The 57,671-nt window shown below is 66.4% G+C and carries 50 protein-coding genes (1 of these 50 running past the window's edge); 24 read left to right on the forward strand and 26 right to left on the reverse strand.

Translation table 11 applies throughout. The features are described 5' to 3' along the window. Both lipA and AC1DBN_RS19040 read left to right on the forward strand, forming a co-directional pair. A partial coding sequence (gene lipA / locus AC1DBN_RS19035) for a lipoyl synthase (protein WP_477723912.1) occupies positions 1-873 on the forward strand: 873 nt, incomplete at its 5' end. A gap of 10 nt (positions 874-883) precedes the next feature. Then, complete coding sequence (locus AC1DBN_RS19040; protein WP_477723913.1) at positions 884-2,158, forward strand: MFS transporter; 1,275 nt, start codon at positions 884-886, stop codon at positions 2,156-2,158. 12 nt (positions 2,159-2,170) lie between these two features. Here the strand turns inward: AC1DBN_RS19040 and AC1DBN_RS19045 are convergent, their stop codons facing one another. From AC1DBN_RS19045 to AC1DBN_RS19055, 3 genes are all read right to left on the reverse strand, one after another. Beyond that, positions 2,171-4,516, reverse strand: coding sequence for a glycoside hydrolase family 65 protein (locus AC1DBN_RS19045; RefSeq protein WP_477723914.1), 2,346 nt, complete (start codon positions 4,514-4,516; stop codon positions 2,171-2,173). A 127-nt stretch (positions 4,517-4,643) separates the two neighbouring features. Further along, complete coding sequence (locus AC1DBN_RS19050; RefSeq protein ID WP_477723915.1) at positions 4,644-5,417, reverse strand: HAD family hydrolase; 774 nt, start codon at positions 5,415-5,417, stop codon at positions 4,644-4,646. 290 nt (positions 5,418-5,707) lie between these two features. Further along, positions 5,708-6,343 (reverse strand): alpha/beta hydrolase, encoded by a 636-nt coding sequence (locus AC1DBN_RS19055; protein WP_477723916.1) that lies wholly within the window; start codon positions 6,341-6,343, stop codon positions 5,708-5,710. Positions 6,344-6,607: 264 nt separating this feature from the next. Between AC1DBN_RS19055 and AC1DBN_RS19060 the strand changes: the two genes are divergently transcribed. The 5 genes from AC1DBN_RS19060 to AC1DBN_RS19080 all read left to right on the forward strand — a co-directional run bounded on the left by AC1DBN_RS19060 (position 6,608) and on the right by AC1DBN_RS19080 (position 11,325). Then, entirely contained in the window at positions 6,608-6,865 is a 258-nt protein-coding gene (locus tag AC1DBN_RS19060; protein WP_477723917.1) for a DUF6458 family protein, read from the forward strand. Between the two features lie 259 nt (positions 6,866-7,124). Continuing rightward, a complete protein-coding gene (locus AC1DBN_RS19065) occupies positions 7,125-7,931 on the forward strand; it encodes a DeoR/GlpR family DNA-binding transcription regulator (protein ID WP_477723950.1) in 807 nt (268 codons plus the stop codon). Further along, entirely contained in the window at positions 7,928-8,920 is a 993-nt protein-coding gene (locus AC1DBN_RS19070; RefSeq protein WP_477723918.1) for a 1-phosphofructokinase family hexose kinase, read from the forward strand. The genes AC1DBN_RS19065 and AC1DBN_RS19070 overlap by 4 nt, the downstream gene beginning before the upstream one ends. A gap of 2 nt (positions 8,921-8,922) precedes the next feature. Next, a complete protein-coding gene (locus AC1DBN_RS19075) occupies positions 8,923-10,980 on the forward strand; it encodes a PTS fructose transporter subunit IIABC (protein ID WP_477723919.1) in 2,058 nt (685 codons plus the stop codon). Between the two features lie 66 nt (positions 10,981-11,046). Next, complete coding sequence (locus AC1DBN_RS19080; protein WP_091717752.1) at positions 11,047-11,325, forward strand: HPr family phosphocarrier protein; 279 nt, start codon at positions 11,047-11,049, stop codon at positions 11,323-11,325. 101 nt (positions 11,326-11,426) lie between these two features. Here AC1DBN_RS19080 and AC1DBN_RS19085 read toward each other — a convergent pair whose 3' ends face one another. The 3 genes from AC1DBN_RS19085 to ku all read right to left on the reverse strand — a co-directional run bounded on the left by AC1DBN_RS19085 (position 11,427) and on the right by ku (position 14,021). Next, positions 11,427-11,858 (reverse strand): SRPBCC domain-containing protein, encoded by a 432-nt coding sequence (locus AC1DBN_RS19085; protein ID WP_477723920.1) that lies wholly within the window; start codon positions 11,856-11,858, stop codon positions 11,427-11,429. Position 11,859: 1 nt separating this feature from the next. After that, entirely contained in the window at positions 11,860-12,702 is an 843-nt protein-coding gene (locus AC1DBN_RS19090; protein WP_477723921.1) for a class I SAM-dependent methyltransferase, read from the reverse strand. 146 nt (positions 12,703-12,848) lie between these two features. Then, entirely contained in the window at positions 12,849-14,021 is a 1,173-nt protein-coding gene (gene ku / locus AC1DBN_RS19095; protein WP_477723922.1) for a non-homologous end joining protein Ku, read from the reverse strand. A 40-nt stretch (positions 14,022-14,061) separates the two neighbouring features. Here ku and AC1DBN_RS19100 point away from each other — a divergent pair, with 40 nt between their 5' ends. Beyond that, the gene (locus AC1DBN_RS19100; protein WP_477723923.1) at positions 14,062-16,596 is read left to right on the forward strand and encodes an ATP-dependent DNA ligase; all 2,535 of its coding nucleotides are present in this window, start codon (positions 14,062-14,064) and stop codon (positions 16,594-16,596) included. A 152-nt stretch (positions 16,597-16,748) separates the two neighbouring features. On the opposite strand, the gene AC1DBN_RS19105 is transcribed toward AC1DBN_RS19100, so the two are convergent. Next, positions 16,749-17,006, reverse strand: a complete 258-nt coding sequence (locus tag AC1DBN_RS19105) for a hypothetical protein (protein ID WP_477723924.1) — start codon at positions 17,004-17,006, stop codon at positions 16,749-16,751. Positions 17,007-17,695: 689 nt separating this feature from the next. On the opposite strand from AC1DBN_RS19105, the gene AC1DBN_RS19110 reads away from it, so the two are divergent. Both AC1DBN_RS19110 and AC1DBN_RS19115 read left to right on the forward strand, forming a co-directional pair. Next, positions 17,696-19,273: an MFS transporter gene (locus tag AC1DBN_RS19110; protein ID WP_091717741.1), complete on the forward strand. Its 1,578-nt coding sequence runs from the start codon at positions 17,696-17,698 to the stop codon at positions 19,271-19,273. 119 nt (positions 19,274-19,392) lie between these two features. Beyond that, positions 19,393-20,484 (forward strand): FUSC family protein, encoded by a 1,092-nt coding sequence (locus AC1DBN_RS19115; RefSeq protein ID WP_477723925.1) that lies wholly within the window; start codon positions 19,393-19,395, stop codon positions 20,482-20,484. Here AC1DBN_RS19115 and AC1DBN_RS19120 read toward each other — a convergent pair. The 5 genes from AC1DBN_RS19120 to AC1DBN_RS19140 are packed head-to-tail and all read right to left on the reverse strand — an operon-like array spanning position 20,434 to position 26,701. After that, entirely contained in the window at positions 20,434-21,225 is a 792-nt protein-coding gene (locus AC1DBN_RS19120; protein ID WP_091717737.1) for an SDR family NAD(P)-dependent oxidoreductase, read from the reverse strand. The two genes, AC1DBN_RS19115 and AC1DBN_RS19120, sit on opposite strands and share 51 nt — an antisense overlap. Before the next feature lie 25 nt (positions 21,226-21,250). Then, positions 21,251-23,113 (reverse strand): IucA/IucC family protein, encoded by a 1,863-nt coding sequence (locus tag AC1DBN_RS19125; RefSeq protein WP_477723926.1) that lies wholly within the window; start codon positions 23,111-23,113, stop codon positions 21,251-21,253. Then, a complete protein-coding gene (locus AC1DBN_RS19130) occupies positions 23,110-23,709 on the reverse strand; it encodes a GNAT family N-acetyltransferase (RefSeq protein WP_477723927.1) in 600 nt (199 codons plus the stop codon). Before AC1DBN_RS19130 ends, AC1DBN_RS19125 begins: the two co-directional genes overlap by 4 nt. Then, positions 23,706-25,082: a lysine N(6)-hydroxylase/L-ornithine N(5)-oxygenase family protein gene (locus AC1DBN_RS19135; protein WP_477723928.1), complete on the reverse strand. Its 1,377-nt coding sequence runs from the start codon at positions 25,080-25,082 to the stop codon at positions 23,706-23,708. Before AC1DBN_RS19135 ends, AC1DBN_RS19130 begins: the two co-directional genes overlap by 4 nt. Continuing rightward, on the reverse strand, positions 25,079-26,701 hold the full coding sequence (locus AC1DBN_RS19140) for a pyridoxal phosphate-dependent decarboxylase family protein (RefSeq protein WP_477723929.1): 1,623 nt from the start codon (positions 26,699-26,701) through the stop codon (positions 25,079-25,081). Before AC1DBN_RS19140 ends, AC1DBN_RS19135 begins: the two co-directional genes overlap by 4 nt. 332 nt (positions 26,702-27,033) lie before the next feature. Here AC1DBN_RS19140 and AC1DBN_RS19145 point away from each other — a divergent pair, with 332 nt between their 5' ends. Then, on the forward strand, positions 27,034-27,348 hold the full coding sequence (locus tag AC1DBN_RS19145) for a hypothetical protein (RefSeq protein WP_314216265.1): 315 nt from the start codon (positions 27,034-27,036) through the stop codon (positions 27,346-27,348). Between the two features lie 122 nt (positions 27,349-27,470). Here AC1DBN_RS19145 and AC1DBN_RS19150 read toward each other — a convergent pair whose 3' ends face one another. From AC1DBN_RS19150 to AC1DBN_RS19180, 7 genes are all read right to left on the reverse strand, one after another. Beyond that, positions 27,471-27,800 carry a GNAT family N-acetyltransferase gene (locus AC1DBN_RS19150; RefSeq protein ID WP_015935736.1) on the reverse strand — a complete coding sequence of 110 codons (330 nt, stop codon included), beginning with the start codon at positions 27,798-27,800 and terminating at the stop codon, positions 27,471-27,473. Between the two features lie 15 nt (positions 27,801-27,815). After that, on the reverse strand, positions 27,816-29,180 hold the full coding sequence (locus AC1DBN_RS19155; RefSeq protein ID WP_477723930.1) for an acyltransferase family protein: 1,365 nt from the start codon (positions 29,178-29,180) through the stop codon (positions 27,816-27,818). Between the two features lie 121 nt (positions 29,181-29,301). After that, entirely contained in the window at positions 29,302-29,706 is a 405-nt protein-coding gene (locus AC1DBN_RS19160) for a DUF1304 domain-containing protein (RefSeq protein WP_091717727.1), read from the reverse strand. Between the two features lie 46 nt (positions 29,707-29,752). Next, positions 29,753-30,628: a class II fructose-bisphosphate aldolase gene (locus AC1DBN_RS19165; RefSeq protein WP_477723931.1), complete on the reverse strand. Its 876-nt coding sequence runs from the start codon at positions 30,626-30,628 to the stop codon at positions 29,753-29,755. Next, positions 30,628-32,094 (reverse strand): GntP family transporter, encoded by a 1,467-nt coding sequence (locus tag AC1DBN_RS19170; protein WP_477723932.1) that lies wholly within the window; start codon positions 32,092-32,094, stop codon positions 30,628-30,630. Before AC1DBN_RS19170 ends, AC1DBN_RS19165 begins: the two co-directional genes overlap by 1 nt. 150 nt (positions 32,095-32,244) lie before the next feature. After that, entirely contained in the window at positions 32,245-33,144 is a 900-nt protein-coding gene (locus AC1DBN_RS19175; protein ID WP_091717721.1) for an NAD(P)-dependent oxidoreductase, read from the reverse strand. A gap of 38 nt (positions 33,145-33,182) precedes the next feature. Then, entirely contained in the window at positions 33,183-34,673 is a 1,491-nt protein-coding gene (locus tag AC1DBN_RS19180) for a four-carbon acid sugar kinase family protein (protein ID WP_091717719.1), read from the reverse strand. A 173-nt stretch (positions 34,674-34,846) separates the two neighbouring features. Between AC1DBN_RS19180 and AC1DBN_RS19185 the strand changes: the two genes are divergently transcribed. Further along, positions 34,847-35,551, forward strand: coding sequence for a FadR/GntR family transcriptional regulator (locus AC1DBN_RS19185; RefSeq protein WP_091717717.1), 705 nt, complete (start codon positions 34,847-34,849; stop codon positions 35,549-35,551). Positions 35,552-35,638: 87 nt separating this feature from the next. Here the strand turns inward: AC1DBN_RS19185 and AC1DBN_RS19190 are convergent, their stop codons facing one another. The 3 genes from AC1DBN_RS19190 to AC1DBN_RS19200 are packed head-to-tail and all read right to left on the reverse strand — an operon-like array spanning position 35,639 to position 39,116. Next, entirely contained in the window at positions 35,639-36,652 is a 1,014-nt protein-coding gene (locus AC1DBN_RS19190) for a LacI family DNA-binding transcriptional regulator (protein ID WP_477723933.1), read from the reverse strand. 17 nt (positions 36,653-36,669) lie between these two features. Next, on the reverse strand, positions 36,670-38,247 hold the full coding sequence (locus tag AC1DBN_RS19195) for a glycoside hydrolase family 43 protein (protein ID WP_477723934.1): 1,578 nt from the start codon (positions 38,245-38,247) through the stop codon (positions 36,670-36,672). Beyond that, positions 38,244-39,116 carry a DUF6807 domain-containing protein gene (locus AC1DBN_RS19200; RefSeq protein WP_477723935.1) on the reverse strand — a complete coding sequence of 291 codons (873 nt, stop codon included), beginning with the start codon at positions 39,114-39,116 and terminating at the stop codon, positions 38,244-38,246. The genes AC1DBN_RS19195 and AC1DBN_RS19200 overlap by 4 nt, the downstream gene beginning before the upstream one ends. Positions 39,117-39,424: 308 nt before the next feature. On the opposite strand from AC1DBN_RS19200, the gene AC1DBN_RS19205 reads away from it, so the two are divergent. From AC1DBN_RS19205 to AC1DBN_RS19230, 6 genes are all read left to right on the forward strand, one after another. Continuing rightward, complete coding sequence (locus tag AC1DBN_RS19205) at positions 39,425-40,729, forward strand: ABC transporter substrate-binding protein (protein WP_477723936.1); 1,305 nt, start codon at positions 39,425-39,427, stop codon at positions 40,727-40,729. Between the two features lie 31 nt (positions 40,730-40,760). Then, the gene (locus AC1DBN_RS19210) at positions 40,761-41,714 is read left to right on the forward strand and encodes a carbohydrate ABC transporter permease (RefSeq protein ID WP_477723937.1); all 954 of its coding nucleotides are present in this window, start codon (positions 40,761-40,763) and stop codon (positions 41,712-41,714) included. A gap of 11 nt (positions 41,715-41,725) precedes the next feature. Then, positions 41,726-42,646 (forward strand): carbohydrate ABC transporter permease, encoded by a 921-nt coding sequence (locus tag AC1DBN_RS19215; RefSeq protein WP_477723938.1) that lies wholly within the window; start codon positions 41,726-41,728, stop codon positions 42,644-42,646. 91 nt (positions 42,647-42,737) lie between these two features. Further along, positions 42,738-44,813, forward strand: a complete 2,076-nt coding sequence (locus AC1DBN_RS19220) for a pectinesterase family protein (protein ID WP_477723939.1) — start codon at positions 42,738-42,740, stop codon at positions 44,811-44,813. Between the two features lie 36 nt (positions 44,814-44,849). Beyond that, entirely contained in the window at positions 44,850-46,136 is a 1,287-nt protein-coding gene (locus AC1DBN_RS19225) for a pectate lyase family protein (protein ID WP_477723940.1), read from the forward strand. 62 nt (positions 46,137-46,198) lie between these two features. Further along, on the forward strand, positions 46,199-46,411 hold the full coding sequence (locus tag AC1DBN_RS19230; protein WP_477723941.1) for a dodecin: 213 nt from the start codon (positions 46,199-46,201) through the stop codon (positions 46,409-46,411). Between the two features lie 98 nt (positions 46,412-46,509). Here the strand turns inward: AC1DBN_RS19230 and AC1DBN_RS19235 are convergent, their stop codons facing one another. Both AC1DBN_RS19235 and AC1DBN_RS19240 read right to left on the reverse strand, forming a co-directional pair. Continuing rightward, on the reverse strand, positions 46,510-46,719 hold the full coding sequence (locus AC1DBN_RS19235; protein ID WP_091717703.1) for a hypothetical protein: 210 nt from the start codon (positions 46,717-46,719) through the stop codon (positions 46,510-46,512). Between the two features lie 116 nt (positions 46,720-46,835). Then, a complete protein-coding gene (locus AC1DBN_RS19240) occupies positions 46,836-47,735 on the reverse strand; it encodes a helix-turn-helix domain-containing protein (protein ID WP_477723942.1) in 900 nt (299 codons plus the stop codon). Positions 47,736-47,935: 200 nt separating this feature from the next. Here AC1DBN_RS19240 and AC1DBN_RS19245 point away from each other — a divergent pair, with 200 nt between their 5' ends. The 3 genes from AC1DBN_RS19245 to AC1DBN_RS19255 are packed head-to-tail and all read left to right on the forward strand — an operon-like array spanning position 47,936 to position 50,791. Continuing rightward, on the forward strand, positions 47,936-48,757 hold the full coding sequence (locus AC1DBN_RS19245; protein WP_477723943.1) for an aldo/keto reductase: 822 nt from the start codon (positions 47,936-47,938) through the stop codon (positions 48,755-48,757). A 13-nt stretch (positions 48,758-48,770) separates the two neighbouring features. Continuing rightward, a complete protein-coding gene (locus tag AC1DBN_RS19250; protein WP_477723944.1) occupies positions 48,771-49,742 on the forward strand; it encodes an aldo/keto reductase in 972 nt (323 codons plus the stop codon). Beyond that, positions 49,736-50,791: an SDR family oxidoreductase gene (locus tag AC1DBN_RS19255; RefSeq protein ID WP_477723945.1), complete on the forward strand. Its 1,056-nt coding sequence runs from the start codon at positions 49,736-49,738 to the stop codon at positions 50,789-50,791. The genes AC1DBN_RS19250 and AC1DBN_RS19255 overlap by 7 nt, the downstream gene beginning before the upstream one ends. A 138-nt stretch (positions 50,792-50,929) precedes the next feature. Here the strand turns inward: AC1DBN_RS19255 and AC1DBN_RS19260 are convergent, their stop codons facing one another. Beyond that, the gene (locus AC1DBN_RS19260) at positions 50,930-52,627 is read right to left on the reverse strand and encodes a glycoside hydrolase family 53 protein (protein WP_477723946.1); all 1,698 of its coding nucleotides are present in this window, start codon (positions 52,625-52,627) and stop codon (positions 50,930-50,932) included. An 80-nt stretch (positions 52,628-52,707) separates the two neighbouring features. Then, positions 52,708-54,753 (reverse strand): beta-galactosidase, encoded by a 2,046-nt coding sequence (locus tag AC1DBN_RS19265; RefSeq protein ID WP_477723947.1) that lies wholly within the window; start codon positions 54,751-54,753, stop codon positions 52,708-52,710. A 225-nt stretch (positions 54,754-54,978) separates the two neighbouring features. On the opposite strand from AC1DBN_RS19265, the gene AC1DBN_RS19270 reads away from it, so the two are divergent. The 3 genes from AC1DBN_RS19270 to AC1DBN_RS19280 all read left to right on the forward strand — a co-directional run. Then, complete coding sequence (locus AC1DBN_RS19270; protein ID WP_477723948.1) at positions 54,979-56,301, forward strand: ABC transporter substrate-binding protein; 1,323 nt, start codon at positions 54,979-54,981, stop codon at positions 56,299-56,301. Positions 56,302-56,372: 71 nt separating this feature from the next. Further along, positions 56,373-57,353 carry a carbohydrate ABC transporter permease gene (locus tag AC1DBN_RS19275; protein ID WP_091717689.1) on the forward strand — a complete coding sequence of 327 codons (981 nt, stop codon included), beginning with the start codon at positions 56,373-56,375 and terminating at the stop codon, positions 57,351-57,353. A gap of 2 nt (positions 57,354-57,355) precedes the next feature. Continuing rightward, positions 57,356-57,671 carry the 5' portion of a carbohydrate ABC transporter permease gene (locus tag AC1DBN_RS19280; protein WP_377201256.1) on the forward strand. It continues 536 nt past the right edge of the window, so only the first 316 of its 852 coding nucleotides appear in the window; it begins with the start codon at positions 57,356-57,358; the stop codon falls past the right edge of the window.

The following is a 57,671-nucleotide window of genomic DNA, read 5'->3' on the forward strand; positions in this document are numbered from 1 at the left end:
CTGGTCAAAAAAGAAGGCCTCCACACCGTCTGCGAAGAAGCCGGCTGCCCCAACATCTTCGAATGCTGGGAAGACAAAGAAGCCACCTTCCTCATCGGCGGCTCCGAATGCACCCGCCGCTGCGACTTCTGCCAGATCGACACCGGCAAACCCTCCCCCGTGGACAGGTTCGAACCCACCAAAGTGGCCCGCTCCGTCCAATCCATGCARCTCCGCTACGCCACCGTCACCGGCGTGGCCCGCGACGACCTCGAAGACGAAGGCGTCTGGCTCTACGCCGAAACCGTCCGCAAAATCCACGAACTGAACCCCGGCACCGGCGTCGAACTCCTCATCCCCGACTTCTCCGGCAACCCCGACCACATCGCCGCGATCTGCGACTCCAAACCCGAAGTCTTCGCCCACAACGTCGAAACCGTCCCCCGGATCTTCAAGCGCATCCGCCCCGCCTTCCGCTACGAACGCTCCCTCGACGTCATCACCCAGGGCCGGAACCTGGGCATGGTCACCAAATCCAACCTCATCCTCGGCATGGGCGAAACCCGCGAAGAAATCTCCGAAGCACTCCGCGACCTCCACGCCGCCGGCTGCGACCTGATCACCATCACCCAATACCTCCGCCCCTCCGAACGCCACCTCCCCGTGGACCGCTGGGTCAAACCCCAGGAATTCGTCGACCTCCAAAACGAAGCCGAAGAAATMGGCTTCMTCGGCGTCATGTCCGGCCCCCTGGTCCGCTCCTCCTACCGCGCCGGCCGCCTCTGGGCCACCGCCATGCGCAAAAAAGGCCGCGACATCCCCGCCGAACTCGCCCACATCGCCGACGGCATCCAGGACTCCGGCACCACCCGCCAGGAAGCCGTCCGGGCTTAAACTGGGGCTTATGCCCGCCCCCAAAGCCTTGCGCCCGTTCATCCACCGCGAGTACCGGGTCCTGATTGCAGCGCTGGCCATCTCGATCTTCGGTTCCGGCATGTGGGCCGTAGCCATGGTCTACCAGGTAATCCACCTGGGCGGCGGTCCGCTGGAGCTCTCGCTGGTGGCCGCCGCCGGAAGCGTGGGACTGGTGGCCTTTGTCCTGGCCGGCGGGATAGCGGCGGACAGGGTCCCGCAGCGGCGCCTGATCATCGCCGTCGAGGGCGCCAACCTGGCAGTCATTGCCGCGATCAGCGGCCTGGCGATGGCCGGCTCGCTGCAACTGTGGCATGTGGCTGCGGGTGCGTTCGTGCTGGGCGTGGGCGCGGCCTTCTTCTTCCCTGCCTACTCCGCCATCCTGCCGCGCATCCTTCCGGCTGAGGACCTGCTGGCCGCCAACGGCATGGAGGGGACCATGCGCCCCGTGCTGCAGCAGGCTGCGGGACCGGCGGTGGCCGGCATCCTGGTGGCAGCCCTCTCGCCGTCGCATGCGGTGACCGGGGTGGCCGCGTGCCACCTGCTGGCCTTCATTGTGCTGAACTTCCTGGGCCAGCACGCCCTGGCGACAGGGGCCGACGGCGGGCCAAGGCCCAAGTCGTCCTTCGTCCAGGACCTGCGCGAAGGAGTCAGCTACACCATCAGGACACCATGGCTGCTCTGGACGCTGATCTGGGCCTGCATTTCGGTGCTGTTCCTGATCGGCCCCATCGAGGTCCTCCTGCCATTCCTGGTGCGGGACCAGCTGGGCGGGGATTCGAGCATGTTCGGTTTCCTGCTGGCGGTCATGGGGGTGGGCGCAGCCCTGGGCTCCCTGGTGACGGCGTCACTCCGCCTGCCGCGCCGCTACCTCACGGTGATGATGGTGTCCTGGGGCGTCGGCAGCCTGCCGATTGCCGCCGTCGGCCTCATGGACAACTTCTGGCTGATGGCTGCAGCTCTGTTTATCTGGGGCGCCACCGGGAGCGTGGGCATGGTCATCTGGGGCACGCTGCTTCAGCGCCGCGTCCCGTCCCACCTGCTGGGCCGCATCTCCAGCCTGGACTTTTTCGTGTCCCTGGCGCTCATGCCGGTGTCCATGGCGCTGGCCGGGCCTGCAGCTGAGGTGCTGCCCATCTGGCTGATTTTCCTGGTGGCGGGCGTGGTCTGCCCCGTCATGGCAGTCATCGCTTCCGCCGCCGCAAGGATGCCCCGCGACGAACTGGCAAACCCGCTGGACACGGCGCCCGAAGCCGCCGTGTCCTGACTTCGGGGCACATCAGCTGTTGGCGAGGACCACCGGAATGCTCGCCGTCGGGAGTCCGCTGGGGAAGACAGTGGGTTCCGGTTCCGCGACGGGCTCCAGCTCCACCCTGACGGGATCGGAGCCTACGGCCAGCATCTGGCCCCGGACGTTGACGTCGAGCGGGGCCCCTTCCTGGACGGTGAGCGTGATGGCGCCGGAGGAGAGCCTGACCAGCAGCAGCCGGCCGCTGATCCTGAGGTGGAAGGTCAGTCCGTCCCATTCCTCCGGCAGGCGCGGATCGAAGTACGGCACCGGGCCCTGGTCGCGCAGGCCCGCAAAACCGCACACCAGGGAGCTCCACACCCCTCCGGTGGAGGCGATGTGCACGCCGTCAATGGTGTTGCTGTGGGTGTCGTCCAGGTCGATGAACACCGCGTTGGTGAAGTGCTTCAGGGCCTCCCCGGAGTACCCCACTTCGGCAGCCATGATGCCCTGCACGCATGCAGACAGGGTGGAGTCGCCGGTGGTGATGGGATCGTAGAAATCGAAGGCGCGCTGCTTCTCGCCCGCTGTGAAGTCCTGCCATTGCAGGAACATGGCGAGGACGGTGTCCGCCTGCTTGAGCACCTGGTGGCGGTAAATCACCAGCGGGTGGAAATGCAGCAGGAGCGGGTACTTGGACCGCGGCGTGGTCCAGTCCCATGGTTCCAGGGTCATGAAGTCGTTGTCCTGGGAGTGGACCTGCATGCGGCTGTCGAACGGCAGGTGCATCAGGTTGGCTGCCGCCGCCCACAGCTGCCGCTCTTCCTGGGCCACGCCGGGGTGGTCCAGCGCTGCGGCGGCCCGCAGGTTAAACCGGGCCATGACGTTGGTGTAGAGGTTGTCATTGACCACGGCGGTGTACTCGTCCGGGCCGGTGACACCGTGGATGTGGAACAGGCCGTCCTTGCCGAAGAAGCCCAGCGAAATCCACATGCGCGCGGTTTCCATCAGCAGCTCAGCCCCCATGCCCTCCCGGAACGCGGAATCGCCGGTGGCCCACAGGTAGCGGTTGGTGGCGAACGCGATGGCTGCCGCGATGTGGAACTGCGCGGTGCCGGCGGCGTAGTAGGCGCTGGCTTCAAGGCCGTTGATGGTCCGCCACGGGAACAGGGCGCCGTCCACACTGAGTTCCTTGGCCCGGACCTTGGCTTCAGGCAGCATGGCATGGCGGAACTCCAGGACCTGCCGGGCGCCGTCCGGGTTGGTGTACGTCAGGTACGGCAGGAGGTACACCTCCTGGTCCCAGAAATAGTGGCCCTCGTAGCCGGATCCGGTGACGCCCTTGGCCGGAATGCCGGCCACGTTGGCACGGGCCGTGGCCTGGGCCAGCTGGAACAGGTTCCAGCGGATGGCCTGCTGCAGCTCCGGCTCACCACCGTCCACCACGATGTCGGACGTTGCCCAATAGCCGCGGTAGTGCGCCTCGCTTTCGGCGAAGATGTCCGCGACGGGGCGCAGGCCTGCTTCGGCCAGGGCTGCGGCATCGACGCCTTCGTCCTGCACGGTCCGGCCGGCGGCGTAGCTGACGCTTTTCTCGAGCCGGAAGGGTTCGCCCGCGCTGACGGCCAGCACGTAGCGGACGCTGCTGTCGTCCTGGTCCACCAGGGTTTCGAAAGGCTGGTGCCCGGCAGACGTCCAGTGGTCCACGGCCAGGCCCACGCGCTGTTTGGATTCGGCGGCTTCCCAGGAGAGACGCAGTGATCCGTCGCCGCCATCGAGCCGCAGCGGCAGCAGGACCCGTCCGGCGTGGCGGCCGGCACGGCGGGGATCGTGGGCGGAGTGGTCCTCTACCGGCTGGTCCTGCCGGTTGATCACGGACGACGTGACGTCGAGCGAAATATCGCGGTCCGCCGCAACCTCGAGGGAAAGGCCCAGGCTGCCCCGGGATTCGTACCCCACCGCACGCCGTTCGGTGGTGGTGACCACGGATCCAGACCGGCACTGCCAGGTGATGCGGCACTCGTAGATGCCGGTGGAGAAGTCAACGCTCCGCCGGTAGTCCAGCACCTCCGATTCGGCAAGGCCCAGGGACTCCCCGTCCACCACGACGGTGAAGTTGTTGGCGTCAGGGATGTAGAGGATGCGCTGGCCGGTCCGCGCGAATCCGAAGGCGTTCTCGGCGTGCTTGATATCCCAGATTTCGTGCAGCCCGTTGATGAAGCTGCCGGGAAGCTCGGCATCCGCCGCTGCCCAGTGGGCGCCACGGATTCCGAGGTGGCCGTTGCCCAGGGAAAAGAGCGTTTCAAGCGTCCCTGCGTTTCCCGGTTCGTGGCGGGTTTCCACCAGTTGCCAGGGAGTATTGGGGAACCGTTCGCGGTCCGCAGAGATGATAGCCATGGTGTTGGGTCCTTTTAGGCATGCTGTGCACCGGCACAAGTCCGGCAGAGGGGATTCGAAGTGAAAGCTTGCCCGGATGGGTGCTGCCCGGGGGTGGCAGCGTGTCCGGGGTGGAACGGGGCTCCCGTCAGGGCAGGAGCTCTCCAAGGTCGTTGACCACCAGGGTTGCCCCGGCCTCGAGGAGGGTTTCGCGCCCGGCACCGCGGTCCACGCCAATGACGGAATGGAACGAGCCCGCGTGGCCGGCCTGGACGCCGGAGACCGCATCCTCCACCACTACGCACTCCTCGCTGGGCAGTTCCAGCAGCCGGGCTGCGTAGGTGTACGTCGCCGGGCTGGGCTTGCCGGGGATTCCTTCGCGGGCCGCCACCACACCGTCCACCACGACGGGGAAGTGGTGGCTGAGGCCTGCGGCGGCCAGGACTGCGGGGGCGTTGCGGGAGGATGAGACGACGGCGACCTTCAGTCCGCGGTCCAGCGCGGCTTCGAGGAAACGCACCGAGCCTTCAAACGGCTCAACGCCGGTGCTGACGATGTCATTGAAGATCCGGTTCTTGCGGTTCCCGAGGCCCTGGACCGTGATGTTGGCGGGATCGTCGTCCAGCGGTCCTTCGGGGAGCTCAATGCTGCGTGAGGCGAGGAAGTCCCGCACGCCGTCGAACCGCGGCTTGCCGTCGATGTGGTCGAAGTAGTCGCTTTCGCGGTAGCCCTGGACCTCGGGGTGCCCGGCAAGGAAGCCTTCGAAGAGTTCCTTCCAGGCCTGCTCGTGCACAGTGGCCGTGGGGGTCAGCACGCCGTCCAGGTCGAACAGGATGGCGGATGCGCCAGTCCAGGCGGTGTTCTCGGGGGCCGCTGCGGTGGAAGGCTCGTTGGCGAGTGCTTCGTGGGCGGAGTTGCTCATCGGCAGGGGGGATCCTCTCAGGCAGCAGGCAGTGAAGACGAATTACGCGGGGTGGGTGTGGCGTCGGCGCCGCTCGAATCTGCACATGCAGCGGGCCGTGCCGGTGGGGGAACCGGCGCCATTCCGGGGCCTTGCTGATCTACATTCGTCTTCCATCTTGAACTTGTTGCCCGCGCAGGACAACCCGGCGGCGGCGTACGGCAGCGCCGAAGATGAGTGTAAACGCTTGCATATTTCGCTCGCAACTGTTTTGTCCCCGCCCCGCCCAGCCGGCCCAATATGACGCCGGCTTAATTTCCGGCGGCCCCGCCACGGAGCACATAATGCCGAAGGAACGCGCCAACATCCGCCATCTCGGCTTTCGACATGGCGTGCCCCATTCCGGGATACGTCCGTGCGGTCAGCAGCGTATGCGCTTCAAGCCATTCACCCGTGTAGGCGGTGGCATCCTCGTTGATCACCAGGTCCGCTTTGTCGCGCCCCCAGAAGAACGGCGGCCTGGTCTCAAACTCATCGGTGAGTGCCAGGAGGTCGTTATCCAGCACAAAGCCGGAAAGGCCCACGACGGCGGCGTAGTCGCGCGGGTGGAGGCGCAGGAGGGTGCTGGCCATGGCCATGCCCTGCGAGTAGCCCATCAGGCTCACGCTGGTGTGCTGGCCGCGGACGGAGTTGATCCAGCCATGCACGGTGCCGGTGACGGAGATGACATCGGCAAAGTCGTTGGCGAGGAAATAGTCCAGGAGGAACCAGCCATAGTGGTCTCCGATGGGCATCGGCGCCCGGAGGGCCGCGAAGGTGAACTCCGGAGGCAGGTATTCGAACAGCCGGACCATGCGGGATTCATCCGTGCCGTAGCCGTGCATCATCACCAGCAGGGGCGTCCCGGCGCGCTGGTCCTCAAGCTTGGACCACACAACTGTTTCCATCGGACCAGACTAGCGAGGCAACGCGGCGCCCACGCCACGACGGCGATGAACCCACGCGCCCCGGCCATCACAACAGCACCGCAGAAATTCCCGGCAACGACTCGGCATCATTCATTGAATCGGGTATGGGTGCACTGTAGCGTGACGCCTACTATCAGCATGCTGACCAGTGGCTTTACAGACAAAGCAGCGCAGTGACCTAACCGCTATACCGTGCACCGCCCCACAGGAGCCGCAACCCGCGGCCAGCAGAAGGAGCAAGTCATGAGAATCGGCTCGTCAATCTTCCTTATCGCCCTCGGCGCCATCCTCGCCTGGGCGGTGACCCCGGGTCTAATCCCCTTCGTGGACCAGGCCCTGGTGGGCTACATCCTGATGGCCGTAGGCGTCATCGGCCTGATCGCCTCCCTGGTCCTGGCCTCCCCAGGCCGTACGCGGCGTGTCAGCGAGACCCGTTCCGTTGTGGATCCGAACACGGGTGAGCGGATCACCCGGAACGAAAGCCGCGACGGAACCATCTAGCCAAACCGATTGCAGGTCAGCCAGGACCGCGGCAGACCATGAACCCGGGAAGCCGGGCCGGATAACAGCGACCGGCCCGGCTTTCGCGTCCCCGGGGGCATTCTCCAGAGAGAAACCCAATATTGTTTCGTGTTGGTTTCCGTTGACAAACCAACATAAGCAAAGATAAAGTCAAGTAACTCAACATCATGTGATGCCAGTCACGCCGAAACAGGGCGCCGGACACCACAGCACCAGCAAGCTACGCAACGGAGGGTACGTGTTCGCCGAGGAACGCCAGCAGAAGATTGCCGAGCTTGTTGCCGGCAGCGGCCGGGTCAGCGTGACCCTGCTGGCTGAGCGCTTCCGGATCACCACCGAAACCGTCCGCCGGGACCTCGCCGCCCTCGAGAACGCCGGCACCGTCCGCCGCGTGCACGGCGGGGCGGTTGCGGCAGACCGCTTCAGCACCACCGAGGAAAGCGTCACCGAACGCGCCATCCGCCGGCCGGACCAGAAGAGCCGCATCGCCGAGGCCGCCCTCGCGCTCATCCCCCGCAACTCCCCGGGCAGCGTCCTGATCGACGGCGGAACCACCACCGAAGTCCTCGCCGACATGCTGGCCCGGCGCACCGTCGTCGAGCTTTCCGAATCCGGCGCCGCCGGCACCGAACTGGTGGCCATCACCCACGCCGTACCCATTGCCGGCAAGCTCTCCAGCGTCCCCGGCATCGCGCTGCACATCCTGGGCGGCCGGGTCCGCGGCATTACCCAGGTGGCCGTCGGCCAGGCAACGGTGGACGCCGCCGCACGGATCCGCCCGGATATTGCTTTCGTGGGGACCAACGGCATCCACCCCACCTTTGGACTCAGCACTCCAGATCCTGAAGAAGCCGCAGTGAAGGCTGCCTTCGTCCACTCGGCTCGCCGCATCGTGGTGCTGGCCGATTCCTCCAAGCTGGACGCGGAAACGCTGGTCCAGTTCGCCTCCCTGAAAGACCTGGACACCTTGATTACAGACAGCGAACCCAGCCCCGAACTCGCCGCAGCCCTGGAAGAGGCCGATGTAGACGTGGTGATCGCATGATCGTCACGTTCACGGCCAACCCCAGCCTGGACCGCACCGTCGCCCTGCCCGGCCCCCTGGAGCGCGGCGAAGTGCAGCGCGCTGTGTCCGTCACCCAGGAATCGGGCGGCAAGGGCGTCAACGTGTCCCGTGCGCTGGTGGCCTCCGGCCTCGAATCCCTGGCCGTCCTGCCCGGCGCGGACAGCGATCCCGTGCTGGCCGGCCTGCGCGCCGGCGCCGTGCCCTTCGTGTCGCTGCCCATTGACGAGCCCCTGCGCACCAACGTGGCCCTCACCGAACCCGGCGGGGTCACCACCAAGATCAACGAACCCGGGCCCGTCCTCGACGACAACCAGCAGGAGGCGCTGCTGAAGCTGCTGCTGGAAAGCTCCCGGGGTGCCGGCTGGGTGGTCCTGGCAGGTTCGCTGCCGCCGGGGTTCCCACCAGATTTTTACGCGACGGCGGCCCGCCGCCTGCGTTCAGCTGCCGACGGCGAGTCCTCAGGGCGCACGCCACTGATCGCCGTCGACTCGTCCGGCCAGCCACTCGCCGCCGCCCTGACCGGCGGCGCGGAGGGAATGCCGGATCTTTTGAAGCCCAACGCCGAGGAACTGGCGGAACTGGCTGCTGCAGCCGGGTTCGCCACGGCCGCCGCTGACGAACTGGAAGCGGACCCGGCGGCTGCCGCCGAGGCCGCGTCCGCCGTCGTGCGTTCCGGTGTGGGTGCTGTGCTGGCAACTCTCGGTTCCAAGGGAGCTGTCCTCGTAACGGCCGACGGCGCGTGGCTGGCCACGCATCCGCCGGTCGCCGCAGTGAGCACGGTGGGTGCGGGAGATTCCGCACTGGCCGGCTACCTGCTCGCGCACAGCCAGGGCGCCGCCCCGGCTGACTGCCTGCGTCAGGCGGTGGCCCATGGAGCCGCCGCCGCCTCCCTGCCCGGTTCAACGGTTCCGGCAGTGCACCAAACCACCCCGGAAGCCGTAACCATCACGGCCCTTCGAAAGGATTGACAGTGACTCAGCTCATCACCACGGAACTGGTCGAGCTCGACCGGAACCTGGGCAACGACCCCGAGGCGGTGATCCGGCACCTGGCAAGCAAGGTTGCTGCCACCGGACGCGCAACAGAGGTTGAAGGCCTCTTTGCCGACGCCTACGCCCGCGAACAGAAGACCGCCACCGGCATCCCCGGCGGCATCGCCATCCCGCACTGCCGCTCCGCTGCGGTGGTCGAGCCCACCCTGGCCATGGCCCGCCTGTCCCCCAAGGTGGACTTCGGCGCCAAGGACGGCCCCGCGGACCTCGTGTTCTTCATTGCCGCTCCGGACGGTGCCGACCAGGCCCACCTGAAGCTGCTCTCCAAGCTGGCCCGGTCCCTGATCAAAAAGGACTTCACGGCTGCACTCCGCAACGCCTCCTCCGAGGCAGAGATCGTGGAACTGGTGGACGGCGCCCTCGCCGACAAGCCGGCCGCACACGCTGCTGCACCGGCTGAAACGGTCGCCGCGGGCGCTGCTGCTAGCTCGGTTCCTGCTGGCTCAGCCACCGCTTCCGCAGACTCAACCGCCCGCACCCGCCGCCTCGTGGCCGTCACCGCCTGCCCCACCGGCATCGCCCACACCTACATGGCCGCCGACTCGCTGGTGGCCGCCGCCCAGGAAATGGGCGTTGACCTGCAGGTTGAGACCCAGGGTTCCTCCGGGGCCAAGCCGCTGGACCCGGCCGTCATCGCAGCTGCCGACGCCGTGATATTCGCGGTGGACGTGGACGTCCGCGGCAAGGAGCGTTTCGCGGGCAAGCCCGTCATCAACGCACCCGTCAAGCGCGGCATCGACGAGCCCGCCAAGATGGTCCAGGAAGCCCTCGCGGCGGCTGACAACCCGAACGCACGCCGGGTTCCGCACTTCGGGGCCGAGGAACAGGCCGAGAACGAAGCCACCGAAAAGGGCGAGCACATCGGCCAGAAGCTGAAGAAAGCACTGCTGACGGGCGTCAGCTACATGATCCCGTTCGTTGCAGGTGGTGGTCTTCTGATAGCCCTCGGCTTCCTGCTTGCGGGCTTCGACATCGCCCTCGGCACCAAGGCCAATGACATTCTGGCCAACAACACATTGTTCAACCTGCCCGACGGCAACCTCGCCCTCTACCTGGGAACGGTCTTCTTCAAGATCGGCGCCCTGTCCATGGGCTTCCTTGTTCCCGCACTGGCCGGCTACATCGCCTACGCCATCGCTGACCGCCCGGGCATCGCACCCGGCTTCGTCGCAGGGGCTGTCGCTGGGTTCATGGGCGCCGGGTTCTTGGGCGGCATCGTCGGCGGCCTCCTGGCTGGCTACATCGCACACCTGATCGGTACATGGCAGGTGGCCCGCTGGCTGCGCGGCCTGATGCCCGTGGTCATCATCCCGCTGCTCGCGTCGATTGTGGCCTCCGGCTTGATGTTCCTATTCCTCGGCGGCCCGATCGCCGGCGTCACCCTCGCACTCAACAGCTGGCTGTCCGGCATGACCGGTGCGTCCGCCATCGTCCTGGGCATCATCCTGGGCCTCATGATGTGCTTCGACCTGGGCGGCCCGGTGAACAAGGTGGCCTACGCCTTCGCCGTGGCAGGCCTTGGTGCCGGCAGCGCCACCAACCAGGCACCGTGGCAGATCATGGCCACCGTGATGGCAGCGGGCATGGTTCCGCCGCTGGCGATGGCCCTCGCCACCGTCCTGGACAAGAAGCTCTTCAGCCTGGCCGAGCGTGAAAACGGCAAGGCAGCCTGGCTGCTGGGCGCATCCTTCATCTCCGAAGGCGCCATCCCGTTCGCCGCGGCCGACCCGCTGCGCGTCATCCCCGCCAGCATGCTGGGTGGCGCGCTCACCGGTGCCCTCACCATGGCCTTCAACGTCACGTCGCAGGCACCCCACGGCGGTATCTTCGTGTTCTTCGCCATCGGCAACGTGCTGATGTTCATCGTTTCGATCATCGCCGGCACTGTGGTCAGTGCACTGGCCGTGGTGGCACTGAAGCGCTGGGCAGTCAAGAAGACCGTTGATACGGTTGAACCGGTTCCCGTAACCGTCTGATCCGGTTTAGCCACATACCTTCCCGGCACTGAACCATCAGCACGCCGAAATACTAAAGGAGCAAAAATGCCAGAACGCACAGCAACCGTTGCCAGCCGCGTGGGCCTGCACGCCCGCCCGGCCGCCATCTTTGCCGAGGCAGCCGGCGAGTTCGACCTGGACATCACCATCGCCCGTGAAGGCGAGCCGGTCGATGAGGCCATGGATGCCGCAAGCATCCTGTCCCTCATGAGCCTGGGTGCCTCACACGGCGACGTCGTGGTGCTCCGCGCCGAGGGTGCAGGCGCCGACGACGCCCTGGAACGCCTGGTGCAGATCCTGGAAACGGACCACGACGCCGAGTAGCAGGCAGGCTGCCCGGCAGCCGGGCTAAGCCAAGCGGCCGCCGTCGCGCCTTTCCCTCGAGGGAACGGCACGACGGCGGCCGCTGGCTTTAAGCGTCAGGCTCACCTGCGTTCGGCGATGGCTTTCACGTCGGCCACGAGCTTGTCCCACATTCCCTTCGAGTGGCTTGCCGCCCCTTCGCTCGGGTTGTTGTCCTGGGCGAGCGTGAGGTGGGTGCCGCCGTCGCGGTCCTGCAGCGTCCAGGTCAGCGTGTGGTAGTTTTCCGGGATGTCTTCCTCGCCGCTGAGGGCGCTGAAGTGGGTGTGTACCAGTTTCCGGCCGGGATCCACCTCCAGCACCTTGCCCTTGTCCTGGTAGGGCTTGCCTTCCCATTCGCCGCTCCAGGTGATGGGGCTTCCCTCCGCCCAGTCCGTTTCCAGTTCTGCCCCGAACATGAATTCCTTGGCGGCCGCGGGGTCCGTGATGACATTCCACACCCGGTCCGGCGGGGCGTCGATGGTGGTGCTGGATGTTGCCGTGAAGTCTCCGGGCATGTCAGGCCTTCCTTGCGGTGAACAGCAGGTATTCCCACTCCATCTGGAACGGTGTGTCTCCGTGGGCATCGCCGAAGGAGTCGGCGAGGTCCGTCAGTGCCTGGTCCAGTTCCTTGACCTTGTCCGCGTCGGCGCCGATGTACTTGTAGACGGCGATGGTGGGGCCGTAGTGGGATTTGAAGTAGCGGACGAAGTCGCCGGGCTGGTGGAAGCTCCGCACGGCCAGGGCCTGCTTGCGGACTGCCACGTCGGTGACCCTGTCCCCCAGCAGTCCGCGGACGTGCTCCTCGCTCCCCCACAGCGGCGCCGGCTGGGCCCCCGGCGGTGGCGGGGGCGCGAAGGGCTTCATGGTGGCGAACATCCGGCCAATGAAGCCCTCCGGGGTCCAGCTGAGCAGCCCGATGTTCCCACCGGGCTTGCACACTCGGAGGATCTCATCCGCCGCGGCCTGGTGCCGCGGCGCGAACATGGCACCCAGGCAGGACATCACGACGTCGAACGAGGCGTCGTCGAACGGCAGCGCCTCGGCGTCGGCTTCTTTCCATTCCAGGCTGACGCCCCGGTTGCCGGCTTCGCGGCGTCCGGCCTCGAAGAGCTCCGGAGTGAGGTCCGAGGCCACCACCTTGGCGCCCATCATGGCCGCGGGGATAGCCGCGTTCCCTGAACCTGAGGCCACGTCCAGCACCCGGTGGCGGGAGCGGACGCCGCACGCTTCCACCAGGATGGCGCCCAGCTCCAGGAGCATTTCATCCGCCAGCGCCGGGTAGTCCCCGGACGCCCACATGGCCCGGTGCTTCTGTTTCAGCGCCCGGTCCGCCTCGGCCGCATCGGTCTGCTCATTCATGGTCCGCGCTCCTCATCGAGCCGTTGGGTTTCAGCGCGCTGCGGGCACAGCGGGCGCCGCGATGCGACTCATTCTGGCCGCGCGGGCACCGGCTGTAAAGGTGGTCCGGCTATTTGCAGGGTCAGCGGCGATGTCCCCGCCCCGGCCTAGGCTGGCTTGCGCGCCCTGGTGCTGGTGGCCTTCGCGGCAGGTTTCTCGGTGCTCTTTGACGCGGCCGCCTTGGTCCCGGTGGATTTGCCAGCGGCGGTTTTTGCGGCAGTGCCCGTGGATTTTGCTGCGGTGCTCCTGGTTGAAGTGCCCTTGGCTGCAGTGCTCTTTGACGCCGTCGATTTGGCAGCCGTGGACCGTGTTCCGGTCTTGGTGTCCTCGGCCTTGGACGCTGATGTTTTCGAAGCAGCGGCAGTCCCCGTTCCCGACGACCGTGAGCCGGAGGACCTCCGCGCGGGCTTGGCGGGCTTATCCCCATCCTCCGAGCCGCCGTCGTCGGACTCTTCCTCCTCTGAATCCGCTCCGCCCGTGGCCGCTGCCGCACCGCCGCGTTTCCTGTCGAGGCTGCGTTTCAGGGCCTCCATCAGGTCGATGACCTCGCCCTTGCCGCCGTCGCCCGCTTCCACGCCGAACGTTTCATCAGTGTCGAGGGACTCGCCCTGCTCCAGCTTGGCGTCGATGAGCTTCCGCAGCTGCACCTGGTAGTCGTCGGTAAAGGACTCCGGTTCAAAGTCAGCGGCCATCGATTCGACCAGCGCTGCGGACATGTCCCGTTCCTGCGCGGAGATTTTGATGGCGGTGTCCAGCGCGGGGAAGTTGGCCTCACGCACCTCGTCCGGCCACAACAGGGACTGCAGCACCAGGACGTCGTCCTTGATCCGCAGCGCTCCCAGCCGGGTTTTCTCGCGCAGGGCGTACTGGACGATGGCCACCCGGTCGGTGTCCTCGAGGGCCCGGCGCAGCAGCACGTAGGCTTTGGGCGACTTGGAGTCCGGTTCCAGGTAATAGCTCTTCTCGAACATCATGGGTTCGAGCTGCTCGGACGGCACGAACTGCACCACTTCGATTTCGTGGCTGTTTTCCGCCGGGATGGCCTTCAGCTCATCCTTTGACAGCACCACCGTGCGGCCATCCTCTTCAAAGGCCTTCTCGATGTCCGAGTAGTCGATCACCTGCCCGCAGACCTCGCAACGGCGCTGGTACCGGATCCTTCCGCCGTCGGCGTTGTGGACCTGGTGCAGACTGATGTCATGATCCTCTGTGGCGCTGTAGACCTTGACGGGCACGTTGACCAGCCCAAATGCGATGGCACCCTTCCAGATGGCTCTCATCCCTACAGTCAACAGCACACCGGGCCGGAGGTGAAGACCCATGGCTTCTAAGGAACGCGTCCGCGTGGCCGGGCGGGAGCTGACGCTGACCAACCTGGACAAAATCATCTACCCGGAAACCGGCACCACCAAGGCCGATGTGCTGGCCTACTACGCCGCCGTGGCCCACGTCCTCATCCCCGCCGCAGCCAACCGGCCCGCCACCCGGAAACGCTGGGTGAACGGCGTGGGCACGGCGGAGAAGCCCGGTGAGGTCTTCTTCCAGAAAAACCTGGAGGACTCCGCCCCCGGGTGGCTTCCCCGCGCCTCCATCACCCACAAGGACCGGACCATCCACTACCCGATGGTCAACGATCCCGCCGTCCTCACCTGGTTCGGGCAGCTCAACTCCCTCGAAATCCACGTGCCCCAGTGGCGGGTGGATTCCCAGGGCAACCAACTGAACCCGGACCGGCTGGTCTTGGACCTGGACCCCGGCGAGGGCGCCGGCCTCGCCGAATGCCGTGAAGTGGCGCTGCTGGCCCGCGCCATCCTGCAGGACGTGGGCCTGGACCCGGTACCCGTCACCAGCGGCAGCAAGGGCATCCACCTGTACGCACCGCTGCACGGGACGCAGACCTCGGACCAGATCTCGGAGTTCGCCCGGGAACTGGCACGTGCCCTGGAATCCGACCACCCGGACCTCGCCGTCAGTGACATGAAGAAGACCCTCCGCACGGGCAAGGTACTGGTGGACTGGAGCCAGAACAACGCAGCGAAAACCACCATCGTGCCCTACTCCCTGCGCGGGCGGCCTACGCCCATGGTCGCGGCGCCGCGGACATGGCGGGAGATCAGCTCCCCCAAGCTCAAGCACCTCGACTACCGTGAGGTGCTGCGTCGGGTGCAGGAGGGCAAGGACCCGTTCGCCGCCGTCGTGCGCGCTGCCGGAACACCCGATGAAGTCGAGACCGGCACTGACGCCGGCGATGGTGCCGGCGCGGGGCAGGACGGCGCGCACGGCGACGGTAATCCCCGTCTGGTGAAGTACCGATCGATGCGCGACCCCGGGGCCACGCCTGAGCCGTTCAGTGGCGCACCGCGCGGCGGCGATGCGTTCGTGATCCAGGAACACCACGCCAGCCGCCTGCACTGGGACCTCAGGCTGGAGCACGAGGGCGTCCTGGCTTCCTGGGCGCTGCCCAAGGGTGTGCCGGAGTCGGGCGGCAAGAACCACCTGGCCGTGCAGACCGAGGACCACCCCATGGACTACCTCACCTTCCACGGCACCATCCCCAAGGGTGAATATGGTGCCGGCGAGATGACCATCTGGGACACCGGCACCTACGAGCTGCACAAGTGGATCAACGGCAAGGAGGTGATCGTCACCCTCACCGGCGCCGAGGGCGGCGGGCTGGGCGGCACCAGGAAGGTGGCCCTCATCCATACGGGCCGCGGCCAGGGCAGCGATGCCGAAAAGCAGTGGCTGATCCACCTGATGGATAAGGAAGACCAAGGCGGACGACGGCGGCACGCACCTTCGCCTGCGGAGCCTGCGGGCAGTACCAAAGGAGTGGGCAAAGCCGGGAAATCCGGGGACGCTTCCGAAGAACAGGAGGACTCCTCCGTCAGCGTCGCCCCCGATGATTTCGGCCCCATGATGGCCACCGCGGGAGTCCCCTCAGACCTCATGGGCAGCGACTGGCAGGTTGAACTCAAATGGGACGGGGTGCGCGCCATCCTCGTGGCGGATGAGTCAACAGTCCGGATCTTCAGCCGCAACGGCAACGACGTCACCAAGACCTACCCCGAGCTGACGGACCGGGGGTGCTGGCCGGAGCAGCCGTTCGTGGCCGACGGTGAGATCATCGCCGTCGGCCCCTCCGGCAGGCCGGACTTCGGCCTGCTGCAAGGCCGGATGAAGCTGACCCGCGCCGCCGACGTCGCTAAAGCGCAGAAGGCCATTCCCGTCCGGCTGATGCTCTTCGATCTCCTGTACGACGGCGGCACGGACCTCCGGCGCCTTCCGCTCAGCAAGCGGCGGCCACGGCTCGAACAGTTCTTCCGGCCCTCGGACTGCCCGGTGGAACTGTCCATGGTGCTGGAGGATCCCGTGGAACACATCATGGAAAGCGCACGGGAGCTGGGGCTCGAGGGCGTGATGGCCAAGCGCACGGACAGTCGTTACGTCAGCGGACAGCGCACCCGCACCTGGATCAAGCTCAAGACGGAGCGCACCCAGGAGGTAGTGGTGGGCGGCTGGCGCCCGGGCAAGGGCGGCCGCCAGGAAACGGTGGGGTCGTTGCTGGTGGGCATCCCCGACGGGAACAAACTCCAGTATGTGGGCCGGGTGGGCAGCGGATTCAGTGGCCGCGAACTGGCCGAACTGCGTCAGACCGTGGAACAGCTGGCCCGGAAGACCTCACCGTTCCACGAGGTTCCCCGGCCTGACTCCGCGGACGCACACTGGGTCACGCCGCAGCTCGTGGGTGAGGTGACCTACGGGGAGTGGACGGGCCCGGGGCGGTTGCGGCATCCCCGGTGGCGGGGCTGGCGCGTGGACAAGGACCCGTCAGAGGTGGTCCGGGAGGATTGACGCCCTCTGCCTGCCGATGCGGAGCCTCCCTGACGCGCAGGCTCGCCGGTGACGCGCAAACTCGGCCGTGACACGGAAATTCCCCGACGCACCCCGTATAAGGGCGCGCCGGGGAATTTACGTGTCGGTGATGAATCTGCGGGTCGCCCGTCCTAGGACGAATGCGGCATCTGCGGCTTCCCGGTCCGGTGGACGGCGGCCACGGAGGCTTCGTGGCCCATCCGCCCATGGCCGGATCCCCGGTCCTTCGTGTGGCGGCGCTTGCCGTTGCCGTCCGGCCAGGAGTTTTGCCTCGGCATGGCGCCCGCAGCGGTGGTGGCCGCTGCCGGCATGTCCGGGGTGTCCATTGCCGCTGCCAGATGGTCCGCCATCTCCGGATTGAGATGGGATTTGCGGTTTTCGTCAGCCATTTTTCTTCCTTTCCACGATGAAATGAAGTCCAGGGAAGAGGCACTGGGGCCTCCGTGATTGCCGGAATGCCGGTACGTTCGTAAATGTCAGCGCTGTGAGGCACAGCAGCGCCGACGTGACTGGCTCGGTGTCGGGCAGCGGGGACGTCCCGGCCGCACGCGTCCGCCTATTCGAAGATCAGTGTGTCCATTGATCAACCATAGGCACCGGCCCGATGCCTGTGAACCCCCTTGCGCCGGTCGCGCGAACCGGTGCATGGCGTGGGCGGGAAACGCGGCGCACAGGTCCGCTGAAGCGCACGACGGCGGGAGGCGGGGTCCAGCCTCCGGGCGCCCGCGCCAGTGCCCGTGTCAGCTCCCGCGAAGGGGGCTAAGAACGGCCCCCGAAAACCCTCGCCGGAGCAGTGTCCGCCATCACATCCGGCGCCGTATTACGGCCGGAACGGTGTTCCAACGAACGGTTGTGGAAAAAGATTCGGTAACAGTGATCACAATCAGCATGCTTCCCAGTATTGACGCCGGAAAACGGGGAAAAACAACCTCGAAAAGTTGGTCTGAAACGTGCCCAAAAGGGTAGACAGTACGGCATCAGACGGGCGAACGCTACAAAATCGGCGTAAAATTGAAGGCCTGCCCGGAGCGGGGCAGCAAGTAGTCGCAAGCAAATGACCTCCACAGGAGCTGACCAAATGCCCACAGACCAAAGCAACACCGACTCTTCAGCAGGCGCCAGGAACGCCCGCGGAACCGACCCTGCAGCCCCTCTGGCTGCCAAGAAGCCGAGGCTGCTGCCGCGCCGCCGGCTCAAGGAATCTGACGTCAACGTGGTTAACCAGCCGATGCTGAAGAAAGCCCTCGGCGGCACCATCGTAGGCAACACCATGGAATGGTACGACGTAGGCGTTTTCGGCTACCTCATCACCACCATGGGCCCGGTCTTCCTGCCCGAGTCGGATCCGACAACGCAAACGCTGTTCCTGCTGGGAACTTTTGCCGCCACGTTCATTGCCCGCCCCCTGGGTGGCGTCGTCTTCGGCTGGCTCGGTGACAAGATCGGCCGCCAGAAGATCCTGGCCACCACGCTGATGATCATGGCCGCCAGCACCTTCGCCGTCGGCCTGCTGCCCGGATACGCGCAGATCGGCCTGTGGGCCGCGGCCCTGCTGGTGCTCCTCAAGCTGATCCAGGGCTTCTCCACCGGCGGTGAATACGCTGGTGCCACCACGTTCGTCAGCGAATATGCCGCCGACAAGCGCCGCGGCTTCTTCGCCAGCTTCCTCGACCTGGGCAGCTACATGGGCTTCGCCATCGGCGCCGCCTTGGTCTCTGTACTACAGCTGACCCTGGGCCAGGACACCATGGAGGACTGGGGCTGGCGCATCCCGTTCCTCGTTGCCGGTCCGCTGGGCCTGATTGCTGTCTATTTCCGTAGCAAGATCGAGGAATCCCCGCAGTTCCAGGCCACCCTGGACGCCCAGGAGGAGAACGCCAAGAACGCCACGGACGGCGACACCTCCGCCGCCAAGGGACCCGTCGGCATCGTCAAGGCCTACTGGCGCCCCATCCTGGTGGCCATGGTCGTCGTGGCCGCCGCAAATACCGCCGGTTACGCACTGACGTCCTACATGCCCACGTACCTGACCGCCTCCAAGGGCTACGACGAGGTCCACGGCACGCTGCTGACCATCCCCGTCCTGGTTGTGATGAGCCTCTGCATTCCGCTCACTGGCAAGCTGTCCGACCGGATCGGCCGCCGTCCCGTGCTCTGGATCGGCGCCGTGAGCACCATCGTCCTGGCCATCCCCGCATTCCTGCTGATCGGCGTCGGCGAGGTATGGTCCACGCTGGCCGGACTCGCGCTGGTCGCCTTCCCGGTGACCTTCTATGTGGCCAACCTGGCCTCCGCCCTTCCAGCACAGTTCCCCACGTCCAGCCGCTACGGAGCGATGGGCATTGCCTACAACTTCGCGGTGGCCATCTTTGGCGGCACCACTCCTTTCATCGTTGAGGCGCTGATCAAATCGACCGGCAACGACATGATGCCTGCTTACTACCTGATGGCCACCTCCCTGGTGGGCGCTGTGGCAATCTACTTCCTCAAGGAATCGGCCAACCGCCCGCTTCCGGGATCCATGCCCAGCGTGGACACCGAGGCGGAGGCCCGCGAACTCGTCAAGACCCAGGACGAGAACCCGCTGATCAACGTTGACGAACTTCCGTTCGACACCCACCCGCAGGACGGCGGCAAGGCCCCGGTCAACGCCTAACCGGCCAACTGTTCCGCTCCGTTACACGGACCGCCGTACCCATACCGGGTGCGGCGGTCCGAGCGTTTAAGGTTGAGTCGTCCGCAAAGCGGCCGGAAGCACGGAGGAGGTGGCACGGCATGGAACGAGTCCTGCAGCACGTGCGCGCCCTCCACAGGCTGGAGCCAGCGAACGCGGACCACCTCGCTGCGCTGCGGGTTGCCCTCAGCGTGGCCGTCCCGTCCCTGCTCCTGCTTGCCACGGGCCGGGCGGACCTCATCATCTACGCGGTCTTCGGCGCCCTGACCGGGATGTACGGCCGGTCAGAACCGCACCAGCTGCGGGTCCTCCACCAGTCCCAGGCAGCCCTGGTGCTCCTGGGCGGCGTCTCGGTGGGCGTGCTCCTGTCCGTCAACCACATCCATTCGTGGGCGCTGGTGGGCATCGAAGCCGCACTGGCGGGACTGGGCTCGCTCTACTCGGACCGCGTGCGGCTCAAGCCCAACGGCCCGTTCTTCGGCATCCTGGCCTTGGGCGCCTGCGCGTCGGTGCCCATGGCGGTCCCCTGGTACACCGCACTGCTGATCGCCCTGGGGTCAGCGGCGTTCGCGGTCCTGGTGGGATTCGCCGGGTGGGTCCGTCGGCGCCGGTGGCAGCGCGGGGCCGTCCGCATCCCCGCCGCGTCGCAGCCGGTGGACCGCCGCGCCATGCTGATCCACGCCGCCCGCTACGTGCTGGCCGTCGGTGCCGCCGGAACCATCGGCGTCCTCACCGGAAGCGGCCACCCGCACTGGGCCATGGCTGCCGCGGCTGTTCCGCTGGCCGGTGCGGACCTCCCCAGCAGCGTCCGCCGCGGCATCCACCGCATCGTGGGGACGTTCGTGGGGCTGGCCGTGACCGCCGTCGTGATTATTCCCGCCCCCTGGACGCTGCCCGGACTGTTCCCCGGGCAGCAGGCAGTGGTCCTGGCACTGCTGGTGATCCTGTTCCAGTTCACCACCGAGCTGTTCATGACGCGGCACTACGGCCTGGCCATGGTGTCCTTCACGCCGGTGATCCTGTTGATGACCCAGCTCGCGGCACCCGCGGATCCCGGCGTCCTGATCCTGGAGCGCGCCATCGAGACCCTGGTGGGCGCGCTGATGGGCATCGCCGTTGTGGTGGCCGTCCGCCGGCGGGGGTCACGCTCCCCCGCGCTCCTCCTGGGGCTTGCGCGGCGGCCCCGCCATTAGCCTGGGCGGAGCGATCCGGGCCAGGGCTGCCACCACCTTGTAGCGCTTGGACGGGATGGAGACGGCTTTGCCCTTGGCGTTGTCCGCCAGCCCCTCCCGCACCACGCGCTCGGCCGTCAACCAGGTCCACTTCGGTGCCACGGACTTGTCCATCCCCATCCGGTCGTGGAACTCGGTGTGCGTAAAACCCGGGCACACCGCCGTCACTTTGATGCCGCGGGTCCGGTAGGCCAGGTTGGCCCAGCGGCTGAAGCTCAGCAGCCACGCCTTGGCCGCCGAGTAGGTTCCGCGTGGAAGGAAGGCGGCGATGCTGGCCACGTTGATGATCCGGCCTTCGCCACGGTCCAGCATGCCCTTGAGCGCGGCGTGCGAGAGCACCAGTGCGGTTTCGGCGTGCAGCTTCAGGTGCCTCTTCTCCTCCTCCACGGGGTTGTCCTCGAAGTTGTGCAGCAGCCCGATGCCCGCGTTGTTGACCAGGATGCCCACCGGGCGCTGCGGATCGGAGAGGCGTTCGACGACGGCGGCCACGTCGGCGTCGTCCGTCAGGTCGGCGGGGAGCACCTCAGCGGTTGTTCCGTACCGCCGTTCCAGCTCCGCGGCAGCTTCCTCGAGGCGGCTCCTGTTGCGGGCCACCAGCACCAGGTGGCAGCCCTCGGCAGCGAGTTGGCGGGCAAACTCGGCGCCCAGTCCTGCGCTGGCGCCGGTAACCAGGGCAGTGGTCCGTAAAGTGGTCTGCGTCATACAGCCAGCCTAGCCACCGCTGCCCCTACTTGGCTCCGTCATTCTCCTCACTACTTCCTGCGAATAGTGCCAGCGGGTTGGCCAGGCGGCCGGCCATCTGCAGGCCTCCGGACGGATCCGTGAGGTCCAGCATCTGCTGGTTGTTCCGCAGCTGCAGGCGGTTCAGGCAGGACAGCTCAAAGTCGGCAGCGAAGAGGTCGTGCCGCGCGAACTGTCCGGCCAGCTCCGGGTGCTGTGCCTGGTAGTCCCGCACGGCGTCGGCGGCGGTACGCCAGAAGGTTTCCTGCGGAAGCGTCCCATCGTCGTCGAGCAGTGCCGCGAGGAAGCGGAAGATGCAGTCGAAAATGTCGGTGAAGATGGCCAGCACCTTTTCGCCGTCGGGGATGTCCGCCCGGATCCGGGAAACCTCCTCCGGGAGTTTTAGCCGGTCGCCCATCACCACGATCTCTTCGGCGATGTCCTTCATGATGGCCCGCACCGGAACACCGTCCTCAAGGACCAGGATGACGTTCTCGCCGTGCGGCATGAAGGCGAGCTCGTAGTTGTAGAGGCAGTGCACCAGCGGCACCATGTACGCCTCGAAGTAGCGGCGCAGCCAGTCCTCCGGGGCCAGGCCGGAGCGCTCGATCAGGGCGGAGACCATGGGCTTTCCGGCGGAATCCACGTGCAGCAGCGCGGCCATGGTGGTCAGCTGCTGCCCGTCTTCCAGGAGCGGCAGCGGGCTTTCCCGCCACAGGGCAGAGAGCATCTTCCGGTACGGCGAGCCGCTGGCTGACGCGGCCTCGTAGGTCCTGTTGTGATAGCCGATGGCCGCGATTTCGCCGATCATGGTGAAGCCGCGCTGTTGCATTGCGGGGTCGGCGGTGATCAGCTTCCGGAGCCAGTCGTTGATGGCCGGCGTGGCCTTCATGTACTGGGGTGAGAGGCCGCGCATGAACCCCATGTTCAGCACGGACATGGCGGTCTTCACGTACGTCCGGGCCGGGGCGCTGGTGTTGAAGAACGTCCTGATGGACTGCTGGGCCTGGTAGGAATCGGTTCCGGTTCCCAGGTAGACGATGCGCTGCCGGGCGATTTCAGCCGCGAAGGTGACCGTGAGCTTGTTCTCCCACTGCCAGGGGTGGACCGGCATGAAGAAGTACTGGTCCGGGTCCAGGCCCTGCAGCAGCAGTTCGCTGGTGAAGCTGCCGGCCAGCGGGCCCAGTTCGGCGTCGAGGTGCGCGGTGTAGTCCAGACCGCTGCTGGTGCTCACCACGGCGTGGCTGCGGTGCACGGCGATCCATTCCAGCAGCACGGGCGCCCCGGTTTCCGGTGCAAAAGCCAGGTAGTCGCTGACGCCGAACCCCAGCCGGCCGTTGTTGGCCACGAAGCAGGGGTGGCCTTCGGTCATGCTCCGCTCGATTGCCTGGAAGTCGGCGGCGATGTCCTGCCCGCCCGTCACCCCGGCGGCCAGTTCCCCGGCGGAGGGCTGGCCGGCCCATTGCTTGTAGGCATGGCTGGCCAGGGTGCTGCTGACCTCCTCCAGGTAGACCGGGAGCATCTGCAGGTTGATGCCGAGGGTCTCGTGGAACAGTGTGATGAACTCCAGCACGTCCAGCGGCGCTTCGGTGCCGTCCTGGACGTGCCGGATGGAATCGGGGCTGATGGACCAGTGCTCCAGCTCCAGGATCTTGGCGGTGAACAGGTACTCGTGGGAGCCGTCGGCGCTGGCCAGGCGGTAGGTGGTGGCCTCCGGGGCGCCAGGCACGGGCTCGGGTGTGAGGATCCGTTCGTGCGAGAACTCGGCGAGCGCCTTGCGGAGCAGGTGCCTGTTGGCGGCATCCCACCGGTCTCCTTCGAGGTGGGGCGCTGCGGCGGCGGTGGCGGTTGATTCGAGCTGGACGGTCATAGTGCTGCGGCTCCCTGCAGGGCTTCGGGGCGGGTGGATTCCATACGGGCGGAGGGTTCCAGGGTGGGAAGGGTTGCGCGGGCGGCGAGGTAGGCGGCCCGGGTGCAGAAGCTCAGCAGCGCATCCTTGTCCGGCAGCCCCACCACTCCCGAGGGCAGGAACCCGAACCGTTCGTTGAGGGCGTGGATTTTCGTGTTGCGGGCGTCCGGCTCCACCACGATGCGCTCCACCTCGGGCCTGGCGAAGAGCCGGGCCAGGACGGCATCCATGACTGCGGTGGTGTAGCCCGGCTCCGGAACGCCCGATGGCGGGGCCACCAGCAGGTGCATCCCTGCGTCGCCGGGAAGGACCGGGTAGGCGTCGGCCAGCGGTGAGGACGCCGGAAGGTACTCCTCCATCAGGAAGGCGGGGACGCCGCCGTCGAGCCCCAGGAGGGCGTGGTGGTGGCCGCTCGCCTGGATCTTCGCGTATTCGTCAATGACGCCGGCCTCGGTGGCGGACAGCATTCCCCAGAACGAGGCGTACGGCTGGGTGACCCAGCTGTGCAGGAGGGGTGCGTCCGTCACCGGGTCCACGCACCGGAACGTGAACCTCATGCCGGCACCTCCACGGATACATTCCCCGCTGCCGGGTCCGGCTGCCCAACCGGGACGGTGAGCGGCGCCCCGAACTGCTGGAAGGCGATGCTGCGTTCCACCGCGTATATCTCGCGGCCGGTCATTTCCCGGAGGATGCAGGAGTTGCGGTAGGCGCCCATGCCCAGGTCCGGGGTGACGAACCCGTGGGTGTGCAGTTCGGCGTTCTGGACGAAAATCTCGCCCGGTTCAACGCCGGTGCTGTAGTTCCGGTCCACGGCGAAGCGGCCGGAACCGTCCCGGGCAATCCGGTCCTGTACCCCGGTGAGGAACGCGGGTTCGCGGTAGCCGTACCCGGTGGCCAGCACCACGGCCTCGCTGTCCAGGGTGTAGGAGGCGCCCTGTTCGCCGTGCTCCAGGTGCAGCCGGTGGGTCCCGGCGGCCGCGTCCCATTCGGCGGCCGTCAGCGTGGAGTGGGTGAGCAGCTGGGTGTCCACCATGCCGGACAGGCTCCTGGTGTAGAGGAGGTCGTAGATGGCATCGATCAGGTCCGAGTTGATGCCCTTGTAGAGGTTTTTCTGGGTTTTGTTCAGGTGGTCGCGCTGCTCCGGCGGGAGGCCATGGAAGTAGTCCACGTATTCCGGCGAGGTCATCTCCAAGGTCAGCTTGGTGTACTCCAGCGGGAAGAACCTGCCCGAGCGGGTCACCCAGTTCAGCTGGTACCCGTGCGCGTCCGCTTCCTGCAGCAGTTCGTAATAGATCTCCGCCGCGCTTTGGCCGCTCCCCAGAATGGTGATGCTGCGCTGCCGCTGCAGTTCGACTTTCCGGGCCAGGTACTCGGCGTTGTGGAAGGCCACTCCCCCGTTTCCGGCGGCCGCACCCGCCACGATGCCTTGGGCGGCCGCCGGAACGTACGCGGAGGTGCCGGTGCCCAGCACCAGCCGCCGCGCGTAAAGCACCTCCGGCCCGTCCGGACCTGATACGGAGAGCCGGTATACGCCGTCGTCGTACGCCAACTCCTGCACTGCCGTGCCGAAACGCACCGACGGCAACTGCCCGGCAACCCACTGGCAGTACTGGTTGAACTCGGCACGCAGCGGGTAGAAGTTTTCCCTGATGTAGAAGCGGTAGAGCCGGCCGGTCTGCTTCAGGAAGTTCAGGAACGAATAGGGCGAGGTGGGGTCAGCCATGGTCACCAGGTCAGCCATGAAGGGAACCTGCAGGTGCGCGGGTTCGAGCATCATGCCGGGGTGCCAGTCGAAGGAATCGCGCTGTTCGAGGAAGATGCCGTTGAGGCCTTCCACGGGTTCTGTGAGGGCGGCGAGGCCCAGGTTGAAGGGCCCGACGCCGATCGCGGCGAAGTCGAAGATGGTGCTGTTGGTGGGGGTGCTCATGCGGTGGTTTCCTTCTGCAGGAGTCCGGCGCCGGTGCCGCGCAGGAGGGTGATGATGTCCGTGATGTCTTCGAGGGTGGCCTCGGCGTTGAGGAGCGTGAACTTGAGGTAGTGGCGTCCGCCCACCTTGGTGCCGGCCACCACGGCTTTGCCGGAGGCGAAGACGGCCGCCCGGATGGCGGGGTTAAGGGCATCGGCGTCCTCGTCGGAGAGGCGTGCGCCGGATTCCAGCACAGGGCGGTAGCGGAATACCAGGGTGCTCAGCTGCGGGGCGGCGGCAAGCTCGAAATCGTGGTCGGCTTCGAGGACCGAACCCACGCGGGCGGCGAGGTCGATGGCCTCGTCGAAGAGCGCGCCGATGGCATCCGCCCCCATGATGCGCAGGGTAAGCCAGAGCTTCAGGGCGTCGAAGCGGCGGGTGGTCTGGATGCTCTTGTCCACCTGGTTGGGGATGTCCGCCAGGGCGGCGCTCTCCGGGTTCAGGTAATCGGCGTAGTAGGTGATGTGGCGCAGCATCGCCGCTTCCCGGACCAGCAGGGCGCTGGAGCTGACGGGCTGGAAGAAGGTCTTGTGGAAGTCGACGGTGACCGAGTCCGCGAGGCCTGAGCCGTCCAGCAAATGCCGGTACCGGCCGGAGACCATCAGGCCGCCGCCGTATGCGGCGTCGATGTGGAACCAGGCACCGTAGGCACGGGCCAGGGCGGCGAGCTCTGCGAGCGGGTCCACCGCGCCGAAGTCCGTTGTCCCGGCCGTTGCCACTACGGCCATGGCGGTCAGGCCGGCGTCGTGGGCTTCCGCCATGGCCGCCGCAAGTGCCGCCGGGTCCATCCGGTGGTCCGCGGAGCACGGGACGGTGATGACGGCGTCAAACCCGAGGCCCAGCATGGAGGCGGACTTCTGGACGCTGAAGTGGCTGTCCTCGGACGTGAAGATGCGCAGGGTATCCAGCAGTGCCGGGAGGCGGAGGGATACCCGTGCAGGGTCCTGGCGGAGGCCGGCCACGGCGTGGTTCCGTGCGATGAGCAGGGCCTGGAGGTTGGACTGGCTGCCTCCGGACGTGAAGATGCCGTCCGCCGAGTCACCGAGGTGCAGCCGTTCGGCCGCCCAGTCGATGAGGCGCCGTTCGATCATGGTGGCACCGGCGCTCTGGTCCCAGGTGTCCAGCGAGGAGTTCACGGCGGACAGGATGGCCTCACCCACCAGCGCCGGGATCACCACGGGGCAGTTGAGGTGGGCGGCGTACTTGGGGTCGTGGAAATAGACGGCGTCACGCAGGTAGACGTCCTCAAGTTCCTGCAGTGCCGCGGCGGTGTCCGGCAGGGGGGTGTCCAGGTCAACTGCGCCCACGCGGTCCCGCATTTCGGCGGGCCCGACGCCGGTGAACGGCCGGGTGGTCCGCTCCAGCTTGGTTGCCACGGTAGTGACGCCCTGCAGCACCTGCGCAACGTACCGGGGTGAGTTCCGGGCATTGAAGAGGTGGTTGGTTGCCCCGAGGGCCAGTTCCACGCGCGAGCCGAAATCCTGCCCCGGAGGAACTGTGTTGTCCAGGTCCTGGCGGGGCACATCGGGGCGGGTGGAGTGGTCCACTTGCGTCTCATCGAGTCGGGGCATCAGCGGCACGGGTCTTCCTTCGGTCAGCAATTTGGGGGCGTTGCGTAGGTAAGCCTTACTTAGGATGCCCTTTTAATCAAACTTTTGTGCCCTATTTCTCTTTCGCCCCGGAATGACAGGGTTTCCAAGATGTGCAGAAGGTCATTGACTGGCGCCGAAGCGGGCCCATGGTGCACAATTCACGCCCCGCCAGCAACGCGGGGGCGGCCGCGGACGGGAATGTCCGGCTTGTCACACCTTTAGTAAGCATGCTTTGCTTGTGGGGATAAATGACCTCCGCAAGCAGTTCGCGGCGGGGCTGGAAGAGCAGCCTCGTGAAGAAGCCCAAGGATGAACATCGCATGACCACCGCAACGGAACACCGTCTGGCCGCGTCCGGGGAACGCACAGAGCCAGCCGGCAGCACAGCCCAGCCACTGGACCTGGGGCTCCTGGTCACCCTCAATTCGCGCATGCATTGCCGCACGCCGATGCAGCGGCTCGATCCGCTGGACCTGCCCGTCAGGCAGCCTGTTTACGTCGACGAAAGCGGGGTGCTGCCCGCCGACCCGGCCTCACCGGCCGAAACCGTCGTCACGTACCGCTGCGCCTGCGGCTTCACCCTCGACGATCCCGCCTTCAGCGCCACGGTCAGCGACCAGGCCCTGGCCAGCTGACGCAGGAATGACCGCAGTCCCGCCATGCAGCGGGACCGGCTCCCACCAGCTGTAGCGCTACGGCGAACCCAGGCCGCTCCCGCCCACGCGGCTCCCGTGGCGGCAGCTGAAGAACTGCCGCACTATCCCTCCGGCCAGTCGACGAACTGCTCGTACCCTTCGTGCTTGCGGAGGTAGCTGGAGATGAAGGGGCAGTGCGGGATGACGCGTTTGCCGGTCGCCACAACGTCGTCCAGGGCGAAATGCGCCAGCACCTTGCCGAGGCCCCGGCCTTCGAAGTCCTGGCCTGTCTCGGTGTGGGTGAAGTCGATGTGGCCCGGCAGGTCCCGGAAGAAGGACTGCACGGCGAGCCTGCCGCCCACCAGCAGTTCATACCGGTGCTCCGCGTCGTTGCGCCGCAGCGTGACATCGGGGGCGAACCTATCCTCGGTGGACAACGTGTTCTCGGTCATGGTTCGACACTGGCACTACTTCACCCCCGTGGCAATGCCCTTCCGCCCCCTCCTGCGCCCGGCACGCCCGCGCGTACCAGCGGCGGCCGTTTTGCGCCCAGGGACAGGACTCCGCCAGGGCACCGCACCGAGGATCAGCTGGGTGAGGGCAAAGAAGGCAGCCCCGGTTCCCAGCAGGGCGAGGGTGAGGCCGCCCAGCGCTGCATCCGCCACCGGAAGGAAGACCACCACGACGGCGGCGCCCACCGCGGCGGGCTTGGTGCCGGAGCCCGGAGCCGCCGTCGGGGTGTCCTCGAGGCGCCCGAAGGCGGCGATGACGGGCAGCAGCAGGAGCAGCAGTGCCGGCAGGACCACGGCGCGCGCCCACCACCACCCGGGCGTTCCCGACTCCGGTTTCGGGACGGGCGCAAGCAGCAGCAGGCCGGACATGGCCGCCAGCAGGGGCAGGTGCCAGAGATACACCGTGAGGGACCTGGCACCGGCGGTCTGCAGCATCCGGCTGAGCCACGGCCACGACGCCACCCCTTCCAGGACCGGCCGCGCCGCCTCCATCAGGGCCGCCTGGGACACGCCCAGCAGCAGGAGGGCCAGGTTGGGCGGGTTGAGGTTCACCAGCATGTTCCCGGGGTAGAGCCCCAGGCCCGTCACGGCGCCCAGGAGGACATTCGCTGCCAAGGTCACCGCTGCCAGACCGGAGCGTGAGAGCCCTGCCAGTTTGCCGTCGGCGACGAGGAAGCCCAGCTGCTGGACGGCGCACCACAGGAAGAGCAGGTTGATGTTGGCCAGGAGTGGCAGGGTGCCGCGCAGGCAATCGACAGCCACCACCAGCGCAGTGAGCAGGAGGAAGGTCCGCCATGGGGCACGGGCGTGGAACGCGGCAAGCAGGGGAATGTTCAGCTGCGCGGCGAGGTATGCGGCCAGGAACCACAGCGGCATTCCTGCCCCGGCTGCCATCAGCTCGATGACCTGGGGATGCACACCGAGCAGTTGGGCCGCGCCGAGCCCCAGGAACATCACGGCCAGCAGGGCCGTGGCGGGCCTGACCAGCCGCAGCAGGCGTGCCCGGATGAACAGGGCAGCCGTGCCACCGTTTGCCGACAGCCGCCGCCAGGACTCCAGGCCTGTCATCCCGCCGGTCACGAAGAACAGCGGCATCACCATGAAGATCCAGATGACGGGTTCGAACCAGTGCTGCTCAGCGAGGGTGTTTTGCGTGGTCACCGTCCCGTCGGCGTGCAGCACGGGGCTGACCATCATGCAATGGCCCACCACCACCAGGGCCAGGCAGGCGAACCGGACAAGGTCGATCACCGGATCACGGCCCGCCGCGCCCGCCGTCCCCGCCCGGAGGCTTCCGTTCAGGCCGCCGGCGGTACCCACCGTGCACCCCGGAGCGTTCCGGCCCTGTTCACAGCACTATTGTGCGCCCGCCAGCAGGGGCGGAGAAGGATTGAGCGGCGCGGCAGGTGTAAAAGTGCCGCGCAATTGGAGTGGCAAGCAGCTAGAGAGCCACAGCCAGTACGCCGAGGACGACGGCGAGCAGCGGCGTGGCGCCCTGGGTTGCGGCCGCCCGGAGGTACTTGCGCCCGGACAGGGCCAGGACCAGCGCCGCCAGCAGCATTGAGCCGCAGCTGGCGAAGATGAGGGTCCAGCCGGCAACGTCCTGCGCCGAGCCGTCGGCGCCGACAGCCACCAGGCCTATGCCAATGAGGGCTCCAACGGCCAGGAACAGGTTATAGAAGCCCTGGTTGTAGGCCAGTGACTTGGTGATCTCCGCGTTTTCCTGGGACTCGATGCTGAAACGCTTCCACGTTGCCGGTTTGGTCCAGGTCACGGATTCCATCGTGAAGATGAAGACGTGCAGCGCGGCAGCAAGGAACGCGAAAAGGAGGGAGGCCAGGATCATGGCTCGATCCTAGCCTCCCTCCCCTGTGTTTCTTCGCGTCTGGGACCTAGCGGCTCAGCGTGGCCAGCGTGGCGCCGGCGAACTCTCCGGCGGACCGGTTCCAGTGGCCCAGGAGCGACTGCAGGTTTTCACCGTCGGCGCGGTGAACCGGGAGTTGCTCCTGCAGGGTGGCCAGCACCCCGGTGCGCAGCTCGGTGTTGAAGTTGACCTTGCCAACATTCATGGCCGCGGCCTTCACCAGCTCTTCGGCCGGAATACCGGACGCGCCGTGCAGGACCAGCGGAAGGTGGGTCCGCACGGCGATGTCCTGCAGCACGTCCCAGCGCAGCAACGGCTCGCCCTTGTATTTGCCATGGACATTGCCCACGGCGACGGCGAGGAGCTGGGCACCGGTACGGGTCACGAAGTCCTCCACCTGTGCGGAGTCCGTCAGCCCTGCCACGGCAACGCCGGACTGGTCTTCAGGCTCGTCGGCCGAGAACGCACGGTCCTCGTCGCCCGCCAGGCCGCCGAGCTCGGCTTCCAGCACCACATCGGGGTGCCCGTTGGCTGCCAGCATTTCCCGGGCGGCCACCACCAGGGCGATGTTCTCCTCGTAAGGCAAGGAGGAACCGTCGGCGAGCACCGAATCCGCCCCCGCCGCAACGGCGTCGGCCATCACTGCCAGGTCCGTGGCGTGGTCAAGCTGCACCGCGACCGGCACGGAGGCCGCATCCGCCAGTCCCCGGAGGGCCGCGATGAGGCGGAGCCCGTTGGGGGTGGCGGCCGTCTTGGGGGCCACCAGCAGGATGACGCCGCGGCCGGATTCCTCGGCCGCGCCCACCACAGCCAGGGCGGTGGTGAAGTCGTAGCAGGTGAAGGCGGGAACAGCGGAGCCCTGCTGCAGCGCGGAGGTGACCAGGTGGTCGAGTCGGGTGCGCATCAGACGCCCAGGCCTCCCACCAGGATCCAGGCCACGAAGGTCAGTGCGAAGCCGGCCAGGCCCAGTACCGTGGTGAGCACGGTCCAGGTCTTGAGGCCGTCGGAGACGGTGAGTCCGTAGTAACGCACCACGGTCCAGAAGCCGGCGTCGGTGACGTGGGACAGGCCCAGTGCGCCGAAACCGATGGCGATCACGATGACGGCGATCTGCGCCGGGCTGTAACCGCCCTCCATGACGGCGGAGGTCAGCAGGCCGGTGGTGGTCACGATGGCCACGGTGGCCGAACCCTGGGCGGCACGCAGTGCCAGCGAGATCACGAAGCCGAGTGCAATGACGGGCAGGCCGATGTGGTCCAGGGTCTGGGACAGTGCTGCGCCGATGCCGGAGGTCCGGAGGACTTCACCGAACACGCCGCCGGCGGCAACCACCATCAGGATGGACGCGATGGGAGGCAGTGCGCCTTCGAAGATCTCACCGGTTTCCTTCAGCGACCAGTTGCGGCGGACGGCCAGCAGGAAGAAGGAGAGCGCCACGGCCACCAGGAGGGCGAAGAACGGGTTGCCGATGAAGGCAGCCAGGCCGTACCAGGAGTTGTCCTTGGGGATGGTGAGCGTGCCCAGGGTGCCGAGGAGGATCTGCACGATGGGGGCGGCGATGAGGAAGATGATCAGGCCGGGACGGGGCGGAGCGATGGCGGACGCGCCGGGGCCGTCGTGGCCCACCTTGACCAGCGAGTCGGAGCCGAACTCCTCAACCTGGGCCTTGACCGAAGGCAGGAGTTCGTATTCCTTGCGGTTCATGATGCTGGCCACCCAGTAGGACAGGAAGCCGAGGGGAATGCAGATGGCCAGCGAGATCAGCGTGATCAGTCCGATGTCCGCGCCAAAGACGCCGGCGCCGGCAACGATGCCGGGGTGCGGCGGGACGGCAACGTGGATGGAGAGCATGATGCCGGCCATGGGCAGGCCGAACTTGACCGGGTGGACCTTGGCGATCTTGGCGAAGGCGTAGACGATCGGCACCAGGACGATGACGCCCACCTCGAAGAACACGGGGATGGCCACGAGGAAGCCGACGGCGGTAAGGGCCACTGCGACGCGCTTGGCACCGAGTTTGTCGGTGAAGTGTGCGGCCAGCGACTGCACGCCGCCGGAGACCTCAATCATCCGGCCCAGCACGGCGCCGAGGGCGATCAGCAGAGCCACCTTGCCCATGGTGCTGCCCACGCCGTTGGCCACAACGGTGAACACATCCTTGAGCGGGATCTGGGAGGCCACGGCCACCAGGATGCTGACGGTCAGCAGGGCCACGAAGGCCTGGATCTTGAAGCGGATGATCATCACCAGCAGCAGGGCGATGCCAAGCGCTGCGATGGTCAGCAGCAGCGGGGTGCCGAGCTCAACTGCGGGTTTGATGGCCGGGGCGTCGGCCGCCCGCACCATCAGCGGGCTAATGAGGTGGTTCACGATGGGTGTCTCCTTTGACGTGCCAGTCTTCCAGAAGACGGGCAATAAGGCGCCGGTTGTTTCTAAGGGGAGTAACGCGAGAGGTACGACGGCGGCGGAGGGGGGACCGCCGCCGTCGTACGTTTTGGGGAGGGTGCTGCCGGTTGGTACTTAGTTGGTGCGCTTGGCGGGGGCTACCACCTTGATGACTGCGGAGTCATCGGCGGCGGCGAGGCCCTGGGCCTGGCCCAGCAGGTAGAGCTGCTCCGCGGCGGCGGCAACCGGGGCTGCCAGGCCGGCGGCGCGGGTGGCCTTGCCCACGATGCCCATGTCCTTGACGAAGATGTCCAGGCGGGAGAGGACCTCGGCGCCTTCCTCGTTGTAGGCCTCAAGGATGCGCGGGCCGCGGTTGGAGAGCATGAAGGAACCTGCCGCGCCGGCTTCGAGGGCGGCGAGGGTCTTGGCCTGGTCCAGGCCGAGCGCGTCCGCCAGGGCCAGGGCCTCGGCGGCGGCCGCGATGTGGACGCCGCAGAGGAGCTGGTTGACGGTCTTCAGGGCCTGGCCGTCGCCGGGCTTGTCGCCCACCACAGTGAGGGTAGAGGCCAGCAGTTCCAGCGCGGGAGCCGCCTTTTCGCGGGCTTCGGGGGAAGCACCGACGACGATCAGCAGGTCGCCTTCGCCGGCACGCTTGGGTCCGCCGGAGAGCGGCGCGTCAACGAGCTCGACGCCGTAGGCAGCCAGCTTTTCGACCGTGGCGGGGATGGCTTCGGTGCCAACGGTGCTGCCGAGGATGACCACGGCGCCCGGCTCGAGGACGGAGGCCACGCCGTTTTCGCCGAAGAGGACGTCGTTGAGCTGTTCGCCGTTGCGGACGGCGAGGAGCACCGCGTCGGCACCCTTGGCTGCCTCGCGGGCGGTGCCGAAGGTGGCAATGCCGGCTTCTTCAGCGAGCTTCAGGCGGGGTTCGGCGATGTCGAAGCCGTGCACGGTCAGCTGCGAGGCGAGGCGGGTGGCCATGGGCAGGCCCATGGCGCCAAGGCCCAGGACGGTAACGGTGTAATTGCTGGTCATGGTGTTTCTCCGTTGAATTTTTGCGGCGCTGGTGGGGATTAGAAGGTGTTGCTGAGTTTTCGGGTGACCTGGGCCAGGGAGTCGTCGTCGCCCACGTTGCCGGCGAAGACGATGTAGGGGATGCCCTTGGCGGGCCCGTCCACTGGTTCCCAGAGGGAGACGATGCCCGGCAGCATGGGTCCGCGGACAATGCCGTGGCGGATTTCCAGGCCGTGGGCTGCGACGTCCGAGGAGGTGATGCCGCCCTTGGCGATGACGAACCGCGGCGGGAAGGTCTTCAGGGTGCGGTTGACCACGGCGACGACGGCGGCGGACACGGTGCGTGCGATCCGCAGGCTTTCGGCGGCGTCGTCGGTCTTGATCAGGAGCCGGCTGGTGTGCACGATGACGTCGCCGCCGCGGAGGGCCTCGACCACGGCGTCCACGGTCTGGTCCAGGTGGGCCACGGCTTCGGTTTCGGCTGCAAGAAGCTTCTCGACGTCGATCTCGATGATGCTTGCGGAGCTGTGTTCGGCCGTGAGGACGTTCAACTGGCGGGTGGTGACGCCCACGTGCGAGCCCACCACGATCAGGCCGCCGGCGGTGGAGGGCGTGTTGCCTTCGTAAGCTTCCTCGGCAGTCAGGGCTGTGCGGACTTCCTGGCCGATGCGGCCGCGGACGAACGGCGGGCCGACGCGGTAGAGGAGTTTCTTGCCGCGGCGCTCGGCTTCTTCCAGGCCGAGTGCCAGTGCGCGGAAGTCGTTCTCGGTGACGATGTCCGCCACGATCGGGGTGGAGTTGGTGGCGCCCTCGATGGCGTCGGCGATGGCCTTGGCGGAGATGGCGGGGTCCTGGGCGGCGGAGCCGGCGCGGATGGTGTTCAGGTCCAGGACGATGACGGAGTCAGCGGTGAACCGGCCCCTGGACTTTTCCTCCACATACGCCGCCATGACGGATGTGCTGAAGCCGAAGCTGGCGTCCTTGGCGAACTCGGTCTCCGAGACCGGGACCAGGGTGCCGGCGGTTTCACCCGTGCCGCGCATGTAGTGGACGCCGCCGATGGTGAGGCGGCCGGCGTCGGGGAACGCGGGAACCAGCACGACGCCGTCGGTGGCTTCACCGCTTACCTCGCTGACCGTGGCGGCGATGACGTCCGGCTCCAGCGGGTAGTGGCCGCGGAGGGTGGAGTCGCTGCGGCTGACGAATGCGAGCCGCAGGCCTGAATCGGCGCTGGAACCGGCGGCGGTGAGGGCGTTGCGGACCACTTCCTCGTTACGGGCGGCGGCTTCGGCCGGGTCCAGGCTGCGGGTGTTGGTCAGGACGTAGACCGCCGGCTTGGACTGGCTGAAGGCCCAGGCGAAATCCTCGACGTCCCACTGGGTGAGCACGGGCAGGTCTGCCACGGACTGCGTTCCGGTGGGGTCGTCGTCGAGCACTACCAGGACGCGGGGAGTCTCCGCGTTGGAAGCGGCCAGGGTGCTGGCAACCAGGGCTGCGGGGATGGGGAAGTCCGCGGGATAGGCGGCCAGGACGTCTGCTTCAAGCGTCACAGTGCACTCCGTTGTGTTGCGATCCGGGGGCCGGATCAAGGTGTAAATGAATCTGTAAGATGTCTGACATCTTGCATTTGAATGCTAGTGTGGCACACGACATAAAAGACGCGCAAGTAGACTTGTCAGACATATCCGCCGGGTAGACGCCCACGGCAGGAATCGGGGGAACCATGGCAAGGAAGTCGTTGGTTGGCGTTGTGGCCGACGAACTGCTGGACCGCATCATCGACGGCGAATTTCCGCCGGGATCAACGGTCCCCGGCGAGCACGAACTCAGTGCCCGGCATGAGGTAAGCCGGATGACGGTCCGTGAGGCAATGAAGACGCTCCAGGCGCAGCAGATCCTCAGCGTTGAGCGTGGCCGGGGCACCTTCGTGAACCCGCTGAACCGGTGGACGTCACTTGAGGCCGTGCTCCGCGCGGCGTCGGAGGGCAAGAACGAAGCCGAGGCTTCGGTACAGCTCATCGAACTCCGCCGCATGCTGGAAACCGGAGCCTGCGAGCTGGCTGCGGGCCGGATCTCCGAGGTGGACACCGAATCCCTGTTCGCCTACATTGCGGCGATGAAGGCCGCCCACGCCATCAACGACGTTACGTCCTTCGTCGAAGCCGACCTCGCCTTCCACGACGTCATCCTGCGCGCGTCCGGCAACGTGTTCGTCTCCGTGCTCTTTGAGCCGCTGCACCGTGTCTTGGAAAAGCGCCGCGCCGAAACATCTGCCGTTCCGGCCATCCAGGAGCACGCCATCGGCCACCACCAGAACATCGCGGAGGCCCTGCAGTCAGGCGACGCCACCCGCTCCCGGCTGGCCATGGATGCCCACATGCAGCAGACGCTGGACGACCTGAAGAACCTGGTGCTCCCGGCCAAATAGCCGGCCACTTAGGGATTGCAACGGCCGGTCGGGGCTGGATGGCCGGGCGGGAGCGGCTTGCCGGGCCGGACTGCATTTCCCCGGCGACTAGCTTGCCGGCGGGGCCGTTGTTCCGCGGACCACCAGTTCGGTGGCCACCTCCAAAGCTGCAGGCACCGCCCCATGGCCGTCCTGCTGCTCGATGAGCATTCCCACGGCCATGGTGGCCAGCTGGGCCAGGGGCTGCCTGACGGTGGTGAGCGGCGGCGAAGTCAGCGCGGCCTGGGCGATGTCGTCAAACCCCACGATGCTGAGGTCCCCGGGTACCTGCAGCCAGCGCTGCGCCGCCGCATTCATCACACCCAGGGCCTGCAGGTCACTGCCAGTGAAGATGGCCGTGGGCCGCTCTGGCAGATCGAGGAGGTCGGCGCCGAGGCGCATGCCTGACTCGATACTGAAGTCACCGTCCCGGACAAGCTCCGGCAGGACCGGCAGGCCGGCCTCGTGCAGGGCGGCCGCGTATGCCGCGTACCGCGCCCGGCCGTGCCCCGGGCTGTGCTTGCGTCCGGTGATGATTCCGATCCGGCGATGCCCCTGGGACAGGAGATGCCCGACGGCGGCGAGCGCCCCGGAGAACGACGCCGGGCTGACGCTGGGGATATCCAGGCCTTCGGTCCCCTCGGGGTCGATGGCGACGGCCGGGATCTTCAGCGACCGCACCAGGGTGACCAGGCGTGAGCCGCTGCGCGGCGCCAGCAGCATGACCCCGTCCAGGCGGTTCGCCGAGGGTTCACGCAGCTTGCGCCAGCGGTCTGCACTGACATGCTCGGCCCGGACGTACGCCACCGCATATCCCAGCCGGTCCGCCGCGGCCTCCACGCCTTCCATGGTGGCCAGGACCCAGGGCGAATCGAAGTTGTTGACCACCAGCTGCAGCATCCCGGGCTGGGCCGCCGCGGCGTTCCGTTTGGAATAGTCCAGCTCATCCAAGGCCAGCTGCACCTTGGCGCGGGTGGCGTCCGAGACATGGGTGCGGCCGTTGAGGACCTTGGAGACGGTGGGTACGGATACCCCTGCGGCGGCCGCAACGTCTGCGATCTTGGGACGCGGGGTGGCGGTCAACGGGGCAGTCCTTGGGGTCATATGGTTGCGGCGGCGAGCTGCGGGGCAGTAGCCCGGCGAACGGGCGCCGTGTCCACGCGCACGGGTCCCACGATAACACTGCCGCCTTCCTGCGATCCCAGCGGCGACGTGGCAAAAATCCCCAGTTCCGCGCCGATCCACTTCCCCTGCACGACGCCGAAGTTCCAGCCCTGGACCTCCCACGGCTCCCCGGGACCCAGGCGCCAGGCAAAGGTGGACCGGGGCGTCCCGTCGGTCCGGATCTGCAGCTCCACGCGGGAAGCCGGGAGGGAAATGCTGCGGCTGGGCGCCTGCTCCGACGGGCCCACTCCCCCGGTTCCGCTTCCCAGGACGAATCCATCGGCGGTCCGGACGATGCCGAGCCAGGCGTATTCCTGCCCCAGCACCACCACGCCGGCGCGGGTGCCCACCGGGACATCCTGCAGTTCCAGCGAGGTGGTAAAAGTGGACGGCGTGCCGGGAAGGATCTGCGCCAGGACATTGGGCAACTCACGGAGGTTGACCGGATCGTTGGCCTGCGGCCGGAGGATCAACCGGCCCCCGCCGGGCTGGAAGGACCAAGAGTGCCTGGGGTTGGCCTGCCAGTGCCATTGCGGACCCAGCCACGGTGAGGCGAAGTCATCACTGGCTGGAGGCGCCACGTCCTGCGGCGAAGTACCCCGCGGGTAGGGGTGGCTGGCCACGGGGGTTCCCGGGCCGCCGTCGGACGCCTGCTCCCCCATCCATGGCCAGCCGTCCTCATCCCAGCCCATGGGCTGGAGGTGGACCACGCGTCCGTAGGGGCCGCGGTCCTGGAAGTGCAGGAACCAGTCCTCCCCCCGCGGCGATGTCACCCAGGCGCCCTGGTGTGGCCCGTTCACCGGACTGTTCCCCTGTTCAAGGACCCGGCGCTCCTCGTAGGGACCGAACGGCGACCTCGAACGGAAGACCGACTGCCAGCCGGTGGCCACGCCGCCGGCAGGTGCGAAGATCCAGTACCAGCCATCCCGCTTGTAGAACTTGGGCCCCTCCAGCGTGGTGTAGCCGGGCAGGTCGTCTCCGTTGATGACGGTGGTTCCTTGGTCCAGTAACTTTCCGGCGTCGGAACTCATGCGGTGCACCGTGAGGCGGTTCTTGATCCCGATCCGGCTTTTCGCCCACCCGTGCACCAGGTACGCCTGGCCGTCGTCGTCCCACAGCGGGCACGGATCGATGAGCCCGCGGCCTGCATACAGGAGGTGCGGCGCGGTCCAGGGGCCCTCGGCCTTTTCGGCGCTCAGCACGAAGATGCCGTGGTCCGGATCCGGGTAGAAAATCCAGAACCGTCCGTCGTGGTACCGCAGCGCCGGCGCCCAGACCCCGCCACCGTGGCGGACCAGGGAGAAGTGGCTGCCCTGCGGCAGTTGCAGCAGGGCATGGCCGGCATGCTCCCAGTCCACGAGGTTCCGGGACTTGAGGATGGGCAACCCGGGAACGCGGTTGAAGCTGGACGCAACCAAGTAATAGGTGCCGCGGACCTGGACGGCATCGGGGTCCGGCCAGTCGGCGTTGAGAATGGGATTGGCGTACACGGGGACGGCGTTGCGCGAGGTCATGATGTCCTGTCGGGATGGCTGGGCGTGCGTACGGCGGGATGGTGTTCAAGCAGGTGGAGCGCCTGGTCCGGTGATGCCACCGCGCCGTCATGGATGACGGCGTGCAGCGACTGGACCAGCGGGCGGGCGGCGTCGGCCACCGCTTTTTCGGACCAGGCAACGGCGGGACCCACGCCCAGGTAGCCCTCGGAGCGGATGAACCAGGGGCGGGCGGGAGCGGCCTGGGCAAGCACCACAGTGACGGGCGCGCCGCCGGTGACGGTGCTGATGGCAAGCCAGGGCGAGCGGGATCCGTGCGCCGGATCCGCGCCCGCACCGGCAGCGGAGAAGACGCGGGTTCCGGAGCAGTCCGCGGGGAAGCGCCAGAAGATGCCGCCGTATCCGGCGCCGCTGCGGCCTTTTACGGCCGACGACGACACCTCCAGGGCGGGGACGCCGGCTGCCGGGACCATCACCGATGTCAGGGACAGGCTCCAGGATCCCGGGGCGGGGTGCGCTGAAACTTCCACCGTGCGGCGTTCCTCTGCCAGGAGGGTTCCGTGCCTGGAGGTCCACAGCACGGTACCGGTGGCACGGCCTCCTTCTTCGGTCCAACCGTCCAGGGCTTGGTTGCCATGATTGGGCAGGACCACGGGTCCGCGGTCCTGCGTGTAGGTGGACCCGCCCCAGAAGTTGGTGCCGTTCAGGTCCGAAAAGGCCACGGACAGCCCCAGGTGGTGGATGTGGTCAACCGGCGCGACCTCCGTCAGCACAGTTCCGGACAGGGAGCGCACCGGGTGGAAGTACGGCCTCGGTGCACTGGCCCGCGCAACGCCTGAGCCGGGATCCAGGGTCACGAGCCGGGCGGGATCAAGGACTGGGATGGGCAACGGCACCTCCTTCCAGTGGGAAATTCATCGCACCTATGGCGATGGAGAACAGCATAGGCAGACAGAAAAGAATCAGCAAGAGTTGCAGAAACTTTCTGCTCTCAGAACTGCATCGGTTTTGAGAAAGGTGTTGACAGTCACAACTGCTGCTTGCTAGAAATCGTTTACTCACTTCTTTCGTATCCCTGCCCAGGGTCTGCTTTTGACTCGTTTGGCAGCGAAGGTCGATGGCAGAGGCAGCAGAAAGTTTCTGGAAAATTCAGCAGGCTAACGCTCCTACCGGGGCAGCCACAGAGAGGCGTCATTCAATGAAGAAGACAGCAACCACCGGGTTCTCCCGCAGGATCTTCCTGGGAGCGGCAGTCACGGCAGCGGGCCTGGGCCTGAGCGGCTGCGCTGGAGGTGGTTCCCCGGCAGCAGGCGGCAACGTTGAACTCAACTTCGTCTACTGGGGCGACTCCAACCGGGCCAAGATGACGGACGCCGCCATCAAGGTCTTCGAAGAGAAGAACCCCGGCATCACTGTCAAGAGTGAGTACCAGGACAGCGGCCCCTACGCGGACAAGCTGGCCACCCGCTTCGCCGGCGGCAACCCACCGGATGTCCTGGCCATGGCCAACCGCAGCCTCCTCGAATACGCGCAGCGTGGCACCCTGGCAGACCTCAAGGGGCTTCCGGAACTCAACCTGGAGAAGATCCCGGACACGGTCCAGAGCCGCGGCGAAGTGGACGGCAAGCTGTACGGGCTGGCCACCGGCGTCACCACCATCGGCATGGTGGTGAACAAGACCATCACGGACCAGGCTGGCGTCACCATCCCTGACGACAAGACCTGGAGCTGGGAAGACTACGCAAAATTTGCCACCGAGGTGACCCAGAAGACCGGCGGCAAGGTCTATGGCGCCGGTTTCGACGTTTCAACGGAAACCGGCCCCATCCTGCTTGCCCGGCAGCGGGGCGAGGACTTCTATACCGAGGACAACAAGCTCGGCGTCAGCGAGGACACCATCCGCGAGTGGTTCCAGTACAGCGTTGACCTGCGCAACGCCGGTGGATACCCGCCCGCGGGATTCTTCGAGCAAATCGGCGGTTCGCCCGCGCAGTCCTACCTGGCGAAGGGCACGGTGGCCTCCCAGATCATTCCCATCAACAACTACCGGGGCTATAACGAGGCTGTCCAAGGCGACGTGGTACTGCTGCGCATGCCCGGTGAAACCACGGACAAGCGGCGCGGCTACTCCGCCGACCCCACGATGCTCTGGTCCATCGCCGCGAAGTCCAAGCACCCCAAGGAAGCCGCGAAGCTCCTTGACTTCCTGACCAACGACGCCGACGGCGCAGCGGAAACGCTGACCCAGCGCGGTGTGCCCATCAACCCCGACGTGGCGGAGTCCATCACCTCGAAGCTCAGCGCTGACGACACCACCTTCGTCAACATGATGGCCGCCATCCAGGAAGACGACCTTCCACCGGCCTACGTCTACCCCAAGGGCGCCAGCGTGGTGGCTGACACCCTCAAGCAGCTGGCCACGGAGGTGGAGTTCGGCAGGATCACCCCGGCTGACGCCGCCAACACATTCCTCGAGAAGAGCAATGCAGCCATCAACAAGTAGCACCCGACCACAGCAGAAAGGAGCCTGACGCATGTCGGTGCTGACCAAACAAGCCCCCGGCGCGGCGGCCTCGCTTGCGGCAGGACCTCCGGGCCGCCGGAAGCGGGGCACCGCGCGGCGGAGGAACCAGCGTTCGGGCTACCTGTTCCTGCTGCCCTGGTTCCTGGGCATGCTTTTCACCATCATTCCGTTCTTCGCCTCCCTGTACCTGGCGTTCACGGACTACAACCTGTTCACCGAACCCAACTTCGTGGGGCTGGCGAACTTCCAGGCGATGACCGAGGACCCCCGGCTGTGGCAGTCCCTGAAGGTCACCTTCATTTACACGTTCGTTTCGGTGCCCATTTCGCTGGCAGTCGCGCTCATGATCGCCCTGGTGCTCAACCGGGGACTGCAGGGCCTGGCCATCTACCGGTCCGTGTACTACCTGCCCTCCCTGCTGGGCGGCAGCGTGGCCATCGTGATGCTGTGGCGCTACATCTTCGGCAACGAAGGCATCGTCAACAGCTTCCTGGGACTGTTCGGGATCGCCGGCCCGGCATGGGTGACGGATCCGGACTTCTCACTGAGCACCCTGATAGTCCTGAACGTCTGGACCTTCGGCTCACCCATGGTGATCTTCCTGGCCGGACTGCGGCAGGTCCCCACCATGTATTACGAAGCGGCTTCCATCGACGGGGCGTCCCGGTGGCGGCAGTTCCGCAACATCACCATCCCGCTGATCAGCCCGATTATCTTCTTCAACCTCATCATGCAGCTCATCGGGTCCTTCCAGACCTTCACCCAGGGCTACGTCATGAGCGGCGGCACCGGTGGCCCGGCTGATTCCACGCTGTTCTACAACCTCTACCTGTACCAAAAGGGCTTCACCGAATTCGAGATGGGGTACGCCTCGGCAATGGCCTGGCTGCTGCTGATGATCATTGCGATCTTCACCGCCATCAACTTCATCGCATCCAAGTTCTGGGTCTTCTACGACAATTAAGGCAACCCCCAATGGCACTCCTCGAATCACCCCGCACATCAGGCACCAAACCCGGGAAACCGGCGAAGCAGCCCAGGCAGGCGGATCCGGAAGACGCCCTCACCGGGACGCGGGGCACCCGGTTTTCCCGCCACCTGATCCTTTGCCTGGTGGGGCTGGTGATGATGTACCCGCTGCTGTGGCTGATCTCCAGCTCCTTCAAGCCCAGCAACGACATCTTCCGGCAGCTGGGGCTGTGGCCGGACAACTGGGATTTCAGCAACTATGCCGAGGGCTGGACCGCGCTCAACCAGCCGTTCCACGTTTACCTGATCAACTCGATGATCGTGGTGGTCTTCTCCATCATTGGCAACATCTTCTCCTGTGCCCTGGCGGCGTACGCCTTCGCCCGGATGGAGTTCACGGGCCGGAAGCTGTTTTTCGCCCTGATGCTGGGCACGCTGATGCTCCCAGGGCACGTGCTCCTGGTGCCGCAGTACATCATCTTTTCGCAGCTCGGCTGGCTGGACACCTACCTGCCGCTGATCGTGCCCAACTTCATGGCCACCAACGCGTTCTTCATTTTCCTGATGGTGCAGTTCATGAAGGCGCTGCCCAGGGAATTGGACGACGCCGCGCAGATCGATGGCTGCGGACCGTTCCGAACGTTCCTGCGGGTCATCCTGCCGCTCTGCGTTCCCGCCATGGCCACCACCGCCATCTTCACGTTCATTTCAACGTGGAACGAGTTCTTCGGACCCCTGCTTTATATCCAGAACCAGGACCTCTACACCGTCCCGCTGGCCCTCCGGGCCTTCATGGACTCCGAGGGCCAGAGCATGTGGGGACCCATGTTCGCCATGTCCGTGGTGTCCATCGCACCCATCATCGGCTTCTTCATTGCCGGCCAGAAGTACCTGATCAACGGCATCGCCACCACGGGCCTGAAGTAGCCCGCGTCTCTCCACGCATCACCCTCTCAACAACACAGTGCACGGTGCCCGGGCTGGAGGCTGCCCGGGTGCCGGAACAAAGGAGTTTTGCATGAGTTTGCGTCGATTCTTAGGTGCGGCGACCGCCGTCGTCCTTCTGTCCAGCCTGGCGAGCGCCCCGGCGACGGCGGCACCGCCGCTGCAGGCATCCGGTGCCGCGACCTCGCCGGTTCAGGCACCAGCAGTCCAGGCACCTTCTGTCCAGGCAGCTTCAGTCCTGGCACCCGCCGTCCTTGTCCCCTCTTCGCTGTCCGAGGGGAACGGGCCGCTGTGGAAGCAGACGCCCGACGGCTTCGCATCGCTTCCCGGGAACGGGCTGGCGAACACCACGGGCGGGCAGGCGGGACGGATTGTCACGGCCTCCACCATCGCCCAGCTCCAGGAGTATGCCTCCGCTGCAGAGCCACTGGTGATCTTCATCAGCGGCTCCCTCACGGCTGAGCAGTACGTCAAGATTCCGGTGGCGGCCAACAAGAGCTTCATTGGGATGGGGGCAGGGGCCGAGGTGGTCAACGCCGGCTTCAAGCTGATCAACGTCTCCAACGTGATCTTTCGAAACTTCACGGTCCGGGATTCCTACATTCCGGGTGACTGGGACGGCAAGCGACCGGACAATGACCGTGACGGCATCCAGCTTGACACCAGCCACCACGTCTGGGTGGACCACATGAAATTCGAGCGGATGGGCGACGGCCTGATTGATACCCGCAAGGACTCGGACTACCTGACCTATTCCTGGAACGTGTTCGCGGACAACAACAAAGCCCTCGGCGTGGGCTGGACCGCCAACGCCGTCACGAAGATGACCATCCACCACAACTGGATCCGCAACACCACCCAGCGGAACTTCAGCCTGGACAACACTGCCGCCGCGCATGTCTACAACAACTACCTCCAGGACGTTGGCCAGTACGGCATGATGGGCCGCAACAACGCCAAAGTGGTGCTGGAAGGAAACTACTTCACCGCCGTCCAGGACCCGATTGTGGCCAAGGACCCCGCCACCCAGGTGATCAACCGGGACAATATCTTCGACTCCACCCGGGGCCGGAAGGACAACGTGGGAGCCGCATTCGACCCCGCCGCAAACTACTCCTACACCTTGGACAGCGCCGGGGCAGTGCCGGGCATCGTCAGCGCCGGCGCCGGCCCCCGCGAAAACAATGCACCGAACAAGGCCACAAACATCACCGTGGCTCTGGACGGGACGGGAGACTTCGGCAGCCTGCAGGCGGCCATTGGATCCATCCCTGCCGGCAGCACCCAGCCGCGAACCATCACAGTCAAACCCGGCACCTACCGCGAAGCGGTGAACGTCTGGGCGGACCGCCCCAACCTCACCATCCAGGGCGCAACAGCCAACCCGGCCGACGTCGTCATCACCTACGACCTGCCGGCGAACGGTGCCAAGTTCTTCGGCGGAACCTGGGGAGCCGTGGGCAGCGCCACGCTGACCGTGGCAGCCCCACGCACCACTGTCCGGAACCTGACAGTGGAAAACGCCTACGACGAAGCAGCCAACGGTGGAAGCCAGGCGCTGGCCGTACGCAGCGTCGCCGACAAAGTGGTGTTTGACGGCACCCGCTTCCTGGGCAACCAGGACACCTACCTCGCCGACACCACAGGCCGGGACGCCACCGCCAGGACCTACCTGAAGAACTGCTACATCGAAGGCGACGTGGACTTCCTCTACGGCCGCGGCACCGCCGTCTTTGACGGCTGCACCATCCATTCCCTGGACCGGGGAAGCGACACGAACAACGGCTACATCGTGGCCCCGAGCACCAAGAACTCCAACCCGTACGGCTTCCTGATCGTCAACAGCACGCTCACCTCCAATGCCGCGCCGGGCACCGTCAGCCTGGGCCGTCCCTGGTTTGCCAGCAGCGATCCGGACGCCCACCCCATGGCGGTCATCCGGGACTCGGTCCTGGGCAACCACATCGCCGTCCAAGGTTGGGCGGACATGAGCGGCCACGCGTGGACTGAGGGCCGGTTCGCCGAGTACAGGAACACGGGCCCCGGCGCGTACGTGAACGAGTTCCACCCGCAGCTGTCCGAAGCGGATGCCGCCAAATTCACCGTGGACGCGTTCCTCGGCGGCTGGAAGCTGGCAGGACGTGGTTGAGATGGCCGGCCGCCACCATTTCGAGGAGAACCACAGATGATGTCCCTGGCTGGATCCGTTGTACTGGCCACCGCTGTTGCCCTCGCCGGGCCACTTCCGTCAGCGGCACCATCCGGCGCCGAGCGTTCGCAAAGCACCCCGGACCTGGGCCGGCAAGTCCTCGCCGCAGGCGATGGCTGGGCCTCCGCTGACGGCGGCACCACCGGCGGGTCCAGTGCGGCGCCCGCCAACGTCCACGAAGTTTCAACGAGGGATGAACTCGCCGCCGCGGTGGCGGGAAACGAGCCCAAGATCGTGTACGTGAAGCAGGGCTTCAACGCAAACACCGCCCCGGATGGCCCCGCCATCACGTGCGGGGACTACGCAACCGGCGGCTACTCACTTGAGGCCTACCTCGCGGCTTTCGACCCGGCTCACTGGACAGGGCCGGCCGCGGGACCCCTCGAAGACGCCCGCAAAGCCTCAAGTGCGAAGCAGCGCGAGCGGGTCCGGGTCAATATCGGCGCCAACACCACCATCGTGGGCGTAGGTGACGTCCAGCTCACGGGCTTCACGTTGAACATCGACAATGTGGATAACGTGATTGTCCGCAACCTCCATCTCTCCGACGCCTACGACTGCTTCCCGGGCTGGAACGGGGACACCTGGAAAACCGAGTGGGACAACCTGGTGGTCTCCGGCTCCACCCATGTGTGGCTGGACCACCTGACGCTGGACGACGGCGAAACAGCCGATGCCAGCCAGCCCCGGTATTTCGGTGAGCGGTTCCTGCGCCACGACGGCCTCCTCGACGTTGTCCGGCAGGCAGACCTGGTCACCATTTCCTGGAGCCGGCTCTCGGGCCACGACAAATCCATGCTGTGGGGCAACGGAGACGGTGCCACGGCGGACCGCGGCAAGCTGCGGGTCACCCTCCACCACAACGAATTCGTGGACCTTGGGCAGCGTGCGCCCCGGGTCCGGTTCGGGCAGGCACACGTGTACAACAACGTGTACCGCGTGACGGATCCGGCACAGTACCAGTACTCGTGGGGTGCGGGCGTGGAGTCCAGCATCATCGCCCGTAACAACACCTTCGAACTCGCGGACGGTATCCCGGCCGCGCAGATCATCCGGAGTTTTGGCGGCACGGGAATCGACGAGGCAGGCACCTGGGTCAACGGCCGGAAGATCAACGTCCTGGACGCCTATAACGCTGCCAACCCGGATGCTGTGCTGTCCCCTGCAGTCAGCGGCACCACCGGGCCGTACCTGCGAATCGAGCCGGCTCCGGCCGCCCGGGAAAGGGTGGGGCGTGAAGCAGGGTCTGGCCAAGGCTCTTGAAGTCCTACTAGTCTTCAGGAACGGCCCGCAACCGGGAGCAACGATGATCACGAGGAGCGAAGTTGTCCAATCACACGTACAGCATTTCTGAAATTGTCGGTACCTCCACGGAAGGTGTGGACGACGCCGTTCGGAACGGGATCGCCAAAGCTTCCCAGACCCTCCGCAACCTTGACTGGTTCGAGGTAAAGGAAGTCCGGGGCCATCTCGAAGACGGCAAGGTGGCGGACTGGCAGGTGACCATCAAGATCGGTTTCCGCCTCGAAGAGGAGTAGGACGAGTTCTTAAGCAGCTGAAGAAGGCCGTGGCCCCCGGGGGTCACGGCCTTTTTCATGCGGCACATCCCCCGTGCCGCCACAGCGTGGACTCAGCTTTAGTAGGACTGTCCCAGCGAGCGGCGCCGCCAAACCGTGGGAACGCCGTCGAACGCGGGAAAAACGTGGCCCTCGAAGAAGGACAGCACGGTGTGCGGATCGTGGTCCGGGCTCCACAGTCCGGATACCGGGCAGTGCGAGCCGGTGGACGTCGAGGCGGTGCCGGCGGGAGCGGCCTGGCGTTCTTTCAGCAGCGCGATGCGTTTCATCGTTGAGACCATCCTTGGGAAGAAGTGTGTTCCCCAAGCCTACGAAACCCCACGGGCCACCAAAATGGATCTCTGGCCAAACAAGGCGTTTCTGTGTGGCCAAACGCACAAGGCTTTTAGGGCTCTGCGACGCCGGTCGGCGGAACCTCGGCTGCCCGCTCCCGTTCGGACGGCGCCTCGCCCGCGCCCAGGCTGCCCAGCAGGGCCAACGCGTCCGACGACGGCGAGCCCGGTTTCGCTGAATAAACCCTCAGCACCTGGTCGGGGTCGTCGGGGAGGGCGAGGCTTTCAAAGTTCAGTTCGAGGTCTCCCACGGTGGGGTGATGCAGGCGCACGATCCCCGCGGACCGGCTGGCCACCCGGTGCCCGGCCCACCACTGCCGGAACTGTTCGCTGTTCACCGCCAACTCCCCCACCAGCTGGTTGGCCTGGGGATCGTTCGGGTGGCGGCCCACGTCGAGCCGCAGCGTCCCGGCAGCCTCGGCCGCCAGCGTCTTCCAGTCGCGGAAGAGCTCCCTGGCCGCGGGGTCGAGGATGAGCCAGCGGGTGAGGTTCCGCTCGGCCGCGGGCAGTGAGGGAAAGTCGGTGAACAGCAGGTGCGCCATCCTGTTGCCGGCGAGGACGTCGTTGCGGCGGCCCAGCAGCAGCGCAGGCACATCGCCCACGGCCTCAAGCAGCTGCCGCAGCCCCGGCCGCACTCCCTGGGCTGCCGGGCCGGGGGTCCGCGGGTTGGCGGCGCAGTTCTCCAGCAAATCCATCATGTGCGCATGCTCGCTGCTGTCCAGCCGCAATGCCCGCGAAACCGCGTCAAGGACGTTCCGGGAAGGATGGATGTTGCGGCCCTGTTCGAGCCGGACATAGTAGTCCGTGCTGACTCCTGCCAGGCGGGCTACTTCCTCGCGCCGCAGCCCCGGTACGCGGCGGGCGCCCGTAGTGGGCCCGGCACCGGCGTCCTCGGGTGTCAGGCGCGACCGCATGGCTTTGAGGAATTTTCCGAACTCGGCACTTTGACCCATGCAGACCATTCTGCACGCCCGTCCGGCACTCCTCCTACACCGAAGGTAGGACTGCCAGTCCTAGGAAAAACAGGATCACGGTTACCTGCTGACGTGGCGGGCAAAAGTGCATAGGCTCAATACTGAGCCAGCGGAAACCGCTTTCTCCCCTGTCGAGCCAACGGCACCGATCCCAGCACCAGCATCATCCAAGGAGCACCATGTCAGAGCTGACACTGAACAACGGCGTCACCATCCCCCAGCTTGGCCTCGGCGTTTTCCAGGTCCCGCCGGAAGATACCCAGCGGATCGTTGAGGACGCGTTCGAGGCAGGTTACCGGCACATCGATACGGCTGCCGGATACCGCAACGAGGCCGGCGTCGGCGCCGCCATCGCGGCGACGGGCATCGCGCGCGAGGACATCTTCGTCACCACCAAGCTCCGGAACGGCGAGCAGGGCAAGGCCCAGGAAGCGTTCCAGAACAGCCGCAAGGCACTGGGACTGGACTTCGTTGACCTCTACCTCATCCACTGGCCGGTCCCGTCGCAGGGACTTTTCGTCCAGGCGTGGAAGGAACTGGAGCGTCTGTACGACAACAAGCAGATCCGGGCCATCGGCGTCTCCAATTTCCTCTCCGACCATCTGGACACCCTGCTGGAATCGTCCGAAATCGTCCCCGCCGTGAACCAGATCGAACTGCACCCCAGCTACCAGCAGGCCGACCTCGCAGCCAAGTGCCGGAGCCTCGGAATCGAGGTGGAGGCCTACAGCCCGCTGGGGCAGGGCGGGGACCTGAACGGCAACGCCGTCACGGCCATCGCCGACGCCCATGGAGCCACCACGGCGCAGGTGGTGCTCGCCTGGCACCTCGCCTCAGGCAACATCGTGATCCCCAAAACCGTGAACCCCGAGCGCATGCGCGAGAACTTTGCCGCGTCCTCCCTCACGCTTTCCGACGACGAACTGGCCAGCATCACCGCCCTGGAGTCGGGCGCCCGCATTGGCTCGGATCCCGCCGTCGCGTCCTTTACCCAGATGTAGAAAGGTCTCTCCAATGCAGTACACCCACCTTGGCCGCTCAGGCCTGCAGGTCTCCCGCCTTTGCCTTGGCACCATGAACTTCGGCCCCCAGACCGAGGAGGCCGATGCGCACAGCATCATGGACTCCGCGCGGGAGAACGGCATCAACTTCTTCGACACCGCCAACGTGTATGGCGGCGCCGGCCACCGCGGCTGGACCGAAGAGATCATCGGACGCTGGTTCGCCAAGGGCGGCGAGCGCCGGGAACACACGGTGCTGGCCACCAAGCTCTACGGGACCATGACGGACCGTCCCAACGAATCCAAGCTCTCCGCGCTGAACATCCGGCGCGCCCTGGATGCCAGCCTCAAGCGGCTGCAGACGGACTACATCGACGTCTACCAGTTCCACCACATCGACAGAAACACCCCGTGGGACGAGATCTGGCAGGCCATCGAGGTGGCAGTCCAGCAGGGCAAGATCCTGTACTCGGGCAGCAGCAACTTTGCCGGCTGGCACATCGCCCAGGCCCAGGAGGCAGCGCACCGGCGCAATTACACGGGCCTCGTCAGCGAGCAGTCCATCTACAACCTATTCCGCCGTGAACTGGAGCTTGAGGTCATCCCGGCGGCGCAGCAGTACGGCCTGGGGCTTATCCCCTGGTCGCCGCTGCAGGGCGGGCTCCTGGGCGGGGTACTGAAGAAGGAGCGCGACGGCGTCCGGCGCAGCGAGGGACGGGCCCTGGAAACCCTGAAGAAGCACGAGGACCAGATCCGCCAGTACGAGGACCTTGCCGATGACCTGGGGCACGAACCCGGGGACGTCGCGCTGGCCTGGCTCCTGCACCAGCCCGCCGTCACCGCACCGATTGTGGGACCCAGGACGCAGGAGCAGCTGGACGCCGCCATCCGCGCGCTGGATGTCACCCTCGATGAGGACGCGCTCAAACGGCTGGATGACATCTTCCCGGGGCACAAGACCGCTCCGGAAGACTACGCGTGGTAACCCCGCCGCCGGTTGCCGGGAGACCAGTTGCCGGGACAGCCGAAGGGACGGTGGCGCCGCGGAGCATCCTCTTCATCGGCGGCACCGGGGTCATCAGTGCGGCGGCGGCTGAACGCGCCGTCGCGCTGGGCCACCGGCTCACCATCCTGAACCGGGGCCGGTCCACCCGCCCGGTCCCGGACGGAGCGGAGGTCCTGCACGCGGACGTCCGTGACCCGTCGTCGGTCCGCGAGGTGCTGGGCGGGAGGGAGTTCGACGCCGTTGCGGACTTTATCTCGTACACCCCGGACCAGGCCCAGGCGGGCCTCGACCTGTTCCGCGGCCGGACCGGACAGTACGTGTTCATCAGTTCCGCGTCGGCGTACCAGAAGCCACCCACCCGGTTGCCCATCCTGGAATCAACGCCGCTGAAGAACCCGTTCTGGCAGTACTCACGGGACAAGATCGCCTGTGAGGAGCTGCTGTTCCGCGCCTACCGGGACGAGGATTTCCCGCTCACTGTGGTGCGCCCCTCCCACACCTATGACCGGACCAAAATCGCCATGGTGGGCGGCTGGACGGACATCCACCGGATGCGCGCCGGCCTCCCCGTCATGGTCCACGGCGACGGCACTTCGCTGTGGACGCTGACCCACAGCAAGGACTTTGCCAAGGCCTTCGTGGGTCTGCTCGGCAGGCCGCAGGCGGTGGGCGAAAGCTACACGATCACCTCTGACGAGTACCTGCCGTGGAACCAGATCTACCGGCTGTTCGCCCGGGCTGCCGGGGTGGCTGAGCCGGAACTGGTGCACGTGGCCTCGGAAACCATAGCGGCCCACAGCCCGGAACTCGGGCCCAACCTGCTGGGCGACAGGTCGCACTCGGTGGTGTTCGATAACACCAAGATCAAGTCCCTGGTCCCGGAGTACACCGCCACCATCCCGTTCGCCGATGGTGCCCGGGAAATCGTCCAGTGGTACGACGCCAACCCGGAGCTGCAGCAGGTGGACCAGTCCTACATGGACCTCAGCGACACCCTCACAAAATGGGCCGCGGGCGGCGCGCCCTAGCGCCACGCAGGGACCAAGAGGAACACGCAGGAATTGGCAGGACGCCGACGGCGGGAGGTGGGCTCCCGCCGTCGGCGTCCTTTTCCTGCCGCGCCCCATGGCGCAGACGGCTTACTTCCGCCCCATGGCGCGGATGGCCTACTTCCGGTGCCAGGTGCCGGCGTCGTCAGCGGCGAACGCATCCAGCGCCGGCAGCGCACGGCCGGCAAAATCGAAGACTGCCTGGTTTTCCCAGGCATTGCCTGACGAGGGGTCGGCCGGATCCCAGCCGTTGCCTGGTACCGACGTCCAGGCGGGCTCCCAATAGACGGCGCCCAGGCCGCGTCCGCCGGGAGCGGATGCCACCACGTCCTGCACCGCCCGGAAGTTGGCGGCCTGGCCGGCCGGTGTTGCCGGGTAGCCCTTGACGAGCTGGGAGCCGTTGGCGATCACGTTTTCCCACGGGGCGTTGGGGTTGTCCTCGAGGGTGAACGGGTACGAGGTTTCCACCACCAGCACGTCCTTGCCGTACCGCTGGGACAAGGTGGTCACGGCGTTCTGCAGGTCCGCCAGGGTGCCGTGCCAGTACCCGTAGTAGGACAGGCCAATGATGTCCATGGGCACGCCGCGCTTGGTGACTTCATCGAACCACCAGGTCAGCCCGCCGATGCCGTTGTTGATGTTGGTCAGGTGGAGCACTGTCCTGGTGTCCGGGCTGACGTCCTTGACGGCACGGGTTCCGGCTTTGAGGAAGGTAGCGAGGTTGTCCCACTGGGCACCGTCCACGCCGTCAGCTGGATCAACGTCCCAGGTCTGGCCCAGCGGCCAGAGCATGCCGGGGTTGATTTCGTTGCCCACCTGCGCGGCGTACGGCGTGATGCCGGCGGACTTCAGCGCAGCCATGACGTCCTTGGTATGTGCGTACACGGCGTCGGCCATGGCTGCCGCGGACATGCCCTTCCAGGCAGCGGGAACGCTCTGCGCCCCGGGATCGGTCCAGCGGTCGGAGTAGTGGAAGTCCACCAGCACCTTCATGCCCTGGGCCTGGGCGCGTTTAGCCATGTCCACCACCTGCTGCCGGGTGTTGTAGCCATCGGCTGGATTGACCCAGACCTTAAGGCGGACCAGATTGGCGCCCGCATCGGCAAAAGCCTCCACCGGGTCTACCCGCGTACCGTCAGCCGTGGCGTACACTGCGCCGTGGTCCTCGTTCTTGGGAACGCCGGAGAGATCGGCGCCACGGAAGGTCCGCTCCACCCGGCCTTCGGAGAAGGTCACGTTGTCCATGCTGGCCCACGCCCCGGCGCCCGTGGTTGTGAGGGAGAGGGTGCATTTGCCCGCGACGTTGGCGCTGACGGCGAGGGTCAGCCACTGGTCGTCGGTTTCCGTGGAGGGCACGACGGTGGAACCGTCGCTTCCGCATCCTGTGAGGACCAGGCGCGACGAATTCACCGGGCCACCGGACTTGATCGAGGCGCGGAAGGTCCACCACCCCTTTTTCAGGCCCGTGACGGTCTGTGAGGTGGTCACCGTGTTGTCCGAGGCCAGGTAGTGGGTAAGCCGGTGCGCCGAGTCGGCTCCCCCGGACTCCACCGCGGCCGCGCCGGCCGGGCCGGAAACGGACCAGCCCGCGGTCCCCGCTTCGAAGCCCGGGTTGGATACGGATGCCGGTCCAACCCCGGCCGGCCTGCCCTGGGCCGGGGCAGCAGTGGCAGGACCGGCAGCCAGCAACGCTCCTGCCAGGGCCAGCGCGGTGACGGCGGCCAGGGTCCGGCCGGATGGCAACGTCCGGCCGGAGAGTTGTAAGCGGCCGGACAGTCGTTTACTCGCAGTGCGCATCGTGCGGGGATTGATCACTGGGGCGTCCTCCTTGACGTTGAACCGGGGTTGTGGAAACCGGCCAGGGCCTGGGCGGCCCCGGCCGGCGGTCTGTAGGGCTAGCTGGACCCTTCGGGGTGCCGGATGACCCGCACGGTTCCGGCCGGAATGGAGGCGACGCCGTCCACCCTTTCATCGGAAACCATGTCCAGTCCCGAGACTGCGAATGACGCGTCAGCCTCGGTGTGGTTGATCAGGAACGTGAAGCGGTCTGCACCGTTGCTGCGCACGGACACCTCCAGGCCGGACGGGTGCCCGTCTCCTGCGGACAGCCCGGCGTGGGCCAGCGCCTCCGTCAGGATGGCGGCCAGGCCGCCGTCGTCCAGGTCCGTGGAGACGTACCAGGCCGTGCCACGGCCGAAGGCGTTGCGGGTAATGGCCGGTCCCGGCGCGGCCGGACCGTCCTGGTAGCGGGCCACCACGTCCGCGGTGGTGGGGTGGATTTCCTCGGACCAGATGGTGCCGGTCCCCCGTCCGGCGCTGAGCTGGACTGCCTGGTGTTCGCGCAGGGGCAGGAATTCGTGGATTTCCAGCCCCAGCAGGTCACGCAGCGGACCGGGCGAAGCTCCCGCGGGAACGGTGTCCGTGGCGTCCACGATGCCCGAGAAGTAGGACACCATCAAATGCCCGCCGCCCTGGACATAGTTGCGCAGGTTGGCCGCCGCAAGTTCGCCCACGAGGTACAGGGCCGGGGCGAGCACCAGGTCGTAGCCGGATAGATCCGATTCCGGGTGGGCGAAGTCCACGGCAACGCCACGGTTCCACAGCACCGAGTAGTAGGCCTCGATCCGCTCGCGGTGGGTCAGTTCGTTGCTGGGCCGCCACTCCAGGTCCTGGGCCCAGAAGGATTCGACGTCCCACAGGATGGCCACTTTGGCGGTGACAGTGGAGCCCTTCACGGCCCTAAGTTTCTTCAGGTCGTCGCCCAGGTCCAGGACTTCCCGCCAGATCCGGGTGCCCGTACCGGCATGCGGAAGCATGGCCGAGTGGAACTTTTCCGCCCCGAAGCGGGAGGCGCGGAACTGGAAGAACATCACGGCATCGGCACCGCGGGCCACGTGGGCCACGCTGTTGCGGGCGAGCTCCCCCGGACGCTTGGCGATGTTGCGGCCCTGCCAGTTCACCGCGCTGGTGGAGTGCTCCATCAGCATCCACGGCTTGTTTCCGGCCAGTGAGCGGGTCAGGTCCGCATCCATGGACAGGAGAATGTGGTTGTCCGTCCGCTGCGCCACGAGGTAGTGGTCATTGGCCACGATGTCCACCTCCCGGCTCCAGGCCCAATAGTCCGGGGACAGGCAGTTGGTGGCCATGAAGTTGGTGGTCACCGGGGTGTTGGGGGCATAGCGGCGGATGACGTCGCGTTCTGCGACGAAACACTCCAGCATGGCGTTGGAGGTGAACCGGGCAAAGTCCAGCCGCTGGCCCTGGTTGCTGACGCTCGCGGAGATCCGCGGGGCATCGATCTCGTCCCAGGCGTTGTACTTCTGGCCCCAGAAGAGGGTGCCCCAGGCCGCGTTCAGGGCGTCGAGGCTGCCGTAGCGGGCCTGCAGCCAGATACGGAACGCCGCCACGGAAGCGTCGTCGTAGGACTCGCTGACGGGGGCGCCGTACTCGTTGTGGACGTGCCAGAGGACGACGCCGGGGTGGGAACCATAGCGCCGCGCCAACTGTTCGGTGATGTTCGCCGCAGCCCGGCGGTAGTCCGGCGAGCTGGGCGCCGCCATTCCGCGGGAGCCGTGGCCCAGGGTGAGTCCGTCCCGCGTCACGGGATGGGCCTGGGGGTACTTCTTCCAGAACCATGCCGGCGGGGCGGCGGTGGGGGTGCCCAGGTCGATGCTGATGCCGGCATCGGTGAGCAGGTCAACAAGGTGGTCCAGCCACTCGAAGTCGTACTCCCCTTCCCGCGGTTCCAGCAGGACCCAGGAGAAGATCCCAACGCTGACCAGGTTGATGCCGGCTTCGCGCATCAGGGCGATGTCCTCCACCCACACCTCGCGGGGCCACTGCTCCGGGTTGTAGTCCCCGCCGTAGCAAAGGCCCGCCGGGCGCTGGACCCACGGCGCCGGCGCGAGTCCGGGTGCTGGGGCCTGCAGGACGTTTGTCATCGGGTGATCTCCTTAGAACTGTGTGCGCTCCCAGTAGTATCACAGCTCCTAGCTGAAGTGATACAGCCAATATTCTGTTGACATAGATCACAACTGTGTGAATTACTGGAACCGCTCACAGGACTTGGTTGACGCAGTGTGTCCGCCTCCGCCGCAGCACAACGGATCCCGCACCGGGGTCCCACCAGCTCTTACACAGCCAGCTTTTTCGACAAGGAGGACGGAATGCGCAGCTCATTTCGTGCAGGCGCAGTGGCAATGATGGCCGCAGCGGCCGTGCTTACCGCAGGATGTTCCACAGGTTCGGGCACCAACGCCGTGGAACAGAACACCGATCCCAACCAGAAGGTGGAACTGACCTACTGGGCCTGGGCCCCCAACCTGGACAAGGTGGTGGATATCTGGAACGAGAAGAACCCCAACATCCACGTCACGGTCAACAAGCAGGACGGCGGCGATCCCGCCATCACCAAACTGCTGACGGCCGTCAACGCCGGTTCCGGCGCGCCGGACCTGATCCAGGCGGAGTACCAGAAGATCCCCACCCTCGTGGCGGCGGATGCGCTGGCAGACCTCTCCGGAACCGAAGCCAACGACACCAAGGACACGTTCCCCGAGGCCGTCTGGAATTCCGTCACCCTTGGTGGCGACGCCCTCTACGCCGTTCCGCAGGACACCGGCCCCATGGCGTTCTACTATCGTGCGGACATTTTCGAGCGCCTGGGCCTCGCCGTCCCCACCACCTGGGAGGAATACGCCGCGGCGGCCAAGACCGTTCACGACGCTGACCCCGAGGCTTACCTGGGCACTTTCTCCTCCAACGACGCCGGCTGGTTCACGGGCATGGCCCAGCAGGCCGGCGCGTCATGGTGGGCCATCGACGGTGACGCGTGGAGCGTCAAGATCGCCGAGGACCCCACAGAAAAGGTGGCCGGCTACTGGGGAGGCCTGGTGGAGCAGGGCACCATCGACAACAAGCCCATGTACACCCCCGAATGGAACGCCGCACTGAATAACGGCAAGCAGGTGGGCTGGCTCAGCGCTGCCTGGGCCCCCGGCGTGCTCTCCGGCAACGCCGGCGCAACTGCCGGCAAGTGGAAAGTTGCCCCCATGCCGCAGTGGGATTCCACCAAGCCCGCCACCGGCAACTGGGGCGGCTCCTCCACCGCAGTGACATCGCAGTCCAAGAACGTCGCCGCGGCTTCCAAGTTCGCTTCGTGGCTGAATACCGATCCTGAGGCCGTCAAGGCCCTGGTGGACGTGGCCGGCATCTACCCGGCCGACACCGAAGGTGCCAAGACGGCGCTGACCAAGGCGCCGGAGTTCTTCAGCAACCAGCCCGACTTCTACGATGTGGTGGGCAAAGCTGCGCAGAGCGTCACCTCGTTCAGCTACGGCCCCAACGTCAACGTTGCCTACAACGCTTACAACGACCAGTTCGCCAAAGCTGCCCAGGCCAAAACCAAGAGTGCGTTCCTGGACGCCGTGGCCGGCATGCAGCAGGTCACCGTTGACGACCTGAAGAAGACCGGCTTCACAGTCAAGTAGTCCCGCCTGCCGGGAGGGTGCCGCGGCGCCCTCCCGGTTCGTTCCCCACCACCCACCCAAGGAAGTGCAACATGGCAGCGACAGCGACCGCGCCAACCACGGCGGAGAAGACCGCAACTGCCGGGCCCGGGACTCCCCGGAAGGCCCGGAGCTTCAGGCAGCGCGCCCTGACCCCGTACGCGATGCTGGCGCCTGGCATTGTCCTGTTCCTGGTGTTCATGGCGGCACCGATCGCCTACACCCTGGTGTTGAGCTTCCAACAGAAGAAGGTCAGCGGGCTGGGGCTCGGCAAGGGCGCACAAAGCACAGTGTTTGCCGGGTTCGACAACTACATCCGCTCCCTGACCGACCCCGAGTTCACCGCCAGCGTCCTCCGTGTCCTCACCTACGGCGCCATCCTGATCCCGCTGATGCTCGGCTTCGCCCTGCTCTTCGCCCTCCTCCTGGACTCGCGGCGCACCCGTGCCGGCAACTTTTCCCGCACCGCCATCTTCCTGCCCTATGCCGTGCCGGCCGTCATCAGCTCGCTTCTCTGGGGCTTCCTGTACCTGCCCGGCGTCAGCCCCTTCCACTTCGTGGCGGACAGGCTGGGAATCGCGTTGCCTTCGCTGCTGAACCCGGACCTGATCACCTTTGCCATCGCCAACATCGCCCTGTGGGGAGGCGTGGGCTTCAACATGATCGTCATGTACACCTCGCTCAAGGCCGTGCCCCAGGAAATCTATGAGGCCGCCAAACTGGACGGCGCCTCGGAGATCCAGACCGCACTCCGCATCAAGATCCCCATCATTGCCCCCTCCGTGGTCATGACGGCCCTGTTTTCCATGATCGCCACCCTGCAGGTCTTCGCCGAACCCACCACGCTCCGCCCGCTGGCAAACAGCCTCTCCACGAGCTGGTCCCCGCTGATGCTCGTCTACCGGGACGCCTTCACCCGCAATGACATTTACTCCGCGGCCGCCACCAGCATCATCATCGCCCTCGCCACCTTCGCCATTTCCTTCCTCTTCCTGCGCATTGTGCAGAAGCGGGCCTTCGGACAGGAGAACTGACCGTGTCCACTCCCACTGAGATCCGCGAGAAGCCGAGCTTCCTTTCCACCGGCATCCTGATCCTCGGGGCGCTGTACTGCCTGTTCCCGGTCATCTGGGTGGTGGCCGCGGCCAGCAAGAGCAGCGACGAGCTCTTCTCCACCTTTACTTTTGCGCCCAGTGTCCACCTGTGGAACAACATCGTGGAGCTGACCGCCTACCGGGACGGCGTGTTCTGGCGATGGATGCTCAACACCGCCCTCTACGCCGGCGTGGGAGCCCTGCTCTCCACCTGGGTGTCCGCCCTCTCCGGCTACGTCCTGGCTAAGTACGACTTTC

The sequence above is a fragment of the Pseudarthrobacter sp. 10T415 genome (assembly GCF_056394175.1).

Coding starts and splice junctions, on each gene's coding strand:
- AC1DBN_RS19040 (WP_477723913.1), top strand. CDS start 884: ATGCCCGCCCCCAAAGCCTTGCGCCCGTTCATCCACCGCGAGTACCGG.
- AC1DBN_RS19045 (WP_477723914.1), bottom strand. CDS start 4,516: ATGGCTATCATCTCTGCGGACCGCGAACGGTTCCCCAATACTCCCTGG.
- AC1DBN_RS19050 (WP_477723915.1), bottom strand. CDS start 5,417: ATGAGCAACTCCGCCCACGAAGCACTCGCCAACGAGCCTTCCACCGCA.
- AC1DBN_RS19055 (WP_477723916.1), bottom strand. CDS start 6,343: ATGGAAACAGTTGTGTGGTCCAAGCTTGAGGACCAGCGCGCCGGGACG.
- AC1DBN_RS19060 (WP_477723917.1), top strand. CDS start 6,608: ATGAGAATCGGCTCGTCAATCTTCCTTATCGCCCTCGGCGCCATCCTC.
- AC1DBN_RS19070 (WP_477723918.1), top strand. CDS start 7,928: ATGATCGTCACGTTCACGGCCAACCCCAGCCTGGACCGCACCGTCGCC.
- AC1DBN_RS19080 (WP_091717752.1), top strand. CDS start 11,047: ATGCCAGAACGCACAGCAACCGTTGCCAGCCGCGTGGGCCTGCACGCC.
- AC1DBN_RS19085 (WP_477723920.1), bottom strand. CDS start 11,858: ATGCCCGGAGACTTCACGGCAACATCCAGCACCACCATCGACGCCCCG.
- AC1DBN_RS19090 (WP_477723921.1), bottom strand. CDS start 12,702: ATGAATGAGCAGACCGATGCGGCCGAGGCGGACCGGGCGCTGAAACAG.
- ku (WP_477723922.1), bottom strand. CDS start 14,021: ATGAGAGCCATCTGGAAGGGTGCCATCGCATTTGGGCTGGTCAACGTG.
- AC1DBN_RS19100 (WP_477723923.1), top strand. CDS start 14,062: ATGGCTTCTAAGGAACGCGTCCGCGTGGCCGGGCGGGAGCTGACGCTG.
- AC1DBN_RS19105 (WP_477723924.1), bottom strand. CDS start 17,006: ATGGCTGACGAAAACCGCAAATCCCATCTCAATCCGGAGATGGCGGAC.
- AC1DBN_RS19110 (WP_091717741.1), top strand. CDS start 17,696: ATGCCCACAGACCAAAGCAACACCGACTCTTCAGCAGGCGCCAGGAAC.
- AC1DBN_RS19115 (WP_477723925.1), top strand. CDS start 19,393: ATGGAACGAGTCCTGCAGCACGTGCGCGCCCTCCACAGGCTGGAGCCA.
- AC1DBN_RS19120 (WP_091717737.1), bottom strand. CDS start 21,225: ATGACGCAGACCACTTTACGGACCACTGCCCTGGTTACCGGCGCCAGC.
- AC1DBN_RS19125 (WP_477723926.1), bottom strand. CDS start 23,113: ATGACCGTCCAGCTCGAATCAACCGCCACCGCCGCCGCAGCGCCCCAC.
- AC1DBN_RS19130 (WP_477723927.1), bottom strand. CDS start 23,709: ATGAGGTTCACGTTCCGGTGCGTGGACCCGGTGACGGACGCACCCCTC.
- AC1DBN_RS19135 (WP_477723928.1), bottom strand. CDS start 25,082: ATGAGCACCCCCACCAACAGCACCATCTTCGACTTCGCCGCGATCGGC.
- AC1DBN_RS19145 (WP_314216265.1), top strand. CDS start 27,034: ATGACCACCGCAACGGAACACCGTCTGGCCGCGTCCGGGGAACGCACA.
- AC1DBN_RS19150 (WP_015935736.1), bottom strand. CDS start 27,800: ATGACCGAGAACACGTTGTCCACCGAGGATAGGTTCGCCCCCGATGTC.
- AC1DBN_RS19160 (WP_091717727.1), bottom strand. CDS start 29,706: ATGATCCTGGCCTCCCTCCTTTTCGCGTTCCTTGCTGCCGCGCTGCAC.
- AC1DBN_RS19165 (WP_477723931.1), bottom strand. CDS start 30,628: ATGCGCACCCGACTCGACCACCTGGTCACCTCCGCGCTGCAGCAGGGC.
- AC1DBN_RS19175 (WP_091717721.1), bottom strand. CDS start 33,144: ATGACCAGCAATTACACCGTTACCGTCCTGGGCCTTGGCGCCATGGGC.
- AC1DBN_RS19185 (WP_091717717.1), top strand. CDS start 34,847: ATGGCAAGGAAGTCGTTGGTTGGCGTTGTGGCCGACGAACTGCTGGAC.
- AC1DBN_RS19195 (WP_477723934.1), bottom strand. CDS start 38,247: ATGACCTCGCGCAACGCCGTCCCCGTGTACGCCAATCCCATTCTCAAC.
- AC1DBN_RS19205 (WP_477723936.1), top strand. CDS start 39,425: ATGAAGAAGACAGCAACCACCGGGTTCTCCCGCAGGATCTTCCTGGGA.
- AC1DBN_RS19210 (WP_477723937.1), top strand. CDS start 40,761: ATGTCGGTGCTGACCAAACAAGCCCCCGGCGCGGCGGCCTCGCTTGCG.
- AC1DBN_RS19215 (WP_477723938.1), top strand. CDS start 41,726: ATGGCACTCCTCGAATCACCCCGCACATCAGGCACCAAACCCGGGAAA.
- AC1DBN_RS19220 (WP_477723939.1), top strand. CDS start 42,738: ATGAGTTTGCGTCGATTCTTAGGTGCGGCGACCGCCGTCGTCCTTCTG.
- AC1DBN_RS19225 (WP_477723940.1), top strand. CDS start 44,850: ATGATGTCCCTGGCTGGATCCGTTGTACTGGCCACCGCTGTTGCCCTC.
- AC1DBN_RS19235 (WP_091717703.1), bottom strand. CDS start 46,719: ATGAAACGCATCGCGCTGCTGAAAGAACGCCAGGCCGCTCCCGCCGGC.
- AC1DBN_RS19240 (WP_477723942.1), bottom strand. CDS start 47,735: ATGGGTCAAAGTGCCGAGTTCGGAAAATTCCTCAAAGCCATGCGGTCG.
- AC1DBN_RS19245 (WP_477723943.1), top strand. CDS start 47,936: ATGTCAGAGCTGACACTGAACAACGGCGTCACCATCCCCCAGCTTGGC.
- AC1DBN_RS19250 (WP_477723944.1), top strand. CDS start 48,771: ATGCAGTACACCCACCTTGGCCGCTCAGGCCTGCAGGTCTCCCGCCTT.
- AC1DBN_RS19265 (WP_477723947.1), bottom strand. CDS start 54,753: ATGACAAACGTCCTGCAGGCCCCAGCACCCGGACTCGCGCCGGCGCCG.
- AC1DBN_RS19270 (WP_477723948.1), top strand. CDS start 54,979: ATGCGCAGCTCATTTCGTGCAGGCGCAGTGGCAATGATGGCCGCAGCG.
- AC1DBN_RS19275 (WP_091717689.1), top strand. CDS start 56,373: ATGGCAGCGACAGCGACCGCGCCAACCACGGCGGAGAAGACCGCAACT.